This is a genomic window from Phytobacter sp. V91, assembly GCF_965644225.1.
Lineage (GTDB): Bacteria > Pseudomonadota > Gammaproteobacteria > Enterobacterales > Enterobacteriaceae > CBFFRJ01.
On the sequence record NZ_CBFFRJ010000006.1, the window covers coordinates 1 to 57143 of the forward strand.

Sequence of the window (57143 nt, forward strand, 5' to 3'; positions counted from 1 at the left end):
TCGTCCATAAATTAACCTGCTTTTGATGTTGGATTGAACATATCAAAATCAGGCAATTACACAATTTTATGTACAGGCTCGACTTAATCCAAATCAGCCCCGTTGCTGGCAATAACTTTCTTGTACCACCAGAACGATTTTTTACGTTTGCGCTCAAGCGTACCTTTGCCCGCATCGTCCCTGTCGACATAGATAAAGCCATAGCGTTTGCTCATCTCCCCGGTGGACGCCGCGACCAGATCGATACAGCCCCAACTGGTGTAGCCCATCACCGGGATACCATCTTCAATGGCGTCGCCCATCGCGCGGATATGCTCGCGCAGGTAGCTGATACGATAATCGTCCTCGATTTCGCCTTCGGCGGTGAACTCGTCTTTGGCCCCGAGTCCGTTCTCCACCAGGAACAGCGGCTTCTGGTAGCGGTCGTACATCATATTCATGGTGATGCGCAGACCCAGCGGGTCGATACCCCAGCCCCATTCACTTACCTGAACGTGCGGGTTGCGCAGTGACTTGACGATATTCGCCGCGCTGGTGTTCAACTGATTCATATCAGCGGATGCGCAGCGTGAGGCGTAATAGCTGAAGGAGACAAAATCGACGGTATTTTTCAGGATCTCATCGTCGCCTGCTTCTTTCACGATGCTGACGTTTTTTTCCCGGAAGACGCGCGCCGCATAGGCCGGATAGGTGCCGCGTGCCTGTACGTCAATAAAGAACAGGTTCTCGCGATCTTTCTCCAGCGCCGTCCACACATCTTCAGGTTTGCAGGTCAGAGGATAGAAATTCCCCCCCGCCAGCATGCAGCCAACCTGGTTTTGCGGGTTTACCTGATGGGCAATTTTGGTCGCCAGCGCGCTGGCAATCAGCTCATGGTGCGCCGCCTGGTACTTCACCTGATCCTGGTTTTCGCCCTCTTCAAACACCAGGCCGGCACCCGAGAAGGGGCTATGCAGCATGATGTTGATTTCATTGAAGGTCAGCCAGTATTTCACCAGACCGTCGAAGGCCTCAAAACAGGTTCGGGCGTAGCGGGTGAAAAACTCCACCATTTTGCGGTTACGCCAGGAGCCATATTCGGTGACCAGATGCATAGGAACGTCGAAATGGCACAGGGTGACCAGCGGCTCAATATTGTACTTTTTGCACTCGGCGAACATATCGCGATAGAAAGCGATACCTTCGGCATTCGGCGTTAACTCGTCGCCGTTCGGGTAGAGACGGCTCCAGGCAATGGAGGTGCGGAATACGCCAAAGCCCATCTCCGCCATCAGGGCGATATCTTCTTTATAGCGATGATAGAAATCGATCGCCTGGTGGCTTGGGTAGTACTCGTCCTCACGCAGGGTGAAGCGCTTTTCCTGGCCAAGTTTGACCGGCAGGCGGTTGACGCCGTGCGGGATCATATCGACGGTGGTTAATCCTTTCCCGCCTTCCAGATATGCCCCTTCGGACTGGTTGGCGGCAATCGCGCCGCCCCATAAAAATCCTTTTGGAAAGACTGACATGCTGATCTCGCTCCTATTCAGGCTCGTGCTTCTTGAACGGGTGCAGACGTTTTCGCCTGCGATTTCTGCGCCTCTTTTTCTACAGGAATGTCTTCAAACCCGAGCAGCAGCGTCAGAACAAAAGAGAGCACCACCGCCAGCGCCATGACCCCGAATACCCAGACAATGGTCATTGGGTTTGCCGGATCGAAGAACTGTACGCTGGTGAACAATCCGGGGGCGGCCATTGAGTGGCTGGCCAGTCCGGCAATCCCGGCGATTGCCCCGCAGATAAAACCGCTTATCAGGCTGGCGATAAGCGGGCGTTTGAGGCGAACCGCCACGCCATACAGCGCAGGTTCAGAGATGCCGGCAAGGATAGCAGACGCGGCAGCCGCCAGCGCGGTCTGACGCAGTTCCGGGTTTTTGGTTTTCCAGGCCACCGCCAGGGAGGAGCCGCCAAGCGACAGGTTAGCGCCAATTTCAGATGGCATAACCATCCCTTCTTTGCCGGTTTCGGCAATGGTCTGAATGATGGTTGGGGTAAAGACGCGGTGCATCCCGGTCATCACCAGCAGCGGCCACAGGGCGCCCATAATCGCAACCGACAGCCAGCCGAGGTAACCGTGAATGGTATAGACCAGGGCGGAAATAGCGCTACCGATCCAGATCCCCAAAGGCCCAATCAGGACGATCGCCAGCGGCGCGGCAATCAGGACGATAAGCATCGGTTTAAGGAAGTTTTTGGTCACCGCCGGGGTGATTTTGTCCACCCAGCGTTCGATGTACGACAGGCACCAGGTCATCACCAGCGCCGGAATAACGGTATAGGTGTATTTCACCGCCGTCACCGGGATCAGGGCGAATTCCACATGCTCGCCCTGAGCGGCTTTCGCCATCAGATCAATAAAGCTGGGGTGCACCAGTACGCCTGCGATGGCAATCGCCAGCGAGATATTGGTTTTGAATTTCACCGCGGCTGAAGCGGCGACCATCAGCGGCAGGAAGAAGAAAGCGCCGTCGCCAATCACCGTCAGGATAGTCAGGGTTGAAGAACCTTTTGGCAGCGCGCCGGACATCTCCAGCACCATCGCCAGCAGTTTCACCATGGATCCGCCGATAATAGCCGGGATCAGCGGAGACATGGTGCCGATCAGCGCATCAAGGATGCCTGCGCCAATGCGTCTCAGGGTCAGTTTTTGTTTGCCTGCGGGCTGTTCGGGTTGCATTTCCGTCGGCAGGAGCGACACCACTTCCCGGTATGCATGCGACACCGCGTTACCGATGATCACCTGGCACTGGTTGTCGTTGCGTACCACGCCCATTACGCCGCTGATGCCCTTGAGTTCAGGGCTGTCAATTTTGGTTTCGTCTTTCACCACGAAGCGCAGACGCGTCATGCAGTGGGTCACGGCCGCAACGTTGTCAGCCCCACCTAACGCACCTACCACTGCGTTAGCCAGCGCCGCATAATTCTTCGACATCGGGTTATATCCTGTTTTATCAATAAAGTACGGCTTCAATTTCCGGTTATTTAACCGTTACTGAAACACTGAATAGGAAACCGGTTCCACAAAATGATGATGAGTTTTTTATAGGTAAACAAGATCACATTTTGATCTTGTTTTAAATTTGTGATGCCGATCGCTCATTATTTTTAACGCTGACTTTTCGCACTACGACATTCGCGGCCGGGTGAAGTACACTGCAACGCATCAATTTCAAACGGATAAGTCACATGACCACAATGCTTGAGGTCGCGAAGCGGGCAGGGGTGTCGAAAGCGACGGTCTCGCGGGTTCTGTCGGGCAATGGCTACGTCAGCCAGGAGACAAAAGATCGGGTCTTCCAGGCGATAGAAGAGAGCGGCTATCGGCCAAATCTGCTGGCGCGCAGTCTGGCGACCAAAAGAACGCAAACCCTTGGGCTGGTGGTCACCAATACCCTTTATCACGGCGTCTACTTCAGTGAGTTGCTGTTTCACGCCGCGCGAATGACCGAAGATCAGGGGCGGCAGTTAATTCTTGCCGATGGAAAACACAGCGCGGAAGAAGAGCGCCAGGCTATTCAATATTTGCTGGATTTAAAGTGTGACGCGATCATTATTTATCCGCGTTTTTTAAACGTCGAAGAAATGGATGCTATCGTCAGGAATCATTCGCAACCGATAATGGTTCTCAATCGCCGTTTACATAATAACAGCAGCCACTGTGTGTGGTGCGATCAGAAAGCCTCAAGCCTGAATGCGGTGACAAAATTAACAGATATGGGGCACCGTAATATCGCTTTTATTACCGGCTCGTTAGATTCACCCACCGGTATTGAACGCCTTTCCGGCTATAAAGCGGCGTTGATGCAGCAGGGGATTTCTGTTCGTAATGAATTGATTATAGAAGGAAAGTGGTCGGCGAAAAGTGGGGCCGAGGCTGTAGAAACTTTGCTGGATCGCGGTGAGGAATTTACGGCACTGGTCGCCAGTAATGATGATATGGCGATTGGCGCGATTAAAAAACTCCACGATCGGGGAATTGCCGTACCTGCAAAAGTGTCGGTGATTGGCTTTGATGATATTGCTATTGCTCCCTATGTTGTCCCGGCTTTATCGAGCGTCAAAATTCCGGTAACAGAAATGATTCAGGAAACTATCGAGCGTTTAATCTTTATGCTTGATGGCGGCGACTTTAAATTTCATCCCCCGTTTATGGGTGAATTAGTGTTACGTGATTCACTTATTTCTTTTCCCGGCTAAATATTCTCGTCAGCTGTCATCGTCACTTCTGTCGATGACAGCCTTGTTATCATCCTGATAAATAAAATACCTATATATTACAGATAAATGCATTCTGGCATGGAATATGTATAAACCGGCGTGATCAACTCATTGCTGGAGAAGACGATGAACCGTTTTATTATGGCGGATGCCAGTAAATGTATTGGCTGCCGTACCTGCGAAGTCGCCTGTGTGGTTTCTCACCAGGAGCAGCAGGATTGTGCAGCCCTTACCCCACAAACTTTTTTACCCCGTATTCATGTTATTCGGGGCCTCAACGTATCGACGGCAACCATGTGCCGCCAGTGTGAAGATGCTCCCTGCGCTAACGTCTGTCCGAACGGCGCTATCAGCCGTGATAAAGGTTTTGTTCATGTGATGCAGGAGCATTGCATCGGCTGCAAAACCTGCGTGGTGGCCTGCCCTTACGGTGCGATGGAAGTGGTCACTCGCCCGGTGGTCCGGCAAAACGGAATTGGCCTGCACATGTCTGGGCAAAAGGCCGAAGCCAACAAATGCGATTTATGTTATCAACGCGATACGGGCCCAGCCTGTATGGAAGTCTGTCCGACGAATGCGTTGATCTGTGTCGATCGAAGTGTACTGGAACAAATGACAGCCGAGAAACGCCGTCGCACCGCCCTTGAGGGTGCGGTCAGTATGGTGTTCTAAAAAAATAACTTTCACATTTAACAGGTCTGTTACTGATGAAAAAAATTACGAGCGTATGTCCCTATTGCGGCGCGGGCTGCAAACTGAAACTGGTGGTGGATAATGGCAAAATTATCCGCGCTGAAGCCGCCGATGGAAAAACCAACCAGAACGAACTGTGCCTGAAAGGCTATTACGGTTGGGATTTTCTCAATGATACAAAACTGCTGACCCCGCGTCTGACCCAGCCCATGATCCGCTATGAACGCGGTGGAAAACTGACCCCGGTAAGTTGGGAAGAAGCCATTCGTTACACCGCCAAACGCCTTGGCGAGATCAAAGCCAAATATGGCCCGCGTTCCATTATGACCACCGGCTCATCTCGCGGCACCGGTAATGAAACCAACTTTGTGATGCAGAAATTCGCCCGTGGCGTGCTGCATACCAACAACGTCGACTGCTGCGCCCGTGTCTGCCACGGCCCGTCCGTTGCCGGGTTACAGCAGACTCTGGGTAACGGGGCAATGAGTAACTCAATCGGCGATATTGAAAACTCCAGTTGCTTGCTGGTCTTCGGCTATAACTGCGCCGATTCACACCCGATTGTGGCCAGACGAGTGATTAAAGCAAAACAGAACGGGGCGAAGATCATCGTCTGCGACCCGCGCCGCATCGAAACCGCACGTATTGCCGACCAGCATCTCCAGCTGAAAAACGGCTGCAATATGGCGCTGATTAACGCCTTCGGTCATGTACTGCTGGAAGAGAGACTCTACGATCAGAAATATGTCTCCAGCTTTACCACCGGGCTTGAAGAGTACCGCGAGATTGTTAAAGACTATGCGCCGGAAGATGTCGAGCATCTGACCGGTATCCCGGCCAAACAAGTGCGCGAAGCGATGCGCACTTTTGCTGCCGCACCGACGGCTACTATTATGTGGGGGATGGGGGTAACGCAGTTCGGCCAGGCGGTGGATGTGGTTAAAGGGCTCTCCAGCCTCGCGCTGCTGACCGGTAATCTGGGGCGTGAAAACGTCGGCGTGGGGCCAGTGCGCGGGCAGAACAACGTCCAGGGCGCCTGCGATATGGGGGTTATCCCGAACCAGTTCCCTGGCTACCAGGACGTGGTTGATCCGGCGGTTCGTGAGAAGTTTGCCAAAGCCTGGGGCATTGACCCGGCGCTGATGGATGACAAAGTTGGCGTGCGTATTACCGAAGTTCCGCACCTGGCGCTGGAAGGAAAGGTCAAAGCCTATTACATCATGGGCGAGGATCCGTTGCAGACCGAAGCCGACCTTGGCCTGGTGCGCAAAGGCTTTGAGGCCCTGGATTTCGTGGTTGTGCAGGACATTTTCATGACCAAAACCGCCGAACAGGCGGATGTGCTACTGCCGGCGACGTCATGGGGCGAGCATGGCGGGGTCTTTACCTGCGCGGACCGTGGTTTCCAGCGCTTTGAAAAAGCCATTGAGCCAATGTATGACGTCAAGCGTGACTGGGAAATCATTAGCCTTATCGCCAGCGAAATGGGCTACCCGATGCACTACGACAATAACCAGCAGATCTGGGATGAATTGCGCGAATTGTGCCCGCTGTTCTACGGTGTGACCTACGAGAAAATGGGCGACATGGGTCATGTTCAGTGGCCATGCCCGACCCTTGACCATCCGGGTACGCGCTATCTGTATAAAGACAACAAATTCGATACCCCTGACGGTAAAGGGCATCTTTTTGCCGCGCCATGGCGTGCGCCTGCCGAAGTGCCGGATGAAGAATTTCCGCTGGTTCTGAGCACGGTGCGCGAAGTGGGCCATTACTCCTGCCGTTCGATGACCGGCAACTGCGCGGCGCTGCAAACCCTTGCCGACGAGCCGGGCTTTATGCAGATAAACCCTCAGGATGCCAGTGCGCTGGGTATCAAAGACCGGCAACTGGTGTGGGTGGAATCCCGTCGCGGTAAAGTGATCAGCCGGGCGGATGTTAACGAGCGTATTAATGTCGGCTGCGTTTATATGACCTACCAGTGGTGGATTGGTGCCTGCAATGAACTGACCCAGGATAATCTTGATCCCATCTCGAAAACGCCGGAAACCAAGTATTGCGCGGTGCGGGTGAGTGCGATCAAGGATCAGCCCTGGGCGGAAGAGTACACTCAGACCACCTATCAGCAGATGAAGACACGCTTGCGTAGCGCAGTGTTACAGTGACTTTATGACGCCAATAAACGGTGTTTGTGTTCGTGTTTATGGAAAAGTACAGGGGGTGGGCTTCCGCCCCTTTGTCTGGCAACTGGCTGAGCTGCTCAATCTCAAAGGCGATGTCTGCAACGACGCGCAAGGGGTTGAAGTTCGCCTGCTGGGTGATGAACACCGTTTTCTTCTTTTGCTCTATCAACAGTGCCCGCCGCTTGCGCGGATCGACGAGACCCGCGTAACGCCGTTTCAGTGGGCGCAATTACCTGATACTTTTACCATCCGCCAGAGCGCGGGTGGGACCATGAACACGCAGATTGTGCCGGATGCGGCGACCTGTCCTGCCTGTCTTGCCGAGATGAACGACCCCGCAGAGCGTCGTTATCGCTACCCGTTTATCAACTGTACCCACTGCGGCCCACGCTTCACCATTATCCACGCGATGCCCTATGACCGCCCTTTTACCAGCATGGCGGGGTTTCCTCTCTGTGCGACCTGCGAGGCTGAGTATCGCAATCCGGCGGACCGACGTTTTCATGCCCAGCCCGTAGCCTGCCCGGAATGTGGCCCGCAGCTTGCGTGGCAAAGCCCGCAACAGACGCTGAGCGGGGACGAGGCGTTACAGGCCGCGATCCAACTGATTGAAGATGGCGGGATTGTGGCCGTAAAAGGCCTTGGCGGTTTCCATCTGGCCTGTGACGGGCAAAATCCTGCAGCAGTCGCGCGATTACGCGCCCGCAAGCAGCGTCCGGTAAAACCCCTGGCGGTGATGATCCCTTCCGCCATCGGGCTGAACGAGAATGCCGTTCGATTACTTTCGACTCCCGCAGCCCCCATTGTGCTGGTGGCAAAAGACCGGCTGCCGACGCTTTGTCCGGGCATTGCGCCAGGGCTTGATGAAGTGGGGGTGATGCTACCCGCGAATCCGTTACACCATCTGTTAGCTCAGGCGCTACAGCGTCCGCTGGTGATGACCTCCGGCAATCTGAGCGGTAAGCCTCCGGCGCTGACAAATGCTCAGGTTCAGGAGGATCTGGCGCAGATTGCTGACGGTTTCCTGCTGCATAACCGCGATATCGTTCAGCGGATGGACGACTCGGTGATACGTGAGAGTGGCGAAATGTTGCGTCGCTCCCGCGGCTATGTGCCGGATGCTTTTGCCTTACCGCCAGGCTTTGATGCTGTTCCTCCGATGCTGTGTCTGGGGGCGGATATGAAAAATACCTTCTGCCTGGTGCGTGGCGAGCAGGCGGTCATCAGCCAGCATCTGGGGGATCTGAGCGATGATGGCATTCAGGCCCAGTGGCGCGAAGCATTGCGGCTTATCCAGAATATCTACGATTTCACCCCGCAGAAGGTGGTATGCGATGCCCATCCGGGCTATGTCTCCAGCGCCTGGGCGGGCGGGATGGGGCTACCGGTCGAGCAGGTGTTGCATCATCACGCGCACATTGCCGCTTGTCTTGCAGAGCATGGCTGGCCGAAAGACGGCGGCGATGTTATTGCGCTGGCGCTTGACGGTATCGGAATGGGCGAGAATGGCGCACTGTGGGGCGGTGAATGCCTGCGGGTTAACTACCGGGAGCTTGAGCGCCTGGGCGGATTGCCTGCGGTGGCGCTGCCGGGCGGCGATCTGGCGGCAAAACAGTCCTGGCGCAACCTGCTGGCCCAGATGCTGGCCTTTGTGCCGGACTGGCAAACCTGGCCGGAAACCAGCCCGGCGCAGCGGCACAACTGGCCGATACTGGCCCGGGCCATTGAACGCCGTCTCAATGCGCCGCTGGCCTCTTCCACCGGGCGTTTATTCGATGCGGTGGCCTGTGCGCTGGGATGCGCGCCGGAGCAGTTAAGTTACGAAGGTGAAGCGGCCTGCGCCCTTGAAGCGCTGGCCCGGCGTGCGCATGGGATTTGTCATCCGGTCAGGTTACCTGTTTCTGGCTCGACGCTGGACCTGGCCACCTTCTGGTCACAATGGCTGGCCTGGCAGGCAAAACCTGAAGAGCGGGCGTTTGCATTTCACGATGCGCTGGCCCACGGCTTTGCCACCCTGGCACGCCAGCAGGCTGAGTCACGGAATATTACCACCCTGGCTTTCGGCGGCGGCGTACTGCATAACCGCCTGCTGAAGGCTCGTCTGACTTTTTATCTGGCCGATTTTACCCTGCTTTTCCCTGAGCGCCTGCCCGCAGGCGATGGGGCCATCGCCCTAGGGCAGGGGGTTATTGCGGCGGCGCGGCGGCAGATAGCGTCTTAAGCAGCGCAAAGGCCGTTTTCATATGATCTTCGCTGACCACAAAGGCGCGCAGGATCTGCTGGTTATCCAGCCCCTTTGCCACCATTCCCTGCTCATCGGTGGTGATGTGCCAGTTCAGGTCGCGGCGCGCGCTTTCTCCCGCCAGATGCAGCGGCAATGCGGGTGTTTTCACCTTCACCAGCATCGCGGGCAGGCTGAGTGATGCGCTGACGCCGAGTAGCTGTTTTGCCAGGTACATCGCGCACAGCTGGATCGGTTGCAGGAACGGCAGCAGCTGACCGTTGATCTCCGCGCCGTCGCCAAGGGCGTATATATCGGGCTGGCTGGTTTGCAGGCTACTGTCCACCAGGATCCCCCGGTTGATGCGGATATCCGCGCTTTGCGCCAGCGCGGTTTCCGGCACCAGGCCGGTTGCCGCGACCACCGCATCCACCTCCAGCGTCAGTCCATCGTCAAAGCTGGCGTTAATTGCGGACGCTGTCTGATTCAACCCGCTGAGACGGGCGTTGAGCAGCACGCGAACGCCCATTTCAGAAAGACAGTGCTGTAAGCGGCTGCTGACTTCGGGCGGCATCAGCGACGAGAGAATGCTCGCCGCGTTATCGACCAGAGTGACCTGTTTCCCCGCGCGGCGAAAATCCATCGCCAGTTCAGTCCCAATCAACCCGCCGCCGACAATCAGCACCCGGTTTGCATCCCGGAGCTGGGTTTCACAGGCCTGATACTCCTGCTGACTGTTGAGGGTCAGCATCAGCTCACTGCCTGCTACCTGCGGCACAAAAGCGCGGGCTCCGGTGGCCAGCACCAGCTTGTCGTACTGCCAGCTGTTATCTGCGCTGTTCACCCGTTTCGCCTGCGCGTCCACTGACGTGACGCAGGTGTGCGGGAAGAGGCGCAGATTGAACTGCTCAGCAAACTCCCCCGCCGACTGGCGGGTGAGATGGCTTGCTCTCTGACCAAGGCTCAGAACATGGCTCAGATCCGGCTTGTTGTACTCGTCCATGCTGTCGCGGGCGATCAGCGTCAAGGGTATGACAGCATCCAGTTTGCGGATGTTTTTCACCAGTTGTCGGGCGGCGAAGCCCGATCCGACAATGACAATGCCTGGGTTCATACCGCCTCCGTTGCCAGCACGTCGAAAACCTCTTTGCCAAGGGAACATTCCGGGCACAGGAAGCTGTCCGGAACCTCACTCCACGGGGTGCCGGGAGCGACGTTCTGCATCGGCTCGCCGGTCGCCGGGTAGTAAATCCACTGGCAGACGCTGCACTGCATACAAGGACCGAGGTCGGCAGCCGTTTTGGCGGCGCAGGCGCAGGCGGATTCAGCAACTGGCACGGTGCTAACCGGCGTCGGCAGTGGGGTGAGCGCCCACTGACGGGCGATTTCACGACCGTGTTCACGGCATACTTCCAGCGCGTCAAAGTCCGGGCGCCATTTGGCCTTCAGACTCAGCGACATCTCAAAACCGGCATCCTGCAGACGGGTGGACAGACGGTCGACCGCGCCGCCGCTCCAGCCGTGCGAGCCAAAGGCGCTGGCGCGTTTATTACGAAAACGCAGGCCGGTCATCTCTTCCACCAGACCGGCGATTTTCGGCATCATCACGTTGTTCATCGTCGAGGTGCCGACCAGTACGCCTTTGGAGCGGAAGACGTTGGTCAAGATGTCGTTTTTATCGCTGCGGGCGATGTTAAAGATTTTTACCGCAACAAAGGGGTCAACTTCATTGATGCCCTGGGCGATAGCGTCGGCCATCATGCGGGTGTTGTTGGACATGGTGTCGTAGAAAATGGTGATCCTGTCTTCCTGGTAATCCGCCGCCCATTTCAGGTACAGCTCTACAATCTGGGTCGGGTTGTCACGCCACACCACGCCGTGGGAGGTGGCAATCATATCGACCGGCAGGTTAAAGCCGAGGATCTCAGTGATTTTTGGCGTCACCAGGCGGCTGAACGGCGTCAGGATGTTGGCATAGTAGCGCTGGCACTGTTCAAACAGCTCGCCTTGATCCACTTCGTCGTTAAACAGGCGCTCGTCGCAGTAGTGCTGACCGAAAGCGTCGTTGCTGAACAGCACGGCGTCGCCGGTCATATAGGTCATCATGCTGTCCGGCCAGTGCAGCATCGGCGTCTCAACGAAGACAAGCTGTTTGCCGTTGCCAATGTCCAGGGCGTCGCCGGTTTTCACGGTGTGGAAATTCCACTCCGGATGGTGGTGGTGACCGTTAATGGAGTCAATGGCATTAGTGGTGCAGTAAATCGGGGTGTTGGGGATATATGACATCAGCTCCGTTAAGGCGCCGGCGTGGTCTTCTTCCGCATGGTTAATAATGATGTAGTCGAGAGTATTGAGATCGATCTCTGCGCGCAGGTTCTGCACGAACTCGCGGCTGAATTTATGATCGACGGTATCGATCAGCACGTTTTTGCCTTCACGAATAAGGTAGCTGTTGTAGCTGCTGCCGCGCAGCGTTTTGTACTCGGTGCCGTGAAAATCGCGCACTTCCCAGTCACGCTGACCCACCCAGTGAATGTTGTTTTTTACATGAATCGTCATTTTGCTTTCCTGTTCTGCATTAAGAATGTTGTTATTGCTATATCAGGATGCGTGCCAGTTTTTAATGCATTGATATTTATGGTTTTTAATTTATATAATCCGACAGTGGTAGTCATATTGACTATGCTTTTTATGGTCACTATGACACTATGCATTGTCAAAATGACAGTGAGGAAAAAATGAGTTTTTCAGTGGATGTGCTGGCGGGGATCGCCATTGAGTTGCAGCGCGGGATCGGTCATGCGGACCGTTTCCAGCGTCTGATCGCCACGCTGCGTCAGGTGCTGGAGTGCGATGCGTCCGCGCTGCTGCGCTATGAGGCGCGGCAGTTTATTCCGCTGGCCATCGACGGACTGGCGCAGGACGTGCTGGGCCGCCGCTTTCAGCTTGAAGGCCACCCACGGCTGGAAGCCATTGCCCGTGCGGGCGATGTGGTGCGTTTTCCGGCCGACAGCTCGCTGCCCGATCCTTATGACGGGCTGATCCCAGGCCAGGAGAGCCTGAAGGTGCACGCCTGCGTCGGCCTGCCGCTGTTCGCCGGGCAGACCCTGATTGGCGCGCTGACGCTGGATGGCATGGCGCCTGACCAGTTCGACAGCTTCAGCGACGAAGAGCTGCGCCTGATTGCCGCGCTGGCGGCCGGGGCGCTTAATAACGCGCTGCTGATTGAGCAGCTCGAAAGCCAGAACATGGCTCCCGGCCTTTCGCCGACCTTTGAGCAGGCCGCCAGTACTGAAATCATTGGTCTGGCGGACGGCATGGTTCAGCTTAAAAAAGAGATTGAGATCGTCGCAGCCTCCGACCTGAACTTGCTGATTAGCGGCGAAACCGGCACCGGCAAAGAGCTGGTCGCCAAAGCCCTGCACGAAAACTCGTCCCGCGCGGCGGACGCGCTGGTGTATCTCAACTGCGCCGCCCTGCCGGAAAGCGTGGCCGAGAGTGAACTCTTTGGTCACGTAAAAGGGGCCTTTACCGGGGCCATCAGCAACCGCAGCGGTAAGTTCGAAATGGCCGACAAGGGCACGCTGTTTCTCGACGAGATTGGCGAGCTGTCGCTGGCTTTACAGGCCAAGCTGCTGCGCGTGTTGCAGTATGGCGATATCCAGCGCGTGGGTGATGACCGCAGTTTGCGGGTGGATGTGCGGGTGCTGGCGGCCACCAACCGCGACCTGCGTCAGGAGATGCTGGCCGGGCGATTTCGCGCCGACCTGTTCCACCGTTTAAGCGTGTTCCCGCTGTTCGTGCCGCCGCTGCGTGAACGTGGGGAAGACGTGATACTGCTGGCGGGCTATTTCTGCGAGCAGTGTCGGCTGCGTCTCGGTCTCGGGCGGGTGGTGCTAAGCCCACGCGCCCGCGCGCTTCTGCTGGCTTATCACTGGCCGGGAAACGTGCGTGAGCTGGAGCATGCGATTCATCGTGGGATTGTGCTGGCGAGAGCCGAGCGTAGCGACGACGATGTACTGCTGGACAGCCACCATTTTGCCCTCAGAGAGGAGTCGGAGCAGGCGAAGCCGCAGGTTAAGATGCTGGCGCAAACGCCCGGTCTGCGCGATGCCACGGACGCTTTTCAGCGCGAGAGAGTAAGCCAGGCGCTGGAACAGAATCAGGGTAACTGGGCGGCGAGCGCGCGGATGCTGGAGATTGACGTCGCCAACCTGCACCGGCTGGCGAAGCGTCTGGGGCTGAAAGGCTAAATAATCCCGGCCTGGTAAAAAGCCTGCAGGTTGATGGCGCCGACCAGTTTGCCGTTGTCATCCACTACCGGGGCGGCGGAAATTTTGCGTTTCATCAGCGTCTCTTTGGCATCGATGGCGCGGCTTTCGGCATTCAGGGTAATGCCGCCTTTAGTCATCGCTTCACTCACCGGCGCGCCGAGGATGCCGCCTGCGACCAGCCAGCGACGCAAATCGCCGTCGGAGAAGATGCCTTTGATTCTGTCGTTGTCATCGCAGATGGCTACCATCCCAAGCCCGGTGCGGCTCAGTTCTAACATGGCATCCATCACGGTGGCATCAATATGCACATGCGGCACATCTTCTTTGCGCATCAGATGATGCACCCGGTTGAGCAGGCGTGCGCCCAGAGCGCCTGCCGGATGCGAGCGGGCAAAATCTTCTTCGTTAAAACCACGCGCCTGCATGATGGCCATCGCCAGCGCATCGCCCAGCATCAGCGTATTGACCGTACTCGATGTTGGCGCAAGAGACATCGGGCAGGCTTCGCGTTCGACGGAGATATCGAGGATTGCTTTTGCCGCCAGCCCCAGTTGAGATAAGGGTTTGCCGGTCATGGCCAGCAGCACCACGCCGCGCTCTTCCAGCCGGGGCAGGATCAGCTCTAACTCTTTGGCTGAGCCGGAATAGGAGATAAACAGCAAAACGTCGCGGCTTTCAATCATGCCGAGATCGCCGTGCAGCGCTTCGGCTGCATGGACAAAGAATGCCGGCGTACCGGTACTCGCCAGAGTGGCGGCGATTTTTCTGCCAATATGGCCGGATTTGCCAATCCCGGAGACAATGACCTTGCCCTGGCAGGCAATAATGGCGTGGGCGGCGCGTAGAAAAGCGTCCCCAAGACGGTCCGGCAGATGGCTGGCTTCCTGAAGCTCCAGCAGCAGGGTCTGACGGGCGGTATTCAGTAATAATTCATTCATGCTGTTCTCCTGCGACAATCACCTCAATGCCTTTTGCTTCCAGTGCGGCACGAAAGTCCGCCGGGATCCCGGCATCAGTGATCAGTTTATTTACGCTTTCCAGACTGCACACAATGTTGGGGCTTTTGCGACCAAATTTTGATGAATCCGCCATCAGGATCACTTCCCTGGCCGCATTGCACATCGCTTTACTGACGCTGAATACTTCGTTGAAGGTAGTCACGCCCGCGTTTAAATCGATGCCGTCGGTGCCCATAAACAGTTTGTCGAAGCTGAAATGTTCAAAGGCGTTTTCTGCCAGTTGACCATGGAAAGAGGCGGATTTTTTGCGAAAGGTTCCGCCCGGCATCAGGATCGTTTGCTCGTTATCCAGTTCGGAAAGGGCGTTAACGATGTGCAGACTGTTGGTCATCACGGTGATGTTGTTGAAGTGGCTGAGCAACGGGACCATTTGCAGCACCGTACTACCGGCATCCAGGATCAACGAATCGCCATCGTGAATAAACCCCACGGCAGTACGGGCAATTAGTCCTTTTTGCTGGGTGTTAATCAGTGTTTTATGGTCAATAGGCGGGTCGGTTTCATCTTTGCTCAGTACAACGCCGCCATAGGTGCGGATAACTGTCCCGGTGTGCTCAAGCACCACCAGATCTTTACGGATGGTGGTGCCCGTGGTGTCAAAAAATGCGGCCAGCTCTTCAACGGAGCATTTTCCCTGCTTTTGCAGATGCTCAAGAATGGCCGCCTGCCGCTGACGTGGTTTCATAAGCGCTGTTATCCTGCGTTAAATTTCGAAATGATAATTTCGCAAGCTAATAGCGTTCACAACGAAATTATCCACGTTTCATTTTAAGCGCTAATGATAGAGCATCCTGACAGCTTTGATCATGGGGAAAGATCACGTCAGGCTGTAATTCTTCACGTTTTAGTCCGCTAATTGCGTCAATTTTAACCGGTCTGGCGAAAACGGTCAGACCGCGCATCAGTAGCGAACCGCTGACGTAATCCTGTTCGTCGAAAGCGACAGCAAGCACCACCCGGGGCTTAAAGCGACCTCCGGAACGCCCGACACCAACCCGCCCTTGCTGGCAGAGCCTGTCAAACGCCCGGTTGAACTGGTGAATCTGCCAGCCGCCCATCGCCATCTGGCTGAGCCAGGCGATGGCGGCAAGGGTAATCAGTGCAGTAACCATCGTGAACTCCATTTAACTGAGTGCATTTTTTTCCCCTCACCCTGACCCTCTCCAGCGGGGAGAGGGCGGGGGGAAGGGCTGAGGGTCGTTCGGGTCAGAACATCACCTGACCGCCGGTCACATTGATGGACTGCCCGGTGCAATAGGCCGCTTTTGGGCTTGCGTAAAACAGCAGTATGTTCAGCACATCCTGATAATCGCAGCCGCGTTTGAGCGGTACTTTATCAATGTAATGCTGCTCAACCTGTTCGGCCTCAATCCCCAGTTTACTGGCGTACTGCGGGATAAGTGACTGGAACATCGGCGATTTAAGCAGGTTGCCGAGCATCAGCGAATGAACGGTTATACCGTATTCAGCAAGATCCAGCGCCAGCGACTGGGTGAGCCCAACGCCGCCAAACTTGGCCGCGCTGTAGCCGGAGTTATGCTTGCTGCCCACTTTGCCGGACTTAGAGTTGATCTGAATAATGCGCCCCTGAATACCATCGCGGATCATCAGGCGGGAAAACTCGCGGGCGCAGAGGAAATAGCCCACCAGATTCACCTGCAATGAGCGGTCAAAATCCCCGAGTTGCACATCGCTGATAAAGCCCGCTTTGGCAATGCCGGCGCTGTAGACCAGCAGATCCACCTGACCAAAAATCTCATCCACGCCGCGAGAGAGCGCCAGCACGCTTTGCTCGCTGGTGGCGTCGGCGCCAAAACCGTACGCCATGCCCTCACCAAATTCGCTGTTGATCTCCTGCGCGATCGTGGCGGCTTTATCACTTTGAATATCCACCACCGCGACGCGATAACCTTCTGCGGCCAGCCCACGGCTGAGGAACGCCCCGAGGGTTTGCCCTCCACCAATGACAACGGCAACCTGTTTCATACTTTTCTCCTTACTGCTTAAGCGACAAATTTGAGTGTGCAGCCGGGGTTAATGCTCTGCGGCACGTTACCTGCAACATGTACCGTGCCGGGGTATTCCGCCTGCGTTTGCCCGTCGAAACGCAGGGTGATATGCCCAAGCTCGCGTAAATTCAGTTCTGCCACCTCGCCAACGGCGGTCACCGGGTAGCTTTTGCCATCCAGCTCAAAGCGCGTTCCTGGCTGTAACGCGCCAGTCAGTTCGCCGTGGCAGTGGATAAAACAAAACTCGGCGACATCGGCGGGGGCGCCTTCCCGGAAGGTAATGAGCATCCGGTCGCTGAGGGCGTCGCGTGCGCACTCGCCAATCTGGGTAATCGTGGTTTGATAAATCACGCTCATGAACAACCTCTTATTGATAGATAAAGCCGGAGACAAACCAGGCAATCAGTACCGTCGGCGCGCCGGTCAAAAAGCGGCTGACCAGCACCGACGGAACGCCAACGCGCACCGTGTCCTGGCGCGCTTCTGCCAGCGAAAGCCCTACCGGAATAAAGTCGCAGGCAGCCTGGGCGTTAATGGCAAAGAGCGCAGGCAGCGCGAGGTGAGGAGGAATATGGCCCTGGCCGATTTGCACGCCGATCAGCACGCCGATAACCTGAGCGATAACGGCGCCCGGGCCAAGGAACGGCGACAGCAGCGGGAAGGAGCAGATCAGCGCCAGCGTGACCAGACCCAGCGGGTGGCTGGCCAGCGGCGCCAGGCCATGGGCAATCCAGTCCCCGAGGCCGGAGGCCATGATGATGCCGATCAGCGCCGAGACGAAGGCCATAAACGGCAGAATGGTTTTCAGTACCGTGTCGATGGTGTCGCGTCCGGCCTGGAAGAGTACCGCCACGGCAGAGCCCATCCCCATGCCGACTTTTGCCAGCAGGCCGTCGCTCTGCTCGGTGATTTTTTTGCTGCTGTCGTAATCCCGTGTTGCCGCTTCCCGTTTCACCGGCTGACTGGTGAACTCTCCATCCTGGCAGCGGATGTTTTCCTCTCTCACTCCTGAGACATAAATGTCTTCCAGGATGTACTGCGCCAGAGGGCCAGACTTGCCGGTGGCATGAATATTAACGGTGGGAATACGGCGTTTCGGGTAGATACCGCAGCGCAGGGTGCCGCCGCAGTCGATCACCGCCACGCCAATTTCCGCCTCCGGCGGTTCCCCTTCTTTAAAGCCATCGACCGCTTCCCAGCCGGTCATTTGCGCCAGTTTGTCAACGATCGCCGGGCGCGTGCCGGCGGTGATATAGACGATCTTTTTGCTCTGAGTGGCGTCGAGCTCCAGTGGGCCGCCCCAGCCGCCCGTTCCTTTTTCAATCACAATGCGGCTCATGATGTTGCTCCGGCGAGTTGTACGTTCTGCTCAAGCTGAATGCCCATTTTTTTCTCGAAGATAGCGGTGGTCAGATCCGTTACCCAGCCACGGAAGAAGTTGGTGACCAGGCCTACCAGCAGGTAACTGACGGCCAGCGGCCCCAGCGGCAGGCCCAGAGTGGTCAGGCCGTTAGCGATGCCGAGATAGACAAAGAGTTCGCCCGGGTTGATATGCGGAAAGAGGCCATTCATTGAGTGGCAGCTGTAGGAGGCCGCCGCGTAATAACTGGGTTTGTAGCGCTCAGGCATAAAGCGCCCAAGGCTTAAGGTCATTGGGTTACAGAAGACAAAAGTGCCGACGCACGGCAGCAGCAGATAGCGGGTGACGGGATTTCCTGCGCAACGCTGGGCCAGCCGTTCAATACGGTGCTGACCGATAAAGTTGATCAGTGCATTCATGATAACCAGCAGGCTAATCAGCAGAGGCAGGATACCGGTGACCATACCGGTGAAGACTTCTCCGCCTTTCTGAAACAGCCCGATGAACCATTCGGCACCATGGGTAATGGCTTCGATCATTGTTCTCTCCTTCAGGGATCTTTTGTTGTTGTGTGGCTGGCGCTTATAATAATCATTTTGAAAGGTTTGAAAGTGTTATTTAGATCTCAATATGAAAGATAAAACGATCACAATGAAAGTTTTATTTTAATGATCTCTGGCGAAAGAAAATGGAGAGGGTTTTTCAGACAACGAAAAGAAGAAGAGGGATGAAGGGGCTTCCTTGTGCAAGGGCACATGCTTTACCATAATTCACTCTGGCTGATTGAAGTTAAATGGATGTCCCATGTTTAAGCGTCGTTACGCAGCTCTTATTCCCACGCTCGTTTTACTTGCTGCCTGTAGCAGCAAACCTCAGCAAACCGAAGCGTCTCCACAACCCGTAGCAAGCGCCCCTTCCGGCGGATTCCTGCTTGAGCCGCAGCACAATGTCACCATGATGGGCGGGGATTTCGCCAACAATCCCGCAGCAGAGCAGTTCATCAACGATATGGTGAGCAAGCACGGCTTTGACCGTCAGCAACTGCATGAGATTCTCTCTCAGGCGAAGCGACTGGATTATGTGCTGCGCCTGATGGATAAACAGGCGCCTGTTGGCGTCGGGCCGAGTGGGCCAACCGGCGCATGGCTACGCTATCGCAACCAGTTTATTACTCCGGATATGGTACAAAATGGCGTGGCATTCTGGATCCAGTATGAAGATGCGCTCAACCGCGCATGGATGGTCTACGGCGTACCGCCGGAAATCATCGTCGGTATTATTGGCGTTGAGACCCGCTGGGGGCGGGTGATGGGGAAAACCCGTATTCTTGATGCTCTGGCGACGCTGGCGTTTAACTACCCGCGTCGCGCTGCCTACTTTAGCGGAGAACTGGAAACCTTCCTGCTGATGGCGCGGGATGAAAGTGATGATCCGCTCAATCTGAAAGGTTCCTTTGCCGGGGCAATGGGCTACGGGCAGTTTATGCCCTCGTCTTATAAACAATATGCCGTTGATTTTAATGGCGATGGACACACTAATTTGTGGGATCCGGTCGATGCCATCGGCAGCGTGGCAAACTACTTCAAAGAGCATGGCTGGGTGAAAGGCGATCTGGTGGCTGTGCCCGCCAGCGGTCAGGCGCCTGGGCTGGAGAACGGTTTTAAAACCAACTACAGCGTGGCGCAACTGATGGCGGCCGGATTAACGCCGCAGCAGTCGTTGGGTAACCATCAACAGGCCAGTCTGCTGCGTCTGGATGTCGGGACAGGCTACGAGTACTGGTACGGTCTGCCCAACTTCTACGCCATTACCCGCTATAACCACAGTACCCACTACGCAATGGCCGTCTGGCAACTTGGTCAGACTGTCGCGCAGGCACGCGTTCGCTAACTCTGTTCCCCTTCTGCGGAAGGGGACGGAAACATTTCGCAAAACTCCTCGGACAAACTCCAATTTACTTCATCTACGCGACTGAGTATTGTTATGTTATAACATATTGAGGTGCGTAATGACGGATGTAACCCTTTTTTCCCGCTCTGGCTGGTGCCGCTTAGGGTGGGCTGCGCTGCTGCTTACAGCGCTCTGGCTACTGACTGCCTGGGCAGTGGCGCTACCATGATTGAACTTGACCACCTGGTGGCAGGCTACGGCGCCTGCGCCATTACCCCTTCGCTGTGCGGTGTTGTGGAGCGCGGCAGTATGACGGCGATTGTCGGGGCCAATGGCTGCGGAAAATCAACCCTCTTAAAAACCCTGGCCGGAGAATTGAAGCCGGTAAGCGGCGCATTGCGCTGGCCATCCTCGCGTCCGGCTATTGGCTGGCTGGCACAGCGTCAGACGCTGGATCCTCATTTTCCGCTTACCGTGCAGGATGTGGTGAGCATGGGGCACTGGCCGCGCATTTCACTGTTTCGCGGGCTAAACCGGCAGGCCAGAGCGCAGGTGGCGGCGGCGCTGGAAAGAGTCGGCATGCTGGCGCTGGCGAACAACACTATCGACGCGCTCTCCGGTGGGCAGTTTCAGCGCATGCTTTTTGCGCGGATATGGTTACAACATGCGCCGCTGGTGATGCTGGATGAACCCTTTACCGGCATCGATGAAATAACCAGCCAGCTGTTGATGGAACAAATTGTCGATATGCATCAGCAGGGGCAAACCATCCTTGCCGTATTGCACGACAGCGAACGCGTAGCCCGCTATTTTCCGCAGACGTTGCGCCTCGATGGTGATTGCGCGAACTGGGGTGTAACCATTGCACAAGATACCGGAGCGTGCCCGGCATGATATGGCATCTCTTTTTCCAGCCGTTTGTTGAGTTTGGTTTTATGCGTCGTGCGCTGGTGGTCTGCCTGGCGTTATCCATCAGCACCACCGCCCTTGGCGTATTTCTGCAATTACGGCGTATGAGCCTGATGGGCGATGCGCTGTCACATGCCATTTTGCCAGGTGTGGCGGTGGGCTTTTTACTCAATGGCATGTCGCTGCTGGCCATGAGCCTCGGCGGATTTGTCGCCGGGATTGTGGTTGCGCTGGTGGCGGGGCTTATCAGCCGCCGCACGCCGCTGAAAGAAGATGCCAGCTTTGCCGGACTCTATCTCACCTCACTGGCGCTTGGCGTTACCCTGGTGTCGCTGCGCGGCTCCAGTGTCGATCTGCTGCATCTGTTGTTTGGTTCGGTGCTGGCGGTGGACAAGGACGCAGCCCTTTTTGTTGCCGGGGTCGCCAGTCTGACCGTGCTGTGTCTCGCGCTGTGCTATCGCGGTTTGGTCTGCGAGGCCTTTGACAGTCGCTTCCTGCAGATTAACGCTCCCCGCTTGCCGGCGTTTTTTCACAGTCTGTTTCTGGCGTTGCTGGTGCTGAATCTGGTTGCCGGCTTCCAGGTTCTGGGCACGTTAATGGCCGTGGGCGTGATGATTTTACCTGCGGTCGCTGCACGCTGTTGGGCGCGAACCTTACCGGGATTACTGCTGTTTGCGGGCATTACCGGGGCGCTTTCAGCCTGGATGGGGTTGAGCCTCTCCTGGGGGGCTGGCCTGCCTGCCGGGCCGTCGATTGTGCTCACCGCGAGCGGCGTCTTTATCTTTTCAATTTTATTCGGCGCGCGCAGCAGTCTGCGGGCGCAATTACCTGGCAAGGAGACATAATGAAAAAGGCAGTGGTAGTTCTGGCAGTAGCTCTCGGGTTGCTGACGCAAAGCGCGATGGCGAAAACCCTGAATGTGGTCGCCAGTTTTTCCATCCTGGGGGACATTGCGGCGCAAACGGGGGGCGACCATGTGAAGGTCACGACGCTGGTGGGGCCGGATGGCGACCCGCACACCTTCGAGCCGAGCGCGAAAGACAGTGCGTTACTCAATAAGGCTGATGTGGTGGTGGTTAACGGCCTGGGGCTGGAAGGCTGGCTGGACAGACTGGTCAAGGCGTCTGGTTTTAAAGGTACGGTTGTTGTGGCGTCCACCGGTGTGAAAACTCATTCCCTTGAGGAAGATGGCAAAACCGTGACCGATCCCCATGCCTGGAATAGCGCGGCGAATGGCGCGCTCTACGCGCAAAATATTCTGACGGCGCTGGTGAAGGCAGATCCGGAGGACAAAGCCGACCTTAACGCCAGCGGGCAGCGTTATATCGGCGAGCTTCAGAAGCTGGATAGCTGGGCAAAAACACAGTTCAGTTCTATACCGCGGGAAAAACGCAAAGTACTGACCAGCCACGATGCTTTTGGCTATTTTGCCCGCGCCTACAATGTCGATTTTCTGGCCCCGCAAGGGCTCTCTTCGGAGAGTGAGGCCAGTGCGCAGCAGGTTGCTGAGCTGATTAAACAGATCAAAGCTGATGGGGTGCATACCTGGTTTATGGAAAACCAGCTTGATCCTCGCCTGGTCAAACAGATAGCGACAGCGACGGGCGCCCAGCCGGGCGGAGAGCTTTACCCGGAAGCGCTGAGTAATAAAGGCGGCGTGGCCGATACCTACACCCAGGCGTTTCGCCATAATGTAGAAACTATCGCCAGTAGCATGAAATAATCCTCTGAAGCCAGCGCGAGCTGGCTTTTTTCTGACGCCTCCTCGTAAATTCATTACCTCAATCCCACCTTTGCCCTGAAAGTGTTATCTTTTGCGCCACAGTTTTGTACGACGGAGATCATCATGACTGACAGTGAATTAATGCAGTTGAGTGAGCAGATCGGCCAGGCGTTAAAGCAGCAGGGGGCGAGCATCACCACGGCTGAGTCCTGCACCGGAGGCTGGGTCGCGAAGGCGATCACCGATATTGCCGGCAGCTCGGCCTGGTTTGAGCGGGGTTTTGTGACCTACAGCAATGAAGCCAAATCGCAGATGATCGGCGTGAAGCCGGAGACCATTGCGGCCAACGGCGCGGTCAGCGAACCGGTGGTGGTTGAGATGGCTATCGGGGCTCTGAAAGCCGCGCGTGCTGATTACGCTATCTCGATTAGCGGCATCGCCGGACCCGACGGCGGGAGTGATGAGAAACCTGTGGGCACGGTCTGGTTTGGCTTTGCCTGCGTGAACGGGCAGGGAATTACCCGTCGTGAATGTTTCGCGGGCGATCGCGAAGCGGTGCGGCGACAGGCGACAGCCTATGCGTTACATACACTGTGGCAACATTTTCTACAAAACACTTGATACTGTATGACCATACAGTATAATTGCGGAATCAGATCAGAAATTCACGGCGAAGCGTAGACGCTTCACCTTGCATGACAGGAGTAATCATGGCTATCGACGAAAACAAACAGAAAGCACTTGCGGCAGCGCTGGGTCAGATCGAAAAGCAATTCGGTAAAGGCTCCATCATGCGTCTGGGTGAAGACCGTTCTATGGATGTGGAAACCATCTCCACCGGGTCGCTTTCTCTGGATATTGCGCTGGGCGCAGGTGGCCTGCCAATGGGGCGCGTCGTCGAAATCTACGGGCCAGAATCGTCCGGTAAGACGACCCTGACGTTGCAGGTTATCGCTTCTGCTCAGCGCGAAGGGAAGACCTGTGCGTTTATCGATGCGGAACACGCGCTGGATCCTGTTTATGCACGTAAGCTGGGTGTTGATATCGACAACCTGCTCTGCTCTCAGCCGGATACCGGTGAACAGGCGCTGGAAATCTGTGATGCGCTGGCTCGTTCTGGCGCGGTTGACGTTATCGTCGTCGACTCCGTTGCTGCCCTGACGCCGAAAGCGGAAATCGAGGGTGAAATCGGCGACTCTCATATGGGCCTTGCCGCACGTATGATGAGCCAGGCAATGCGTAAGCTGGCGGGTAACCTCAAGCAATCCAACACGCTGCTGATCTTTATCAACCAGATCCGTATGAAAATTGGTGTGATGTTCGGTAACCCGGAAACCACCACCGGTGGTAACGCACTGAAATTCTATGCTTCTGTCCGTCTGGATATTCGCCGTATCGGTGCGGTGAAAGAGGGCGATAACGTGGTGGGCAGTGAAACCCGCGTTAAAGTAGTGAAAAACAAAATCGCCGCGCCATTCAAACAGGCTGAATTCCAGATCCTTTACGGTGAAGGCATCAACTTCTATGGCGAACTGGTTGACCTTGGCGTAAAAGAGAAGCTGATTGAAAAAGCGGGCGCCTGGTACAGCTACAACGGTGAGAAAATCGGTCAGGGTAAAGCGAATGCCACTAACTGGCTGAAAGAAAACCCGGCGACGGCGAAAGAAATCGAGAAGAAAGTGCGTGAGATCCTGCTCAGCAATCCGAGCGATAAACCGGACTTTTCTGTCGACGACAGCGGTGAAGACGTCGCAGAAACCAACGAAGATTTCTGATAATCTGAACGACAATTGAGGGGCTGCTTATGCAGCCCTTTTGCTTTTTCTTGCCAGCAGGATTTGTGATGCCTGAAAATACACCTCGCCGCTCTGATTACGCCCGCTTACTCGATCGTGCCTTACGTATCCTGGCCATGCGCGATCATGGCGAAGCGGAACTGCGACGCAAGCTCACTGCACCCGTTATGAGTAAAAATGGTCCTGAAAAGATTGATGTCAGCCAGCAGGATCTTGATAACGTAATTGGCTGGTGTGCTGAAAATCATTATCTCGACGATGACCGTTTTGCCCGGCAATTTATTGCCAGCCGCAGCCGCAAAGGATATGGCCCTGCGCGTATTCGCCAGGAGCTGGGGCAAAAGGGGGTGTCGCGTGAAACCTGTGAAAGCGCAATGCGTGACTGCGAAATTGAGTGGAGCGAAAGGGCGCGTGAACAGGCTGAACGCAAGTACGGTACACCTCTGCCCACGCAGTTTGCTGACAAAGTAAAAGTGCAGCGCTTTTTACTCTATCGCGGTTATTTATTGGAAGATATTCAGGAAATCTGGCGAAATTTTAACGATTGACCGCATACGGGATTTTACTTCGTAGTAAAGAAAACTTATCTTATTCCCACTTTTTCCAGTAGCGGGTGGCTGTCTGTCAAAGGGCAGTTACCCGTTACGACATTTCGCTAGCTTGATTCCAGGATAATTATGAGCAAGAGCACCGCTGAGATCCGTCAGGCGTTTCTCGACTTTTTCCATAGCAAGGGCCACCAGGTAGTTGCCAGCAGCTCACTTGTGCCGAATAACGACCCTACATTACTGTTTACCAATGCCGGGATGAACCAGTTCAAGGATGTTTTCCTTGGCCTCGACAAGCGTAATTATTCCCGCGCAACCACTTCGCAGCGCTGTGTGCGCGCGGGCGGTAAACACAACGACCTGGAAAACGTCGGTTACACTGCACGTCACCATACTTTCTTCGAGATGCTGGGTAACTTCAGCTTCGGCGACTATTTCAAACATGACGCTATTCAGTACGCATGGGAATTGTTAACCGGTGAAAACTGGTTCAACCTGCCGAAAGAGCGTCTGTGGGTCACCGTGTATGAAACCGATGATGAAGCCTTCGAAATATGGGAAAAGGAAGTTGGTATTCCTCGCGAGCGTATTATCCGTATCGGCGACAATAAAGGCGCCCCTTACGCATCCGATAACTTCTGGCAGATGGGCGATACCGGTCCTTGCGGTCCGTGCACCGAAATCTTCTTCGACCATGGCGATCATATCTGGGGCGGTCCTCCGGGAAGCGCGGAAGAAGATGGCGATCGCTATATTGAGATCTGGAACATTGTCTTTATGCAGTTCAACCGTCAGGCTGACGGTACGATGGAACCGCTGCCGAAACCTTCTGTTGATACCGGCATGGGCCTTGAGCGTATTGCGGCGGTTCTCCAGCATGTGAATTCCAACTACGAAATCGATCTGTTCAGCAAACTGATTAAATCCGTTGCTGAAGTGACCAATGCGACCGATCTGGGTAATAAATCACTGCGCGTGATTGCAGACCATATCCGCTCCTGCGCATTCCTGATTGCCGATGGCGTTATCCCTTCCAACGAAAACCGCGGCTATGTGCTGCGCCGTATTATTCGTCGTGCTATTCGTCACGGCAATATGCTGGGCGCGAAAGATACCTTCTTCTTTAAACTGGTGGGGCCATTGCTGGAAGTCATGGGCGCTGCGGGTGACGAGCTGAAGCGTCAGCAGACTCAGGTTGAGCAGGTTCTGAAAACCGAAGAAGAGCAGTTCGCGCGCACGCTGGAACGTGGTCTGGCGCTGCTGGATGATGAACTGTCGAAGCTCAAGGGCGATACCCTGGATGGCGAGACAGCATTCCGTCTGTATGACACCTATGGCTTCCCGGTCGATTTGACCGCCGATGTATGCCGTGAGCGCAACCTTAAAGTTGACGAAGCGGGCTTTGAAGCCGCCATGGAAGAGCAGCGCCGCCGCGCACGTGAATCCAGTGGCTTTAGCGCAGATTACAACGCGATGATCCGCGTTGATGGTAGCTCTGAATTTAAAGGCTATGACCATCTGGAACTGAACGGCAAAGTGACCGCTCTGTTCGTGGATGGTAAAGCTGTTGCTGCCGTTAGCGCAGGTCAGGAAGCGGTTGTGGTACTGGACGAAACGCCATTCTACGCAGAATCCGGCGGCCAGGTTGGCGACAAAGGCGAACTGAAAGGTACCGGCTTTACCTTTAGCGTCAGCGATACGCAGAAATACGGCCAGGCGATTGGTCATATTGGTAAAGTGGCTTCCGGCTCGCTGAAAGTTGGCGACGGCGTGAAAGCTGAAGTTGACGAAGCGCGTCGTCAGCGTATCCGTCTGAATCACTCTGCGACTCACCTGATGCATGCAGCTCTGCGTGAGGTATTGGGTACGCATGTCGCGCAGAAAGGTTCGCTGGTCAATGACAAAGCGCTGCGCTTTGACTTCTCCCATTTTGAGGCGATGAAGCCGTCAGAAATTCGTGCCGTTGAAGATAGCGTGAATGCGCAAATTCGTCGCAACCTGCCTGTCGAAACCAACATCATGGATATTGATGCGGCAAGAGCCACTGGCGCGATGGCGCTGTTTGGCGAGAAATATGACGATCGTGTACGCGTTCTGCGTATGGGCGATTTCTCTACCGAGCTTTGTGGCGGTACTCACGCATCGCGAACCGGCGATATTGGCCTGTTCCGCATTGTCTCTGAGTCCGGTACGGCTGCGGGTGTGCGTCGTATTGAAGCGGTAACGGGCGAAGGCGCTATTGCCGCACTGCATGCGCAAAGCGATCAACTGCATGATATTGCGCAGTTGCTGAAGGGCGACAGCGCGAATCTGGGCGACAAAGTGCGTTCAGCGCTGGAGCGTACCCGTCAGCTTGAGAAAGAGCTGCAACAACTTAAAGAACAGCAGGCTGTTCAGGAAAGCGCGAGCTTGTCTGGCAAAGCTGAAGAGATCAACGGTGTCAAACTGCTTGTCAGCGAGCTGGCTGGCGTTGAACCGAAGATGCTGCGTACGATGGTCGATGATCTGAAGAACCAGTTAGGTTCCGCGGTCATTGTGCTGGCTACGGTAGCAGAAGGTAAGGTTTCTCTGATTGCGGGTGTGTCGAAGGATGTGACCGACCGCGTGAAAGCAGGGGAACTGGTTGGCATGATTGCCCAGCAGGTTGGGGGCAAAGGTGGCGGACGTCCGGACATGGCGCAAGCCGGTGGTACGGATGCGGCAGCGCTACCAGCCGCTCTTGCCAGTGTAAAAGACTGGGTAGGCGCAAAACTGTAATAATTACAAAGCGAATGCAGTCGCCATGGCCTCGCGGTCATGGCGTTCTTGCCACTACGCTATTGAAAACGATAAAGTCAGGTTGAAGTTGTGTATATCGGCTAAACTTACGTCTAACAGAATGTAATGCCGTGACTGCTTACACTTTACGTGTTTGTCATCGCTTACTTTTTGGCGTTATATGATGGAGAATGCCGGGATACAGAGAGACCCGACTCTTTTAATCTTTCAAGGAGCAAAGAATGCTGATTCTGACTCGTCGAGTTGGTGAGACCCTCATGATTGGGGATGAGGTCACGGTGACTGTTTTAGGGGTTAAGGGTAACCAGGTACGCATTGGCGTTAATGCCCCTAAAGAAGTGTCTGTACACCGTGAAGAGATCTACCAGCGTATCCAGGCTGAAAAATCGCAGCAGTCCAGTTTTTGATTTTACCGCGTCTCGCTGCCCGGCGAGACGCAACACCCTCTCCCTGCTGTTCCCCCTCTGTATAACCTTTGTATTGCATCCTGACCTGAACGCCTGCTTCCACGATAATTTCTTCTTGCTGTCTCCACCGCTGCGTTGGTGAAAAATCTGCTGATAAAACATCCTTTTTGCGCTTTTAACCGACGAATTGTCTGCGAAGTGTGCAAACGATTCAGGTGCTGGAAAAATTGTTTGACTTATAAGTCCCAGAAAGTAATATGTGCGCCACGCAGCGACGAGAAGCTCTCACGAGTAACTTGAAGCACTCGCAAGAGGCGTGTTGGTGAGGTGGCCGAGAGGCTGAAGGCGCTCCCCTGCTAAGGGAGTATGCGGTCAAAAGCTGCATCCGGGGTTCGAATCCCCGCCTCACCGCCATTTTGCATCCGTAGCTCAGCTGGATAGAGTACTCGGCTACGAACCGAGCGGTCGGAGGTTCGAATCCTCCCGGATGCACCATATTCTTTGAGATAACAGTAAGTTGTTGTTTCATGGTCCGCGAGATAATCGCAGCCCCAGAGAAGATAGAGTCGTTTCAGCAGCGACTTGCAGGGCGAACAATTAAGCCATCCTTTTTGGATGCACCCTCTTTTATCTGTTGTTGTTTTAGTAATAACAGCAGGTATCAGTAGTAAAGCAGTAATCCCGATGCATCCGTAGCTCAGCTGGATAGAGTACTCGGCTACGAACCGAGCGGTCGGAGGTTCGAATCCTCCCGGATGCACCATCTTCTCCAGGATAACAGCAAAATTGTTATTTTATGGTCTGCGAGATAATCGCCGCTACCTGGGAGGTTAACGTTGCGTCAGCAACGGCCTGAAAGGCAAATCAGCAGTACCTCAGCATTTCCCGATGCATCCGTAGCTCAGCTGGATAGAGTACTCGGCTACGAACCGAGCGGTCGGAGGTTCGAATCCTCCCGGATGCACCATCTTCTCAGAAATAACAGCAAAACTGTTGTTTCATGGTCTGCGCGTTAATCGGCAGCACTAGGGAGGATAACGTTGCGTCAGCAGCGGCCCGTAGGGCGAACGAAGTGAGTCATCCTCCCGGATGCACCATATTCTCCAGGATAACAGCGAGTTTGTTATTTCATGGTCTGCGAAATAATCGCGACAACCAGCTGAATCATCCTTAGTCACCATTTCCCCCTGAAAATCATCCCTTTCGCTAACAGCGACAAAAATCCTTGTTTACGATAAAGTAACGTTCCGTTATCCGGTTTGTGAGAACACGATGTACGAACGTTATGCTGGTTTGATTTTTGATATGGATGGCACCATCCTGGATACCGAACCGACACATCGCAAAGCGTGGCATGAAGTGCTTGGGCGCTACGGCCTGCGCTACGACTTACAGGCGATGATCGCGTTAAATGGTTCGCCGACCTGGCGCATTGCCCAGTCAGTCATCGAACTCAATCAGGCCAGCCTCGATCCTTATGCGCTGGCGCGTGAAAAAACCGATGCCGTCAAAGCCATGTTGCTCGATACCGTGCGTCCTTTGCCACTGATAGAGGTGGTGAAAGAGTGGCATGGTCGTCGCCCTATGTCCGTCGGCACGGGCAGCGAAAGCGCCATTGCTGAAGCGCTACTGGTGCATCTTGGTCTGCGCCACTATTTTTCTACTGTTGTTGCCGCCGATGATGTAAAAAACCACAAACCCGCCCCGGACACATTTTTATTGTGTGCCGAACGTATGGGCGTGGCTCCGGATCAGTGCGTGGTATTTGAAGATGCAGACTTTGGTTTGCAGGCGGCACGTGCAGCAGGAATGGATGCCGTGGATGTGCGCTTATTGTGAGTGACCTTCTGTCACTCTCGTCTTTATTCGCCAGCAGTTTCCTCAGCGCCACACTGTTACCGGGTAACTCTGAGGTTGTTCTGGTGGCGATGCTGCTTTCGGATGTCAGCCAGCCCTGGCTCCTCGTATTAATAGCAACAATGGGTAATAGCCTTGGAGGGCTGACAAACGTTATTCTTGGGCGTTTCTTTCCGTTACGTGAAAAGTCACGCTGGCAGGAAAAAGCAACAGGTTGGCTAAGGCGCTATGGCGCAGCCACACTGTTATTAAGCTGGATGCCTGTTACAGGCGATTTGCTGTGTCTGCTGGCGGGATGGATGCGCATCTCCTGGGGACCGGTGATATTTTTTTATGCCTTGGGAAGGCGTTCCGCTATGTGCTACTGGCCATAGTAACGCTACAGGGTATGACGTGGTGGCACTAATTGGATTGAGTGAGTGACCTTTAATCGTCAACCATTACAATTATGCTTAATAAAATGATTATTACAGGCGGGAGGTCAATTTGATCCCGGACGTATCACAGGCATTGTCCTGGCTGGAAAAAAATCCTCAGGCTCTTAAGGGGATTCAACGCGGGCTCGAGCGTGAAACACTGCGCGTTAATGCAGATGGCACCCTGGCAACAACGGGTCATCCGCAGACGCTGGGTTCGGCGTTGACTCATAAATGGATTACCACCGATTTTGCGGAAGCCCTGCTGGAGTTTATTACTCCTGTTGAGGGTGATATCCAGCACATGCTGGCCATCATGCGTGATGTTCATCGCTACACTGCGCGTGAAATTGGCGATGAACGTATGTGGCCGCTGAGTATGCCGTGCTACATCGAAAACGGTCAGGATATTGAGCTGGCACAATATGGCAGTTCGAATATTGGCCGTCTGAAGACGCTGTACCGTGAAGGGTTGAAAAACCGTTACGGCGCGCTGATGCAGACCATTTCCGGCGTGCACTATAACTTCTCTTTGCCGATGGCGTTCTGGCAAGCGAAATGCGGTGACACGGATAAAGAATCGGTGTCGGCAGGCTATTTCCGCCTGATCCGTAACTATTACCGCTTTGGTTGGGTGATCCCGTATCTGTTTGGCGCTTCACCGGCCATTTGCCCGTCATTCCTGCAAGGCAAGCCGACCACCTTACCGTTCGAAAAAACGCCCGGCGGTATGTATTACCTGCCGTATGCGACTTCGCTGCGCTTAAGCGACCTGGGCTATACCAACAAATCGCAAAGTAACCTGGGTATCACCTTCAATAATCTGCCGGATTATGTGACGGCGCTGAAGCGGGCGATCAAAACGCCTTCCGAGGAATATGCCCGGATCGGTCAGCAGAAGGACGGTAAGTATCTGCAAATTAACACTAATGTTTTGCAGATTGAAAACGAACTCTATGCCCCGATCCGCCCGAAACGCGTTACCCGTAGCGGTGAATCGCCGTCGGATGCGTTGCTGCGTGGCGGCATTGAATATATTGAAGTGCGCTCGCTGGATATTAACCCGTTCACCCCGATTGGCGTCGATGAGCAGCAGATCCGCTTCCTCGATCTCTTTATGGTCTGGTGTGTACTGACTGATGCGCCAGAAATGAGCAGCGATGAGCTGCTGTGTACGCGTAAAAACTGGAACCGGGTTATTCTTGAAGGTCGTAAGCCTGGCCTGACGCTCGGTGTGGGCTGCGAGGCTTCTCAGTTCCCGCTGCCGCAGGTGGGCAAAGACTTGTTCAGTGACCTGAAACGGGTTGCGCAGACGCTTGATGGCCTTTACGGCGGCACGGATTATGAGCAGGTGTGTGATGAGCTGGTCGCCAGTTTTGATAACCCGGACCTGACCTTCTCGGCGCGTATTCTGCGTTCGATGATTGATAACGGCATCGGCGGCACGGGTAAAGCGCTGGCAGATGAGTACCGGTCAATTTTGCGTGAAGAGCCGCTGGAAATCTTAAGCGAAGACGATTTCAGAAAAGAGTGCGATGCATCCTGGGCGCGACAGAAAGAAGTTGAAGCCTCAGATACTGAGACATTCGAGGCGTTGCTGGCAAGACACGCCTGACAGAAAAGAAAAAGGCCACATTGCTGTGGCCAAAATATTCATCTCTGAAATCAGGGATGATGATAACAAATGCGCGTCTTTCATATACTCAGACTCGCACCCGTTAAAAGAGTTCATTTTATTTTTAAAAAAATCACTGTGGAGGTGACTAAATGCCATTGTTGGATAGCTTCACTGTCGATCATACCCGTATGGAAGCGCCTGCTGTCCGTGTTGCTAAGACCATGAACACGCCGCATGGCGATGCCATCACCGTATTCGATCTGCGTTTTTGTGTGCCCAACAAAGAAGTGATGCCTGAAAAAGGTATCCATACGCTGGAGCACCTGTTCGCTGGTTTTATGCGCGATCATCTCAACGGTAACGGTGTTGAAATCATCGATATCTCGCCGATGGGTTGCCGCACCGGTTTCTATATGAGCCTGATCGGTACTCCGGATGAGAAGCGCGTGGCTGATGCCTGGAAAGCGGCGATGGCCGATGTACTGAAAGTGCAGGATCAGAATCAGATCCCGGAACTGAATGTGTACCAGTGCGGCACTTACCATATGCACTCTCTGGCGGAAGCTCAGGATATTGCCCGTCATATCCTTGACCGCGATGTGCGTGTAAACAGCAACGATGAGCTGGCGCTGCCGAAAGAAAAACTGCAAGAACTGCACATCTAGTGGTGCACCTTTTCCCTCTCCCTCCGTGGAGAGGGTAGAGCGACAGGCGTTTAAACTGATGACGACAGCCGTATCATTCTCCTTCCAGCACCGCCCCTTTGTACCCTATGCCCACGACTATACGCACGGTGAAAGTGAGCCGTGGCATCAACATGACTGTGCGCAGTTACTGCATATTCTCAGCGGTGTGGTTCGGGTCGAGACCGCGCAAGGCTGTTGGGTTGTGCCGCCGGGTCGTGGCGTCTGGCTACCTGCCGGAACGCAGCATGCCATCAGCATTACCGGTAATGTCGCAGCACGTACCCTCTTTATTGATCCGCTGGCCCGTGCGGACCTGCCAGCCTCCTGCCAGATAGTTCAAATCACGCCGTTGCTGCGGGAACTGATTGTTGCTTCATTTACGCTCAATGAGGAGTACTTACCAGGCAGTCGCGATGAGCGGGTTTACGAGCTGGTGCTTGATGAGATCCGCGGTATGCAGACCCTGCCTTTCTGTTTACCGGATCCGCAAAGTGAGGTGCTGAAAAAACTGTGTCTGCAAATTTGTGCCTCGATCGGGCAACCCTGGAGCAGCGCTAAGGCGGCAGGCATTGTCAGCATGAGTGAAAAGACGCTTAACCGCCATTTTCAGCAGCAAACGTCCTTGTCGTACAGCGAGTGGGTGCGCCGTGCGAAGCTAATCGAAGGTCTGATCCGTCTTGCGCAGGGGCATTCGGTGCTGCGTGTGGCGTTGGATCTTGGTTACGGCAGCCACAGCGCATTTACGGCGATGTTTCGCCGGGTGATGGGAATATCACCCAGCGACTATTATCGCGACTCTGAAAAAGAGTGAGTCTGACCCAGCGCATTGAGTAATGCCTGTAATGACGCCCGGGCGACATCGTTGTCGATCCCCACACCCCAGTGAGCAGAGCCATCAGGATACAGGCACTGAATATAGGCGACGGAGCGGCTGTCGCTGCGCGCGCCCAGGGTATGCTCATGATAATCCTTGATGCTGAACGCTTGTTTAAGCATAACGTTTAGCGCGCCCGCCGCTGCTGAAAGCAACCCATTTCCCTGTCCTTCAAGATGTCGATTGACGCCCTCGATGGCGAGGGTCGCCTGCAAGCGTAATTGCCCGTCAGGGTGACTCTCGCTCTTGTAATTAACCAGCGTCATGTGAGGCTGTGCGATGAGTCCGTAACGCTCGCGAAAAAGCTGCCATAACGCATTTTGCGTCATCTCTTTACCCCTGGCATCGGTTTCACGCTGGACGTGCTGACTGAAGTCCTGCTGCAGGGCGCGGGGGAGCTTCAACCCGTGATTCTGTTCAATCAGCCATGCGCTGCCGCTTTTCCCCGACTGGCTGTTCACGCGAATGACGGCTTCGTAGCTACAGCCAATATCCTTCGGATCGACCGGCAGATAGGGCATCTGCCAAAGGTCGCCGGCCTTGCGGGCATCAAATCCTTTTTTGATAGCATCCTGATGTGACCCGGAAAACGCGGTATAGGCCAGACTGCCCGCCCAGGGATGGCGAGGGTGGACGGGCAACTGGTTACAGGTTTCCACAACCTCGACAACCTGCTGCATATTGCTGAAGTCCAGCTCGGGTGAGATCCCCTGGCTGTAGAGATTCATGGCCAGCGTCACCAGACAGACATTCCCGGTCCGCTCTCCGTTGCCAAACAGACATCCTTCAACGCGATCGGCGCCCGCCAGCAGGGCCAGCTCTGAGCTTGCCACGCCGGTGCCCCGATCGTTATGCGGATGCACGCTAATACTCACGTCCTTACGGCGCGTGAAGTGGCGGCAAAAATACTCAATCTGATCGGCATAGACGTTAGGGGTATTGACCTCGACCGTGGCGGGCAGGTTGAGAATCATCGGGCGGGCGGTGCCGGGTTGCCAGACATCCGCCACGGCTTCACAAATCTCCAGCGCAAACGCCGGTTCGGTAAAGCAGAATGTCTCGGGTGAGTATTCGTATTGCCAGTGGGTATCCGGCTGCGCGTCACAAAGCTTACGGATCAGCTGCGTTGAGCGCACTGCGAGGGCAATAATTTCAGCCTTCTCCATACCAAACACCAGTTTGCGAAACAGCGGCGCCGTGGCGTTATACAGGTGGATCGTGGCCCGGTGCGCCCCTTTAAGCGATTCAAAGGTTCTGCGGATCAGATCTTCTCTGGCCTGGGTTAAAACCTGAATCGTGACGTCCTCAGGAATTTGCTTTTCCTCAATTAACTGGCGTACGAAGTTGAAATCCGTCTGCGAGGCAGAAGGAAATGCCACTTCAATCTCTTTAAAACCGCAGCTCAGTAGCAGCTCCCAGAACTGCAGTTTTCGCTCGCTGTCCATTGGTTCTGCCAGGGCCTGATTACCGTCCCGCAGATCGGTAGAGAGCCAGCGTGGCGCGTGGGTCAACTGATTCTGCGGCCACTGGCGTTCCGGCAGGGAAATAGGCGGGTGCGGCAGATATTTTTGTGCGGGGTTCTTCAGCATGATGGGCTCCTGTTGTTTGTTAATCATCCTGGCGGCTGTGCTGGGGCGAAGCTTTAGCGAAAGGGACATAAACTATAGATAAATGGACAATGTTGCCTGGTTTATTTATTTTGTGAATGTAAGTGATTTTCTGATTTATATTCTGAATAAAAATCTCGCGGCCGGTGTCTGTTTCCTGTTGTTGCGATTTCTGCATGTTGTTATTTTCGAAATGACATGGTAGTTTTTTGATGTTCTTTATTTGATTCTGATTATCCGGCTGTTAATTTGTCGGAATAGATAATCGCTGTGCCGGTGCGATATTTTAGGCAATCACGTAGTCATTTCATCAGGGAGTGTGTTTGATGTTGCATACTTATTTGTTGGTCGATGGTGCGAGAGCTGCGCAATTTTATGCCCGACAAAATTCAGAGTTTTGTCAGATTATAATTTTTTTTATCAATCAGTTAGGTCGATAAGGTGCCGAAAAAATCCAGAGTCCTGGTGTTCGGTTACGGCTTTGGGGGTTGGTAACGCATATGGTGGAACGGGAAAAAGTCATCCGCTACTTATTTTTATCTTTCTTTCGGCCTTGCTGGATGCGAGTGCAATAAAAAGAGTGCGGTTTTTATTTGTGCCAGAAATAAGACCATTACGCCCAGGGCCACACATTAAAAGAATGCTACAATGATGAATAAACTATTACGTGCTGTCGTACTGTTCGTTTTTTCTCTATTTCCATGTTTAAGTCATGCCGATCCTGAGCTATTAATCGACAGACTCAAAAATAACAGCGAACCGCCGCCGACGGAACAGAGCGAGTCGCTTAAGGCCGAGAACAAACGATTACAGTTGCAATTAAAGAAGGTGGAGCAGCAGCTTAGCGAAGAAAGTCGTCTGCATGAAGCGCAGGTCAGCATGCTCTCATCCCATATTGCGGCATTGCAGAAAAAGGCCATCGCAGGCACGTCGGTGGGCACTGTCGCTGATAAATCAAAGTCTGAACAGCCGCTGGTTAAACAGACTGAGCGTGATAAAGAGCTTTCTCAGTTGCTGGTTAAACTGGCGGATTCGGATCAACGTAGCGGCGGGAAAAATAGCCGTGAGAGTGAGCGTAACAAGCAGCAAAGCGAGCAGTTTGTTGCCCGGGCTGCGCAGGTAAAAGGGGCGGTAAAAGCAGCCAGCGGCGTTATCTATCAGGTCGTGAAAAAGGGAACCGCGCCGGAGGTGACGCAAAACGATGTTATTCGCTTCAGATTTGATGAAAAGCTCAGCAGCGGAAAGGTTCTTTCCGCAGGAGAAATACGCCGTAAACGTGCTGCTGAGCTGCCTGCCGTTATTGGGCTGGGCGTTCCGGGGTTGGGAGTCGGCGGCCAGGTAAAAATCACCGTTCCCTGGCAGCTGGCTTATGGTGAGCAGGGGATCTCTGGCATCATACCTCCGGGTGTGGCTTCTGAAATCACCCTTGAGATACTTAGCCTGAATAAGTAACGACCTAAAAAAAGAGCGCCTTCAATATTGAGGTGCTCTTTGATTTTCACTGCTAGTGCGCGCCGCCGCCACCGCCGCCCGCGCCAAATGGCGGTCGGGCAAACCACACCAGCCCCAGCAGCAGCAGGAACACGCCTGCCGACATCCAGAAAATTTCATTAGCAGAGATGATGAGTCCCTGGTTGGTAATTTGCTGGGCTATCCAGCCAGAGGCCTGCTGTTGCGACATCCCCATCCCTTGCAGCTGGTTATACACTTCCTGCGCGTTAGGATTAAACGGGTTCACTGACTCGGTTAATTGCGCATGGTGCATTGATTCCCGGTTTGTCCAAAGCGTAGTGGTAATCGAGGTACCAATTGAGCCTGCCAGGGTTCGCGCAAAGTTCGACAAACTTGAGGCCGCAGCCAGACGTTCCGGCGGTAATCCGGAGAGCGTAATGGTGGTCAGCGGCATAAAGAAGCAGGCTACCGCAAAGCCCTGGATAAACTGCGGCCAGGCTGAGGCGCCAAAGTCCATTCCCGGTTCGAAGGTGTACGCGCGCCAGTAAAAGCAGACGGCATACATGATAAAGCTGAAGGTCACCAGTCGGCGCATATCCAGCTTATGGGCAAAGCGACCAATAATGGGCGACAGCAGTACCGGGATTACCCCGACAGGCGCGGATGCCAGCCCCGCCCAGGTGGCCGTGTAGCCATAGACCTCCTGCAGGAGCTGCGGCAGCAGAACAATCGCGCCGAAGTAGAGCATGTAGGCAAGGCTGATACACAGGCAGCCGATGGTGAAGTTTCGCGACTTAAAGAGCGATAAATCGACGATCGGGTTATCGTCGGTCAGCTCCCAGACAATCAGGAAACATATCGACACCACTGCCACTACCGTCAGGATGATGATTTCCCGCGAGTTGAACCAGTCCAGCTCCTTACCCTGGTCGAGCATCACCTGCAGGCTACCAATCCCGATGACCAGCAGCGCCAGGCCCACGCCATCAATACGCCGTTGTTCGGTACGGGTTTCACGCCCACGCAACGATTGCAGCGTCAGCGCCACCACCAGAATGCCAATCGGCACGTTGATGAAGAAGATCCAGCCCCAGTGGTAGTTATCGCTGATATACCCGCCCAGTATCGGGCCGCAAATTGGCGCAACGATAACGGTCATCGACCACAGCGCCAGCGCGATAGAACGCTTCGCCGGAGGATAGTTATTCAGCAGCAGACTTTGCGACAACGGGATAAGCGGCCCGGCAACAATCCCCTGAATGACGCGAAAGAAGATAAGCATGCTCAGGCTGTTCGACATGCCGCAGGCCCAGGAGGCAATCGCAAAGGCAATTGTTGACCAGAGGAACAGTTTGACTTCACCGACCCGCTTTGCCAGCCAGCCGGTTATCGGAATCGAGATAGCGTTCGCCACCCCGAAAGAGGTGATAACCCAGGTTCCCTGGCTCAGGGACGAGCCAAGGTTGCCGGCAATAGTCGGGATGGCGACGTTAGCGATGGTGGAGTCCAGCACCTGCATAAAGGTCGCCAGTGAAAGCGCGATGGTCATAATAACCAGTTGCGCGCCTTCCAGCGGTTTTCTCTGTTGCATCTGCACCTCAGATTAACCCGCGTTGGCCTTGATGATCTCTTCGATAAGCCGGTTAGCTGGCTCAAGGTTAAGCTCACGCGCGTTACTTTCGTAAGCCGGGCTAGTGCGAACCTGACTTGCCAGCACCTGACCATCACGCTGAGTGGTATCGACAGTCACCAGAGAAGAGAGACCGATACGCAGCGGATGTTCGCTCAGCTGTTTTTCATCCAGTTCGATACGAACGGGTAAGCGCTGAACCACTTTGATCCAGTTGCCGGTGGCATTCTGCGCAGGCAACAGCGAGAAGGCGCTGCCTGTTCCCATATCCAGACCCACCACTTTGCCGGTGTACTTGACGTCATCGCCGTAAATATCGCTGATGACGGTCGCGCTCTGGCCAATACGCATATGCGCCAGTTGGGTCTCTTTAAAGTTGGCATCTACCCACAAACCGGTTGCCGGAACCACGGCCATCAGGGCAGTAGTCGGACTGATCTGCGCGCCTGGCTGAACGGCTCGACGAGACACATAGCCGGTAATCGGGCTGACGATTTTGGTTCGTTGCAGGGCAAGCCAGGCGTTACGCACTTCTGCTGCCGCTTGTTTTACCGCGGGCTGATCTTCCAGGCAGGTATCCATAATCATCGCCTGATTGGCGTTGTACTGTTGGATAGCGACATCCAGTTGCGCCTGCGCGCTGGTGACGGCATCACGGGCGTGTTGCAGCTCTTCACGGCCAATCAGGTTGGCGCTACCGAGCGGCACGCGACGGTTAAAGTCGGTCTGGGCCTGAGAAAGCGCTGTTTTTTGCAGCTCAATACTGGCCTGAAGTTGCTTACTGTTGATCATTAACTGGCGGGTTTGACGTACGCTGGAGGCCAGAGCCGTCTGCGCTTTTTCAAACGCCTGCTGGGCATCGGTGGCGTCCAGCGTCACCAGTACATCACCCTGTTTCACGAAGTCGGTATTGTCAGCCCAGACTTTGGTCACGCTGCCGGATACCTGCGCCATGATTTGAACCTGATTCCCTGCCACGTACGCATCATCTGTTTCTTCATAATGACGCAGTACCAAAAACCAATAGATCCCATATGCCACGGCAATAACAATAAAGAGCAAGGTCAGCAGAAGAAGGGTACTTTTACGTTTGCCTTTCTTTTTGACCGGTTGCTGCGGGGTTTGACTCTCCGCATTTGCGCTCATGTTTTTCTCCACGATCTTATTTTTTATTATCGGCACTGGCCGACCTGTTTTGTCAGACAGGTTAGCACCGCTTTGCGATGTGCCAGCCTGTCAGCATGCTTTTTATCAATCTGGATGGTCGAGCGAATTCGGCGTTAGCGTAGCGCCTCAAGAATGGCACCGTCTTCGTCCATCTGATCAAGACGTGTAAGGAGCTTACGGGTGATGTTCTCGAGCTGGCCTTTCTCTTCAGGGCTCAGAGAAGACCAGAGTTGATGCAGGCAGTTATGCTGAGGTGGTAACACCTGACGCAGAAATTCGTGACCTTTGTCCGTCAGCTGCAGGTGCAGGCAGCGGCGATCATTGTTGCTTTCACGGCGTTCGATCCAGCCGCGTTTTTCCAGTTCATCAGCAATACGTGTGGCGTTGGTGCGTGAAGATCCCAGCGCACTACTCAGCTCAGAAGGCTGGATACTGTGGTTTTCCTGAGACTCTAACGTTATCAACGCCATAAACAGAGTTTCGTTAATCCCTTGAGCTTTCAGCATCTTATTACGGTTTTCCAGCAGTTTTCCCTGCATGTGCATGCACAGGCGAGTCAGCAGAATTTCCTGGAAAGGGAAATCCTCATAGCGGCTGGCGCGGAATTTTAGCATTTGTTCAATGGGGGTAAACGAACTATCCATTTGGGTATAACCTCATTAATTGCAGTCGATATAGTAACGACAGTGATAAATAAAGTAAATGCATTATTTGGGTGAATACATTTGCTTTACTTATGAAACTGTCAGCAGTTTCCAGGCGATTCCGTAAGCGAAGGCACTGAGTAACGTCGGCACGATAATGCTGCGAGTTTTCCAGAAACTCAGGCCCAGAACAGCGAAGCCAATAACGGTTGGCAGCAGTCGGCGGCTGTCGTGTATCACTTCCGGAGCGGTTGAAACCACCAGCAAAGCACAGATAGAAGCGATGCCGATGGTGTCGAGTAAAACGCCAGTAATGCCACGTCTTGTCGGGCGTGACTGCCCGTCGCGCAGGCGCAAGGGGAGATAGCGGAACAGATAATTAACGGTGCCAACCAGCAGACCAAGGATCAGAACCTCACTACGCATCGGGCGCTCCCTGCCAGAAGGCCTGCACCAGTGCTGTCAGGCAACCGAAAAAAATGCCCGCCAGAATAGCGACAGGGATGGAGAACAGCGTGACGCCCGCCAGCGCGCCTGCCAGCGAAGCGGTGACGCTCAGGCTCTGGTTACCTCTGAAGGAGGCCAGCAGGAAACTCATAAACAAGGCCGGGAGCATAAATCCCAGTGCGGATTCCACCGCCGGGTAACCCTCAAGCAGACCATTGCCCGAGTATGCTCCGAGAAGGGTTCCCGCCACCCAGGAGAGCCATGAGCAAAGGGCTATCCCCAGCATCCAGTTTTCGCTCCAGCGACGATTGTCGCGCACCAGCTTAGCGGTGGCGGCAGCAAAGACTTCGTCGGTAAGGCCAAATGCCCAGAGCGCGGTTTTGGATTTCTGCAACGGTTGTAGAATGCGACTGCGTAAAGAGGGGCCATACAGCACATGACGGACATCCATTGCCATCACGGTGAAAGCGGCTATCCATAACGAACTGCCTGCGGCAAGCATGGCGGTTATGACAAACTGACTGGCGCCTGCGTAAATGATGCAGGAAAAAAAGAGACTCTCAAGCGGGGTAAACCCGAGCCTGGTGGCGTTAAGTCCGAAGGCAAAAGCGACAGGAACGTAACTTAATACGATGGGCAAACTGTCTTTGAAACCTTCCAGAAATGTCGCACAAGAGACGGGAGCTGAGTCCGTTGTTGTGGTTGAACTATCCATAGTCTGTGTGAAATATCACCCACGTTAAAATCACCGGGATAAATAGTATCTTAACCTTAACAGACTCCGGGGCACCTTAACACCCCGGTTTTTTGGTGGCAGCCTGGACGTTGACGCGATTTTATTCTGCGATTTGCTGACGATGATAACCTCGCCACCACACCAGCAGGTTAAGGGCCGCGAAGCTGCCGCCGGCAATACTGACCCCCGTCCAACCCGCGTGCTGCCAGGCTGAAGCGGAAATTAACGATCCCGCCGCCCCCCCAATAAAGTAGCTGGTCATGTAACCGGCCGTCAGGCGGTTGCGTGCGTCAGGTTTCAGACGATAAATCACCGTCTGGTTAGTGATGTGCACGCCCTGTACGGTCAAATCCAGTACCAGGATCCCGACTATCAGCGCCAGTACTGAGTTCTGCCCGAAGCCGATCGCCAGCCAGGAGATAAACAGCAGCGCCAGGGAGACCGTGGTGGTGAGATGCGCTTTGCCTTTGTCTGCCAGGCCGCCAAAAGGTCGGGCGCCGAGCGCGCCTGCTGCACCCACCAGCCCGAAGAGGCCAATCACCCCTTCGGAGAAATTAAAGGGCGGTGAGGAGAGCAGGAAAGCCATTGAAGTCCACAGGATGCTGAAGTTAGCAAAGGAGAGGCAGCCGAGCAAAGCACGGGTGCGCAGCAATTTCTCTTTGGCAAATAAGGTGAAAATGGACGCCAGCAACTGCGGATAGTTCAGATGCGTATCCTGCTTAACCTTCGGTAAGCCGCGCCATAAAGCCAGCGCCATTACCACCATCAATGCGCTGGCGACCCAGTAAACGGTGCGCCAGCCGCCAAGGCTTGCCAGCAATCCGGCAACCGTGCGGGCCAGCAGGATCCCCAGCAGCAGGCCGCTCATAATGGTGCCAATGACTTTACCGCGTTTTTCCGGCGCGGCGAGGGTGGCGGCCAGCGGAACCAGAATTTGGGCGACGACAGAAAAAAGCCCAGTCAGGGCGGTCCCGAGGATCATCATCCACAGTGACGAACTGCTGGCGGTAATCAGCATGCCACCGGCGGCAAGCAGGGTCATGGAGACGATAAGCCGTCGGCGTTCAAACATATCCCCGAGTGGAACCAAAAACAGCAGGCCAGCGGCATAGCCAAGCTGGGCGGCGGTAACAATAAATCCGGCCTGATTCGGTGAGAGCGCAAAGGCGCGTGCAATGGTATCGAGCAGGGGCTGGGCGTAGTAGTTACTGGCAACCGATAACCCGGTGGCAAGCGACATCAGCGCAATCAGCGCCGGGCTAAGTCCTTGATGTGTTTTGGTCATTGTTATCTGAATGATTCGTTAGCTGATTATTTTTACAGGAATCAATAATAACCAATGAAGGGAGGAATGTGAGGGCGATCGCGTGTCGGATAGTGCGGTTAAGAATTTGTGTGGTTTAGGTTTCGTGCGGTTTGATGCCCTCACCCCGGCCCTCTCCCACGGGAGAGGGAGAAAACCATGTGAGGGTGAGGGGAAAGGGCGGCTACCCGTACTCTTACTTCTGTGCTGCCAGGGCGTCTTTCACCCAGGCGTCAAACTGCTGCTGGTGGGCTTTGATCCAGCCATCAACATGGCCCTGGATATCCGCTTCGGAGGCATGACCGGCATGCATCATGGCATTCTGCGCATTGATATCGGCAATCGGCAGCTTCATCTCAGAGAACAGCTTCGCCGCCGCCGGGTTTTTCTCCGCCCAGGCTTTGTTGGCAACGATATGCATGGTGTTCACCGGGAAGCCATAGTTCATGCCGTTAGACAGTTTGGTGTCGATATCTTTTTGTTCACCCGGCAGGGATGAGAACGGCACCTGCAACCAGACCACATCTTTACCCGGCTTGAGCACATCGCTCACCCAGTAAGGCGTCCAGGTGTAATAGAGAACGGGTTTGCCTTCCTTGAAGCGGGTGATGGTGTCCGCCATCATTGCGGCGTAGTTACCCTGGTTATGGACCAGGGTATTACCCAGACCATAAGCCTCAATCTGGTGATTAATCACCGCTTCACAGCCCCAGCCGGGCGTACAACCGGTCAGATCGGCTTTACCATCATTGTTGGTGTCGAACAGTTTGGCTATTTTCGGATCTTTGAGCTGATCGATACTCTTGATGTTGTACTGCTCTGCGGTTTTTTTATCGATCAGATAGCCCTGGGCCGCGCCCGTGACAAAAGTACCCGCGCGATAGAACTTCTGATCGCCACCGGCTGCGGCGTACATATCGTCATGCAGCGGCTTCCAGTTGACGGCGGTGAAGGTCACGTCGCCGGCGGCCATTGAGGTGTAGCCAACGTTGTAGTCCACTTCGCTTGGCTTATTGACGGTATAGCCCAGTTTTTCCAGCGCCCGACTGACCAGCAGGGTCTGGAAGGCTTCTTCAGAGATGGTGCTCTGGAAGGGTTGCACGGTAATGCCTTTGCCGGGCAGATCGGCCGCAATGGCGCTGGTGGAGACAAGGGTAGCAAACGCTGTGGCAAGAAGGATGGTATGTCGCATCGTTGTTATTCCTTAGTTGAAGTCCTTCATACTTCGCGCTGCAGGTGTGTTGACGTCCTCGTTCACCCCAGTCACTTACTTCAGTAAGCTCCCGGGGATTCACTGCGGCGTCGCCTTCCTGCAACGTGAATTATTTTGGGCTAAGAAGTGAGTGTTAATCGTTACTTAATGAACGGGCGCGTGATGAGCCCAAGTGGACCGGAGCTGTACCAGCGGCGATTCCCGCGACTGCGTGCGTCGCGGCCCATCGCCTGCGTCAGGCGGTCGAGGATGATGGCGAGAATAACGATCCCCACACCACCGACGGTTGCCAGTCCCATATCGAGACGGCCTATACCGCGAAGTACCATCTGGCCAAGCCCGCCGACGGCGATCATCGATGCGATCACTACCATGGAGAGGGCAAGCATAAGCGTCTGGTTGATCCCCGCCATAATGGTGGGCATGGCCAGTGGTAGCTGTACTTTAAACAACATCTGACGCGGGCTGGCGCCAAATGAACGTGAGGCTTCAATCAGATCCGCAGGCACCTGATTAATCCCAAGGATTGTCAGACGAACCACCGGCGGCAGGGCGAAGATAATGGTGACCACCACGCCAGGCACGTTACCGATACCAAACAGCATCACAATCGGCACCAGATAGACGAACGCCGGGGTTGTCTGCATGGCGTCGAGCAGTGGGCGGATAATCTTCGCTGCCCGTTGGCTGCGCGCCAGCCAGATCCCAAGCGGCAGGCCGATGATGATGCAAAACAGCAGGGCCGTCAGCACCAGCGCCAGGGTAACCATCGCCTGCGACCAGGCACCGATCGCGCCGATGGCAATCAGAGAGACAAGGGTTGCAACCCCCATTCCGGCACTGCTTATCTGCCAGGCAATCAGCGAGAAGACGATGATGGCAACTGGCGCAGGCATTCCCAGCAACAACTGCTGGAAAGCACTGAGGATGTAATCCACCGGAACCCTGATGCCCTGGAAAACCGGACGGAAGTGGGTCACAACCCAGTCGATGCCGTTGGTGACCCAGCTATCGAGCGGGATCAGGGTTTTATGAAACGGATCCAGAATATTAAAATGCTCGGGCGCAGGTGCTGGCGCATTGGTCAGCCAGTCGGCACCGCCGCCGTCGGTAGGGGCTGGCGCAGCAGATGAGCCCCAGGCATCAGCCGACTGTGCGGCGCTGTCGGTCGCCGGAGCGCTTTCCCATGGATTATTTTGATCAGCCATTGTTTGTCACCTCGCGATCTAAAGCCTGAAGCAGCATCCGTTTAGAGATGATGCCCACGTACTGTTGTTCCTCACCCACCACCGGCACTGCACAAGGCGCCTGGCCGACATGAGAGAGCAACTCGCTGAGCGGCGTTTCCGCCTCCACCGCAAGCGGGGAGTCAATTAACGCCGCATCGATTCCCTGATTCTCAGCAAGCGCCGTCTTCAGGGAGTCGATGGAGACAATACCGACAAATTTATTACCACGTTCAATCACATAACCGTATTCACGGTCTTCATCCTGCAACAGCTTCAACGCAGAACGCGGGCCAAAGCCAGGTGTTTTACGGATCAGACCTACCGGCGTCCGGCGGGCGATATCTTTGGCGCTAAACACCTGGCTAATATCTACGCCGCGGAAGAAGGTGCGCACATAATCATTGGCCGGATTATTCAGTATTTCATCCGGCGTACCGACCTGCACCACCTCGCCATTTTGCATAATGGCAATCCGGTCGCCAATTCGCATGGCTTCGTCCAGGTCGTGGGAAATAAAGACCACGGTGCGTTGATGGCGGGATTGTAATTTCACCAGCTCATCCTGCATCTCGGTACGAATTAATGGATCAAGTGCTGAGAAGGCCTCATCCATTAATAAGATATCGGGATTAATAGCTAATGCGCGCGCCAGACCAACACGCTGGCGCATACCGCCAGAGAGTTCATCCGGGTAAGCATGGGCGTAATTTTCCAGCCCAACCTGACGCAACGCATCCAGCGCTTTTTCCTGGCGCTCACTGGCGTTAGCACCGGCTAATTCCATACCGAAGGCAGTGTTATTTAACACCGTCATATGTGGCATCAGCGCGAATGACTGGAAGACCATCGCTATCTTTTTCCTGCGCACCTCGCGGAGCTCAGCATCTGATATTTTGGCAATATCCACGCCATCAATCAGTACCTGTCCACGGGTGGGTTCAATCAGGCGATTGAGAAGGCGTACCATTGTGGACTTACCCGATCCGGATAATCCCATGATGACAAATATCTCGCCTTCTTCAATGGCCAGACTGGCGTCTTTTACGCCAAGCGATAGCCCTGTTTTTTGCAGAATCTGTTCTTTCGAAAGTCCTTTTTCGATGTATTTGAAAGCGCGCTGTGGATGCTCGCCAAATACTTTATAAAGATTTTTAACTTCTAATTTAATTGCCATGCAATAGTGTTTTTCCTGTTATTTATTTATATCGATAAGTTACCTGAATCGAATAATTGACGAGACATACCCTAACATACTGAGATTCTGTGACAACCCTCAGTGTCTATATCTGAGGGGTTTGACAAATTGCTAATCGTCAGAATTTCCCATGATATAAGGGCTGGGCACGGTTTAAATTTTTATGTGATTTTTCTGCAATGGCCGGAAAATTTAATGAATTATTGCAGTGATTCAGGGAAATATGACCAGCGAATGACGGTGAAAATATTGCCAGAGAGTTGCAGGATCCCCGGCGATTATATTGAGGGTATTTCCGATATTTCCCCTTGATTAATTTGCGTCAGCAGTTGGTGTTTCGCCCAGGCCACTCTGGGCTGGCGCAGTGATGCAGGCATCCAGATAAGGTTGTAGGTGATGGTGGTATTGTCCACCGGGGCTGGGAGCTGCACCAGTTCGCCGCGTTTGAGCTGCTCAGTGCACAGGTACTCCGGTAACACTGTCCAGCCAAACCCTTTGGTCAGCAAGGTTCTGAGGGCGCGCAGATCCTGGCCGACGGCGGCGGGGAGTGTTTCTGTGGGAGCAATGCGATTTTTCGCCATCCAGTTATCAATCAGCGACAGCTCCAGATTGTAGGCGAGCAGCGGCTCCGCGCTCAGTCCCTGGGTTAGCGGGCCGGTGTTTATCAGACGATGAGCAACCGCCGGGCTGGCCACTGCCAGTACGTTGTCGGTATAAATCACGTCACTTTTCAGGCGTGGGTCGGTGACCGGATGAGCTGAAATGCCCAGATCGCAATGTCCTTCCAGCAGCATCTGAATAACCAGCGGGCCATCTCCGGTGTGCATGCGCACCTGCACATCGGCTTCCAGCAGCGGCACCAGTCCTTCGGGCAGTTTTTCCGCCATAAAATCGGCGTGGCCGATTATCTGTAACGTACCGGCAATGCCCGATGAACGTGCGCGCGCGGTAGCCAGCGCCGCTTCTGCGGCATCGAGTTTGTTCCCGATATCGGCAGCAAGCTCATCGGCAGCAGCAGTGGGGGTCACACCCTGGGTCTGGCGCTCAAAAAGCGGTTTTCCTACCGCAGTTTCCAACCCGGAAATATGTTGCGAGACCGCAGGCTGCGTCAGGTGAAGCGCTTTGGCTGCGGAAGTAATGGACCCCTGGCGGTAAACCTCAATAAATGTTCTAAGTCTAATCAACGACATATATGACCCATAAATATATTTATGACCCTGTAAAAATAGCGTTGTTAGTGTCTGAATGCCAGATCTGTCAGGCTTTATTCATCGCAATGAACCCTGGAATTTAACAATGTCAGACACAATAAAAGCGGCGTTACAGGGCCGCCTTGAGACCATGAAAACCGCACAGTTGCAGGCCGGCCCTGCCAGCGCGGCGCTGCGTCAGGATCGCCTGCTGCGTTCGGCAAAACTGATAACGGATAATCATCGGATGATTAGCGAAGCGCTCAGCCAGGATTTCGGCCATCGCAGCGAGTATCAGTCCCTTATCGCGGATATGGCGACGACGGTAACCATGCTGCGTCATTCCGCTGAGAACGTCAGCGAGTGGATGCAGCCGGAGTCCGTTGAGGCGCCATACCCTGGCATGCAGGCGTGGATTGAGCCACAGGCCAAAGGGGTGGTCGGCATTATCAGCCCGTGGAATTTCCCCATCAATCTGGCGTTCGGGCCGCTGGCGGGGGTATTTGCCGCGGGCAATACCGCCATGCTTAAACCCTCTGAGCTGACGCCGCATACTTCAGCCCTGCTGGCGCGTCTGATTGCGCAGTACTTCAGCCCGGATGAGCTGAGCGTGGTGCTGGGGGATGCCGACGTTGGTCAGGCCTTCAGCGGTCTGCCATTCGACCATCTGGTCTTTACCGGTAGCTCCACCGTCGGTAAACACGTGATGCGTGCGGCGGCGGAAAACCTGGTACCCGTCACGCTGGAACTGGGGGGCAAATCGCCGGTGGTTATCGATAAAGATGCTGATATTGCGCAGGCCATCGAGAGAACGCTGACGGTCAAAACCTTTAATGCCGGGCAGATCTGCCTTTCGCCTGATTATCTGCTGGTTGCTGAGGAAAGCGTTCCGGCGGTGGTCGAGGCGGCGAAGGTCTTTATGGCCAACAGCTTCCCCGCCATTCAGGCGAATCCGGACTACACCGCCATCATCAGCCCGCGCCATTTTGAGCGCCTGGTGATGCTGCTCGATGATGCACGGCGCAAAGGGGCCACCCTCATCAGCCTGGCGCCTGAAGGCGAAGCGGTTTTCGATGCGGCCACGCGCAAAATTGCGCCTCATCTGGTGCTCGATGTGAATGACAACATGCTGATCATGCAGGAAGAGATTTTTGGTCCGCTGCTGCCGGTTAAAACCTACACCACCGGTGATGAGGCAATCGCATGGATTAATGCCGGGCCGCGTCCGCTGGCGGCGTATTACTTCGGTAACGATACGGCCCGCCAGGCGCACTTTATCGCCAGTACGACCTCCGGTGCGGTGGTCATTAATGACGTAATGACCCATGCCTCTATCGACAGTCTGCCCTTTGGTGGCGTGGGCGCATCGGGTATGGGGGCGTATCACGGCATCCATGGCTTCAGAAGCTTTAGCCATCACAAACCGATTGTGGTGCAGAGCGCGGAAGGGACGTCAAACCTGAGACTACGCGCGCCTTATCAGGACAAAAAAGCGGCTATTGAGACATTTTTGCAAAGCTGATTCAGACCGCTAACAACATCGACATGATTCGCAGGAGAAAACAATGAAAGTATTAATGGTACTGACATCCCACAGTGAACTGGGTAATACCGGCAACAAAACCGGCTTCTGGCTGGAGGAATTTGCAGCCCCTTATTATGCGTTCAAAGATGCGGGGGCTGAAGTGGTGCTGGTATCTCCGGCGGGCGGCCAGCCGCCGCTGGATCCAAAAAGTGACTTAGCGGATTTCCAGACCGAAATGACGTATCGGTTCAAAGCCGACCCCGCAGCACAATATGCGCTTGCTCACACTTTGAAGCTGGATACAGTGCGTCAGGAAGAGTTTGATACCCTGTTCTATCCGGGTGGTCACGGCCCGCTTTGGGATCTGGCTGAGTCAGCGGACTCAATTGCGCTGATTGAGGCCTTTGAGCGCGCTGACAAACCCATCGGCTTCGTCTGCCACGCCCCTGGCGTGCTGCGCCACGTGAAAGCCGCATCGGGGGAGGCGCTGATCAAAGGCCGCAGAGTGACCGGTTTTACCAACGGTGAAGAGGCCGATGTGGCGTTGACCGACATCGTCCCTTTCCTGATTGAAGATGAGTTTATTGCTCTGGGTGCTGACTACCAGAAGGGTCCGAACTGGGCGCCGTTCATCGTTGAAGACGGAAAACTCATTACCGGCCAGAACCCCGCCAGCTCCGAAGGCGTGGCAAAAGCCTTACTCGCGATACTGCGTTGATAACTCTTCCGGCCATGACGTAAAGGTGCGTAATGGCCGGTTTTTGTAATTCAATCCGGAGATGTGATGAACGCAATTATTGATCTGTTTAATGACCATAAAAGCGAGCGTAGCTTTACTGATAAAGCCATTGATGACGCCACGCTTGAACGTATTATCAGCACGGCCTGGCGGGCGCCGACTTCCGTGCATTCCCAGCAGGTTTCCGTGGTGGTAACGCGCGATGCGCAGATGCGCGCAAAGATTTCTCAGATTGCGGGTGGTCAGCCGTGGATCGCCAAAGCCCCGGTATTCGTCACCTTTGTACTGGATATGCATAAAACCCGGACCGGGATGGCCTTAGCCGGCAATGAGCAGGTGGCGCATCAAAGCATCGAAAGCATTGTTGCAGGGGCGACCGACGTAGGAATTGCGCTGGGCTCGGTGATGGCGGCGGCCCGCTCTGAAGGTCTGAGCATTGTGCCGATTGGCGGCATCCGTCTGAAGCCACTGGAGCTGATCGCGCTGCTGGATTTGCCTGAACATACTTTCCCGGTTGCGGGTGTGGTCATCGGCCACGTCGATGTTCCCTCTCACCATAAGCCGCGTCTGCCGCTCGACACCTTCCGTCACGATGAAACCTACAAGACGGCGGGACTGGAAGAGAAAATTACCCGTTACAACCAGCAAATGACCGAACACTGGCAGGCAACAGGCCGCACCGACGGTGATACCTGGAGCGCAAGCGTCAGCGGTTATTATCAGCATATCTATTTCCCTGACGTACTGCCCGCTATCTTAAAGCAGGGCTTCGGCGTCGATAAATAACCACCGGCGCGCCGTCTTTTTGCAGGCAGAAATCCCTGGAAATGATGCCTGCACGGACAGTCCCCTCGCCCCTGCGGGAGATGGCCGGGGCGAGGGGAAAAATGCCGCTCTGATGGTTATTCCGCGCATCGCCCGGGGGAATGATGTTAAAAATTCCAGTCCTCGTCTTCTGTCTCGACGGCTTTGCCCATCACATAGGATGAACCGGAGCCTGAGAAGAAGTCATGGTTTTCATCGGATCCTGGGGAGAGTGCGGCGAGGATCGTCGGATTTACCGTCGCCATTTCAGCCGGGAACAGCGGCTCATAGCCAAGGTTCATCAGCGCCTTGTTGGCGTTGTAGCACAGGAAAGCTTTTACATCCTCCTCCCAGCCAGAACCGGCGTACAGATCCTCGGTATAGGTTACCTCGTTATCATAGAGATCCATCATCAATTCCAGCGCGAAATTCTTCAGTTCTTCACGCTTCTCATTGCTGATTTTTTCCAGCCCTTTCTGATACTTATATCCAATGTAATAGCCATGTACCGCTTCGTCGCGAATGATTAGACGGATAAGGTCAGCGGTATTGGTCAGCTTGCCGCGACTTGACCAGTGCATCGGTAGCCAGAAGCCGGAATAGAATAAAAATGACTCCAGAAAAACGCTGGCGATTTTCTTTTTCAGCGGATCTTCAGCACGGTAATACTCAAGGATCAGCTGCGCTTTACGCTGCAACGCGCTGTTCTCTTCGCTCCAGGCATAGGCGGCATCCACGTCTTTGGTCTGGCAAAGCGTTGAGAAAATGGAGCTGTACGAACGGGCATGCACCGCCTCCATAAAGCTGACATTCGACAGTACCGCTTCTTCATGCGGCGTCAGGGCATCGGCCATAAGGGTCGGCGCGCCGACGGTATTCTGAATGGTGTCCAGCAATGTCAGCCCGGTAAAGACGCGAATGGTCAGCTGTTGCTCCGCAGGCTCCAGCGTCTGCCAGGCCGGGATATCGTTCGACAGCGGCACCTTCTCCGGCAGCCAGAAATTGCTGGTCAGGCGATTCCAGACCTCAAGATCTTTATCGTCCTGAATTTTGTTCCAGTTAACTGCGCTAACGCGTGACAGTGGTTTCATCCTCTTCTCCTTACAGCGCGCAGGACACGCAGCCCTCAATTTCAGTCCCTTCCAGCGCCAGCTGGCGCAGGCGAATGTAGTACAGCGTTTTGATACCTTTCTTCCACGCATAAATCTGCGCTCTGTTGATATCGCGCGTGGTGGCGGTATCCGGGAAGAACAGCGTCAGCGACAGCCCCTGATCCACATGGCGGGTGGCTTCGGCGTAAGTATCGATAATCTTCTCCGGGCCGATCTCATAGGCGTCCTGGTACATATCCAGGTTTTCGTTGGTCATAAAGGGCGCCGGGTAATAAACGCGCCCGGTTTTGCCTTCCTTGCGAATTTCAATTTTTGACACAATCGGATGAATACTCGATGTGGCATGGTTGATGTATGAAATCGACCCGGTAGGTGGAACCGCCTGCAGGTTCTGGTTATAGATGCCGTGGCGCATCACATTCTCACGTAACTGCTCCCACATATTACGGTCAGGGATTGTGATGCCGCTGCGGGCAAAGAGCGCACGGACTTTCTCTGTTTTCGGCTGCCAGTTCCCTTGCAGGTACTGGTCAAAATACTCACCGCTGGCATAGCGCGACTGCTCGAACCCGGCAAAGCGCTGCTGGCGCTCGCGGGCCATCATCATGGAGGTGTTCAGCGCATGCCAGGTGATGGTGTAGAAATAGAAGTTGGTTAAATCCAGCCCCGCTTCGCTGCCGTAAGCAATGCCTTCGCGCGCCAGATAGCCGTGCAGATTCATCTGCCCAAGGCCGATGGCGTGCGATGCCGCATTGCCTGCTTCCACCGATGGCACCGAACGAATATGGCTCATATTAGAGACGGCGCTTAAGCCGCGCACGGCGGTTTCTACGGTGCGGCCAAAGTCGGGTGAGTCCATGGTGTGGGCGATATTCAGCGACCCGAGATTACAGGAAATATCATGGCCCACCGTGGCGTAATCAAGGTTCTCATCCAGGGTGGAGGCGCTGTTGACCTGCAAAATTTCTGAGCACAGGTTGCTCATATTGATGCGTCCGGCGATGGGGTTAGCGCGATTTACCGTATCTTCAAACATGATATACGGATAGCCGGATTCAAACTGGATCTCCGCCAGCCGCTGGAAGAAATCACGAGCATTAATATACTGTTTGCGCACCCGGTCATCGGCCACCAGTTGCTCATACATCTCGCTGACGGCGATATCGCCAAACGGCTTACCGTACAGACGCTCCACGTCGTAAGGGGAGAAGAGGGCCATTTCGCCATTCTCTTTCGCCAGACGGAAGGTGACATCCGGGATAACCACGCCCAGCGACAGCGTTTTGATGCGAATTTTTTCGTCGGCGTTTTCACGCTTGGTGTCGAGAAAACGCAAAATATCCGGGTGGTGCGCATTCAGATAGACCGCGCCAGCGCCCTGGCGAGCGCCAAGCTGGTTGGCATAGGAGAAGGCATCTTCCAGCATTTTCATCACCGGGATCACCCCTGACGACTGGTTTTCAATGCGCTTAATCGGTGCGCCCGCTTCACGCAGGTTGGAGAGCAGGAACGCCACGCCGCCGCCGCGTTTGGAGAGCTGAAGGGCCGAGTTCACCGAACGACCGATGGACTCCATATTATCTTCAATGCGCAACAGGAAGCAGGAGACCAGCTCGCCGCGCTGCTTCTTACCGCAGTTGAGAAAGGTCGGAGTGGCTGGCTGGAAGCGGCCGGAAAGGATCTCATCCGTTAACTGCCGGGCCAGGAGTTTATCGCCCTGCGCCAGGGTTAATGCCACCATACACACCCGATCCTCAAAATGTTCGAGGTAGCGTTTGCCGTCGAAGGTTTTCAGCGTGTAACTGGTGTAGTACTTCCACGCGCCGAGGAAGGTCTGGAAGCGGAAACCGCTGGCGTGCGCATGGGCAAACAGGTCGACCACGAAAGCGCGGTCATAACGCCCCAGCACGCTTTCGTCGTAATACTCTTCCTGCACCAGATAATTAAGCCGTTCATCCTGACTGGCAAAGGCCACCGTATTGGGCAGCACGTGATTTTTGTAGAACGCCTCTACGGCCTGATGGTCTTTATCGAACTGAATGTGACCTGCTTTATCGTACAGGTTTAGCATGGCATTCAGCGCATGGTAATCGGGCGTGGTTTGCGTCACGCGCTCTGCGGTTGTCGTTGCCAAAATTCGCTCACTCCTTTACGCACGTTTTCAAGATCTTGCTGAGTTCCCATCAGCTCAAAACGATAGAGATATGGCACGCTGCACTTTTGCGCGACCACATCTCCCGCTCGTCCGTAAGCTTCACCAAAGTTACGGTTGCCGGAAGCAATCACCCCGCGGATCAGGGCGCGATTATGCGAGTCGTTAAGAAAGCGGATGACCTGGCGCGGCACTGCGCCTGCTGTACCGCCGCCGCCGTAGCTGGGAACCACCAGAATATAGGGTTCGTCTACCCGGATACGCTCGCGCTCATTAAGAGGAATGCGGATTGCCGGCAAACCCAGACGCTCAATAAACCGCTGAGTGTTTTCCGAGCTACTGGAGAAGTAGACGAGTTGGCTCATGCGCTGGCAACGCGTGGCGCTGACTGCAGACGGTTAATCATATCCGGGCGAAAACCGGACCACTGGGTTTCACCTGCAACGACCACCGGTAACTGACGAAAACCCATCGCACGCAGCTCATCTGCCGCATCCGGAACCAGGTCAACGTTCACCATTTCAAATTCAAAACCACGACTTTCCATTGCTCGTTTGGTGGCGTGGCACTGCACACAGTCGTTTTTTGTGTAAATGGTAATGCGCATGATTCGTATTTCCAGTTAGAATGAAGGAACGGCGCGAAAGGTCGCGTCAGTAGTGTCTTTGTTGCTAACAGGAATACTAGATGTAGTTGATAAAACTTTCAACCACACAAGATATAGGAAATTGAGATTAATTTATCCTGGATGATTAGCGCGGCGGGAAGGGTGTGGCATACCTGTAATTCGTGGCTTTCAGCCAATAAAAACCCCGCACGCCAGCAGCGAACGGGGTTGAAAGAGCGGAAAATCCGTTAGCGGCGAAGGCTAATCAGCGCGCCGAGGATAATACCGACGGCCGCCGCCGCCCCCAGGGTGTGCAGCGGTTTTTCCCGCACAAATGAGCCTGCGCAGCCAACGGCATCACGTGCCGCCTGGTGAACACGCGAGTGTCCGTTCAGACGCGCTCTGGTCTCCCTTAACAGCGTCTGCGCTTTACGTCGCGCGGCATCCGCTTCTTCTTTCGCATCACTGCCAAGAGATTTAAGGACATCTTCCAGGCTATCCGCCAGTTGATGGACGTCATTCTGGATATCCGCAACGCCCTCGTCGACATCTGCGCGATTAGGTCTGTTAAACATCGGAACCTCCTTTGTTTTCGAAGAGAATTTCAGTTTAGACCATATTTCTACCCCGTCAGGACCCGATCGGCCATTTCCCCGCGTTTATGGACTTTTCTGAAAGCAGCGCTAATGCTGAGTAATGTAAGGTTGCGATGCAGTAAAAAGATGACGAGGAAAAAATATGTATTTACGACCCGATGAGGTGGCGCGCGTTCTGGAAAAAGTAGGCTTTAGAATGGATGTGGCGACGACGAAAACCTATGGCTATCGCCGTGGCGACAACTATGTGTATGTGAACCGGGAGGCGCGGATGGGACGCACTGCGCTGGTCATTCACCCTACGCTGAAAGAACGAAGTTTGTCACTGGCGGAACCGGCCTCTGATATCAAAACCAGCGACCACTATCAGAACTTCCCGCTCTGGTTAGGTGGGGATGCGCAGGAGCATTACGGTATTCCACATGGCTTTAGTTCACGCATGGCGCTGGAGCGCTATTTGTCGGGGCTTTTCGACGAAATTCAATAAACAGTGACAGGCCCGGGCCTGTCACCTTCACTCAGGCTTTTGCCTGCTGGTAGCTTACTTTAAACAGGCGACGGCAGTAATCCAGGAAGTAGCCGTACACCGCCCCCATCATCATCGACAGCACAATGTTGGAGCTCACCGCCGCGATAATCTGCTGCCAGTCTGCCCCAACCGTTAACAGGATGGCGACATACACCGGCGACTGAAAGGTGACATAGGCCAGAATATCGGCCAGGTTGCGCATCCAGCTTGCCGGACTGAGCCGACGCGCCTGACGAATAAACGCATCGCGGTAAAAGCCATAAGGCCAGGCAATAATGATGTTAACCGGGATGGCAACCAGGCGAGATGAAAGCGACTGCTCGAAAGTCATTCCGGAGAGGAAAATTTCAATCAGCATGTTCACTACCGAACAATAGACAACCATTGCAAAGGTGTCTGCCACGGCATGGCGCAGGCGGGACTGCGAAGAGAACATGGTACTGCTCCTTGATAAGGCAACTATTTAGCGAATTTAAAACGATTGCCAGCAGTTTGCCGGGCTTCGTTGATTGGCGATAGGTTATCCTTCTGGATATAAACTAACAACTAGCTAATAATTTTTATTTATTCTTAAAAACTGGATAAATAGCTCTGCGATTGTCTGTTTTTTGCGCATTTCATTATTTTAATTGGGATATAAGAAAAATTTACTCAATATCATAATGTTATGGTGATAATGAGCAGGTATGCGCATATCCAATGATCAGCCGTCGGCAGCTTTCAGCCAACTATCCTTTGCTGTTGAGCGTAAAATAACCAGTAGCATTTTTTGTGCTGCAATAAGGTGTTTTGTAGTGTTTAGTTCTGATTTATCGTTTGGTTAGTTATGCGTGATTTGTGCATAAAAAAATATTATGCGTAATGATGGCTGTACGTCAGGTCTGGCGGTGATTGAGAAAGTGTTGTTTTGCGTAAAAGAGGGTAAAAGGCCAGGGTTGAGTGGGTGACGTTACGTACAATGACTATGCTTTAACCTTAGATCCTTTTTTATAATGAGTTCTGTTTTCACCTGCACTGGAGACGTTATGGGCTTTTGGCGAATAGTTTTCACGATCTTGCTGCCTCCACTGGGCGTATTGCTGGGCAAAGGTATTGGCTTTGCTTTTATCCTGAATATCATTCTGACGTTGTGCGGTTATATTCCGGGGTTGATTCATGCCTTCTGGGTGCAAACCCGCGACTAACGTGCAAAAGGCGGCGTCTGTCGCCTTGATATTTTTATAACGTATTGTTAAATACACAAATTTTCTCCATCTTTTTCGTGCAAACTTGTAAAGTTCTTCGTCTCCGGGACGATAAAAAGCAGATGGCAACGATTCTAAGGAGAAGAGATGAGCGTGAAGGATGTCGGTTCTGCGGCCAGTATCAGGGCGATGCCTGCCGCGCGTCAGGATACGGCGCGTGTTTTGACCGGGGTAAAGACCGACCTGCCGGGTTCTGTTGAGGTGAGTTTATCTCAGGAGGCCATAAGCCAGGCCAGCGCCCGGCGTGTTGACCACGAGCCAGAGAGCAGTGAAAACTCGCTATCGAGCGCTTCAACAGCCTCTGAACCCGGCCTTGCCAGCAATTTCTTTAGCGACCCGGCAACGGCGAATGATGCGCCTCGCTTCCTCTCCTTCCTGCAACATGCCACCGTGGCGGCTGATGATATGGCCGACGCGCTGCATCAGGCCCTGATTTCTCCGGCAGAAAAAGGGGATTACACCACCAATGCTATGGATCTTGCCCTCACTCAGGGAAAACTTAAC

Annotated in this window: 53 protein-coding genes, 4 tRNA genes and 1 pseudogene (1 of these 58 running past the window's edge); 30 read left to right on the forward strand and 28 right to left on the reverse strand. The window is 54.4% G+C overall.

Features of this window, described 5'->3' with window-relative positions:
* Positions 1 to 83: 83 nt before the first annotated feature.
* Both ACSZO4_RS02075 and ascF read right to left on the reverse strand, forming a co-directional pair.
* Positions 84 to 1508: a 6-phospho-beta-glucosidase gene (locus ACSZO4_RS02075; RefSeq protein WP_437887179.1), complete on the reverse strand. Its 1425-nt coding sequence runs from the start codon at positions 1506 to 1508 to the stop codon at positions 84 to 86.
* Between the two features lie 17 nt (positions 1509 to 1525).
* The gene (gene ascF, locus ACSZO4_RS02080; protein ID WP_437887180.1) at positions 1526 to 2971 is read right to left on the reverse strand and encodes a PTS cellobiose/arbutin/salicin transporter subunit IIBC; all 1446 of its coding nucleotides are present in this window, start codon (positions 2969 to 2971) and stop codon (positions 1526 to 1528) included.
* Between the two features lie 254 nt (positions 2972 to 3225).
* Between ascF and ACSZO4_RS02085 the strand changes: the two genes are divergently transcribed.
* The 4 genes from ACSZO4_RS02085 to hypF all read left to right on the forward strand — a co-directional run bounded on the left by ACSZO4_RS02085 (position 3226) and on the right by hypF (position 9354).
* The gene (locus tag ACSZO4_RS02085; RefSeq protein ID WP_437887181.1) at positions 3226 to 4236 is read left to right on the forward strand and encodes a LacI family DNA-binding transcriptional regulator; all 1011 of its coding nucleotides are present in this window, start codon (positions 3226 to 3228) and stop codon (positions 4234 to 4236) included.
* 147 nt (positions 4237 to 4383) lie between these two features.
* Complete coding sequence (hydN, locus tag ACSZO4_RS02090; RefSeq protein WP_437887182.1) at positions 4384 to 4929, forward strand: electron transport protein HydN; 546 nt, start codon at positions 4384 to 4386, stop codon at positions 4927 to 4929.
* A 35-nt stretch (positions 4930 to 4964) separates the two neighbouring features.
* Positions 4965 to 7115 carry a formate dehydrogenase subunit alpha gene (gene fdhF, locus ACSZO4_RS02095; RefSeq protein ID WP_437887183.1) on the forward strand — a complete coding sequence of 717 codons (2151 nt, stop codon included), beginning with the start codon at positions 4965 to 4967 and terminating at the stop codon, positions 7113 to 7115.
* 4 nt (positions 7116 to 7119) lie between these two features.
* Entirely contained in the window at positions 7120 to 9354 is a 2235-nt protein-coding gene (hypF, locus tag ACSZO4_RS02100; protein WP_437887184.1) for a carbamoyltransferase HypF, read from the forward strand.
* Here the strand turns inward: hypF and norW are convergent.
* Both norW and norV read right to left on the reverse strand, forming a co-directional pair.
* Complete coding sequence (norW, locus tag ACSZO4_RS02105; protein ID WP_437887185.1) at positions 9320 to 10468, reverse strand: NADH:flavorubredoxin reductase NorW; 1149 nt, start codon at positions 10466 to 10468, stop codon at positions 9320 to 9322. The two genes, hypF and norW, sit on opposite strands and share 35 nt — an antisense overlap.
* Positions 10465 to 11913, reverse strand: coding sequence for an anaerobic nitric oxide reductase flavorubredoxin (gene norV, locus ACSZO4_RS02110; RefSeq protein WP_437887186.1), 1449 nt, complete (start codon positions 11911 to 11913; stop codon positions 10465 to 10467). The genes norW and norV overlap by 4 nt, the downstream gene beginning before the upstream one ends.
* Before the next feature lie 179 nt (positions 11914 to 12092).
* Here norV and norR point away from each other — a divergent pair, with 179 nt between their 5' ends.
* The gene (gene norR, locus ACSZO4_RS02115) at positions 12093 to 13607 is read left to right on the forward strand and encodes a nitric oxide reductase transcriptional regulator NorR (RefSeq protein WP_437887187.1); all 1515 of its coding nucleotides are present in this window, start codon (positions 12093 to 12095) and stop codon (positions 13605 to 13607) included.
* Here norR and gutQ read toward each other — a convergent pair.
* The 7 genes from gutQ to srlA form a co-directional block, all read right to left on the reverse strand.
* On the reverse strand, positions 13604 to 14566 hold the full coding sequence (gene gutQ, locus ACSZO4_RS02120) for an arabinose-5-phosphate isomerase GutQ (RefSeq protein WP_437887188.1): 963 nt from the start codon (positions 14564 to 14566) through the stop codon (positions 13604 to 13606). The two genes, norR and gutQ, sit on opposite strands and share 4 nt — an antisense overlap.
* Positions 14559 to 15332, reverse strand: coding sequence for a glucitol operon DNA-binding transcriptional repressor SrlR (gene srlR / locus ACSZO4_RS02125; protein ID WP_437887189.1), 774 nt, complete (start codon positions 15330 to 15332; stop codon positions 14559 to 14561). The genes gutQ and srlR overlap by 8 nt, the downstream gene beginning before the upstream one ends.
* 67 nt (positions 15333 to 15399) lie before the next feature.
* Positions 15400 to 15759: a transcriptional regulator GutM gene (gutM, locus tag ACSZO4_RS02130; protein WP_437887190.1), complete on the reverse strand. Its 360-nt coding sequence runs from the start codon at positions 15757 to 15759 to the stop codon at positions 15400 to 15402.
* Positions 15760 to 15853: 94 nt separating this feature from the next.
* A complete protein-coding gene (gene srlD, locus ACSZO4_RS02135) occupies positions 15854 to 16633 on the reverse strand; it encodes a sorbitol-6-phosphate dehydrogenase (RefSeq protein WP_437887191.1) in 780 nt (259 codons plus the stop codon).
* Positions 16634 to 16650: 17 nt separating this feature from the next.
* On the reverse strand, positions 16651 to 17013 hold the full coding sequence (gene srlB, locus ACSZO4_RS02140) for a PTS glucitol/sorbitol transporter subunit IIA (protein ID WP_437887192.1): 363 nt from the start codon (positions 17011 to 17013) through the stop codon (positions 16651 to 16653).
* Between the two features lie 10 nt (positions 17014 to 17023).
* A complete protein-coding gene (gene srlE / locus ACSZO4_RS02145) occupies positions 17024 to 17995 on the reverse strand; it encodes a PTS glucitol/sorbitol transporter subunit IIB (RefSeq protein WP_437887193.1) in 972 nt (323 codons plus the stop codon).
* Positions 17992 to 18555, reverse strand: a complete 564-nt coding sequence (gene srlA / locus ACSZO4_RS02150; RefSeq protein WP_437887194.1) for a PTS glucitol/sorbitol transporter subunit IIC — start codon at positions 18553 to 18555, stop codon at positions 17992 to 17994. The genes srlE and srlA overlap by 4 nt, the downstream gene beginning before the upstream one ends.
* A 265-nt stretch (positions 18556 to 18820) precedes the next feature.
* Here srlA and mltB point away from each other — a divergent pair, with 265 nt between their 5' ends.
* From mltB to ACSZO4_RS02240, 18 genes and pseudogenes are all read left to right on the forward strand, one after another.
* Positions 18821 to 19906 (forward strand): lytic murein transglycosylase B, encoded by a 1086-nt coding sequence (gene mltB, locus ACSZO4_RS02155; RefSeq protein ID WP_437887195.1) that lies wholly within the window; start codon positions 18821 to 18823, stop codon positions 19904 to 19906.
* Positions 19907 to 20131: 225 nt separating this feature from the next.
* A complete protein-coding gene (locus tag ACSZO4_RS02160; RefSeq protein ID WP_437887196.1) occupies positions 20132 to 20800 on the forward strand; it encodes a metal ABC transporter ATP-binding protein in 669 nt (222 codons plus the stop codon).
* Positions 20797 to 21660 carry a metal ABC transporter permease gene (locus ACSZO4_RS02165; RefSeq protein ID WP_437887197.1) on the forward strand — a complete coding sequence of 288 codons (864 nt, stop codon included), beginning with the start codon at positions 20797 to 20799 and terminating at the stop codon, positions 21658 to 21660. Before ACSZO4_RS02160 ends, ACSZO4_RS02165 begins: the two co-directional genes overlap by 4 nt.
* Entirely contained in the window at positions 21660 to 22538 is an 879-nt protein-coding gene (locus tag ACSZO4_RS02170; RefSeq protein ID WP_437887198.1) for a metal ABC transporter substrate-binding protein, read from the forward strand. Before ACSZO4_RS02165 ends, ACSZO4_RS02170 begins: the two co-directional genes overlap by 1 nt.
* 123 nt (positions 22539 to 22661) lie before the next feature.
* A complete protein-coding gene (pncC, locus tag ACSZO4_RS02175; protein WP_437887199.1) occupies positions 22662 to 23159 on the forward strand; it encodes a nicotinamide-nucleotide amidase in 498 nt (165 codons plus the stop codon).
* 89 nt (positions 23160 to 23248) lie between these two features.
* Positions 23249 to 24313: a recombinase RecA gene (recA, locus tag ACSZO4_RS02180; protein WP_437887200.1), complete on the forward strand. Its 1065-nt coding sequence runs from the start codon at positions 23249 to 23251 to the stop codon at positions 24311 to 24313.
* A 68-nt stretch (positions 24314 to 24381) separates the two neighbouring features.
* Positions 24382 to 24882, forward strand: coding sequence for a recombination regulator RecX (gene recX / locus ACSZO4_RS02185; RefSeq protein WP_437887201.1), 501 nt, complete (start codon positions 24382 to 24384; stop codon positions 24880 to 24882).
* Between the two features lie 129 nt (positions 24883 to 25011).
* Entirely contained in the window at positions 25012 to 27639 is a 2628-nt protein-coding gene (gene alaS / locus ACSZO4_RS02190; RefSeq protein ID WP_437887202.1) for an alanine--tRNA ligase, read from the forward strand.
* Positions 27640 to 27881: 242 nt separating this feature from the next.
* Entirely contained in the window at positions 27882 to 28067 is a 186-nt protein-coding gene (gene csrA, locus ACSZO4_RS02195; RefSeq protein WP_002434672.1) for a carbon storage regulator CsrA, read from the forward strand.
* A 321-nt stretch (positions 28068 to 28388) separates the two neighbouring features.
* Positions 28389 to 28481 (forward strand) — tRNA-Ser (locus ACSZO4_RS02200).
* A 4-nt stretch (positions 28482 to 28485) separates the two neighbouring features.
* Positions 28486 to 28562, forward strand: a tRNA-Arg gene (locus ACSZO4_RS02205).
* A 191-nt stretch (positions 28563 to 28753) separates the two neighbouring features.
* Positions 28754 to 28830: transfer RNA gene (locus tag ACSZO4_RS02210), tRNA-Arg, on the forward strand.
* Positions 28831 to 28957: 127 nt separating this feature from the next.
* Positions 28958 to 29034: transfer RNA gene (locus tag ACSZO4_RS02215), tRNA-Arg, on the forward strand.
* Between the two features lie 305 nt (positions 29035 to 29339).
* A complete protein-coding gene (gene yqaB, locus ACSZO4_RS02220; protein WP_437887203.1) occupies positions 29340 to 29906 on the forward strand; it encodes a fructose-1-phosphate/6-phosphogluconate phosphatase in 567 nt (188 codons plus the stop codon).
* Positions 29903 to 30330, forward strand: a pseudogene (locus ACSZO4_RS02225) (YqaA family protein). Before yqaB ends, ACSZO4_RS02225 begins: the two are co-directional and overlap by 4 nt.
* 80 nt (positions 30331 to 30410) lie before the next feature.
* Positions 30411 to 31955 (forward strand): glutamate--cysteine ligase, encoded by a 1545-nt coding sequence (gene gshA, locus ACSZO4_RS02230; protein ID WP_437887204.1) that lies wholly within the window; start codon positions 30411 to 30413, stop codon positions 31953 to 31955.
* 152 nt (positions 31956 to 32107) lie between these two features.
* A complete protein-coding gene (luxS, locus tag ACSZO4_RS02235; RefSeq protein ID WP_437887205.1) occupies positions 32108 to 32623 on the forward strand; it encodes an S-ribosylhomocysteine lyase in 516 nt (171 codons plus the stop codon).
* A gap of 58 nt (positions 32624 to 32681) precedes the next feature.
* Positions 32682 to 33455 (forward strand): AraC family transcriptional regulator, encoded by a 774-nt coding sequence (locus tag ACSZO4_RS02240; RefSeq protein WP_437887206.1) that lies wholly within the window; start codon positions 32682 to 32684, stop codon positions 33453 to 33455.
* Here ACSZO4_RS02240 and leuA read toward each other — a convergent pair.
* The gene (gene leuA / locus ACSZO4_RS02245) at positions 33431 to 35107 is read right to left on the reverse strand and encodes a 2-isopropylmalate synthase (RefSeq protein ID WP_437887207.1); all 1677 of its coding nucleotides are present in this window, start codon (positions 35105 to 35107) and stop codon (positions 33431 to 33433) included. The genes ACSZO4_RS02240 and leuA overlap by 25 nt on opposite strands.
* A gap of 666 nt (positions 35108 to 35773) precedes the next feature.
* Here leuA and ACSZO4_RS02250 point away from each other — a divergent pair.
* Positions 35774 to 36577 carry an FKBP-type peptidyl-prolyl cis-trans isomerase gene (locus tag ACSZO4_RS02250; RefSeq protein ID WP_437887208.1) on the forward strand — a complete coding sequence of 268 codons (804 nt, stop codon included), beginning with the start codon at positions 35774 to 35776 and terminating at the stop codon, positions 36575 to 36577.
* 52 nt (positions 36578 to 36629) lie between these two features.
* Here ACSZO4_RS02250 and emrB read toward each other — a convergent pair whose 3' ends face one another.
* The 10 genes from emrB to ACSZO4_RS02300 form a co-directional block, all read right to left on the reverse strand.
* Complete coding sequence (emrB, locus tag ACSZO4_RS02255) at positions 36630 to 38168, reverse strand: multidrug efflux MFS transporter permease subunit EmrB (protein ID WP_437887209.1); 1539 nt, start codon at positions 38166 to 38168, stop codon at positions 36630 to 36632.
* Positions 38169 to 38180: 12 nt separating this feature from the next.
* The gene (gene emrA, locus ACSZO4_RS02260; RefSeq protein ID WP_437887210.1) at positions 38181 to 39353 is read right to left on the reverse strand and encodes a multidrug efflux MFS transporter periplasmic adaptor subunit EmrA; all 1173 of its coding nucleotides are present in this window, start codon (positions 39351 to 39353) and stop codon (positions 38181 to 38183) included.
* Between the two features lie 134 nt (positions 39354 to 39487).
* Positions 39488 to 40018, reverse strand: coding sequence for a transcriptional repressor MprA (gene mprA, locus ACSZO4_RS02265; protein ID WP_437887211.1), 531 nt, complete (start codon positions 40016 to 40018; stop codon positions 39488 to 39490).
* A 90-nt stretch (positions 40019 to 40108) separates the two neighbouring features.
* Positions 40109 to 40444: an L-valine transporter subunit YgaH gene (ygaH, locus tag ACSZO4_RS02270; protein ID WP_437887212.1), complete on the reverse strand. Its 336-nt coding sequence runs from the start codon at positions 40442 to 40444 to the stop codon at positions 40109 to 40111.
* The gene (locus tag ACSZO4_RS02275; protein ID WP_437887213.1) at positions 40437 to 41180 is read right to left on the reverse strand and encodes an AzlC family ABC transporter permease; all 744 of its coding nucleotides are present in this window, start codon (positions 41178 to 41180) and stop codon (positions 40437 to 40439) included. Before ACSZO4_RS02275 ends, ygaH begins: the two co-directional genes overlap by 8 nt.
* 121 nt (positions 41181 to 41301) lie before the next feature.
* The gene (locus tag ACSZO4_RS02280; RefSeq protein WP_437887214.1) at positions 41302 to 42486 is read right to left on the reverse strand and encodes an MFS transporter; all 1185 of its coding nucleotides are present in this window, start codon (positions 42484 to 42486) and stop codon (positions 41302 to 41304) included.
* Between the two features lie 214 nt (positions 42487 to 42700).
* Complete coding sequence (gene proX, locus ACSZO4_RS02285; protein ID WP_437887215.1) at positions 42701 to 43696, reverse strand: glycine betaine/L-proline ABC transporter substrate-binding protein ProX; 996 nt, start codon at positions 43694 to 43696, stop codon at positions 42701 to 42703.
* A 161-nt stretch (positions 43697 to 43857) separates the two neighbouring features.
* Positions 43858 to 44925, reverse strand: coding sequence for a glycine betaine/L-proline ABC transporter permease ProW (gene proW, locus ACSZO4_RS02290; protein WP_437887216.1), 1068 nt, complete (start codon positions 44923 to 44925; stop codon positions 43858 to 43860).
* Entirely contained in the window at positions 44918 to 46120 is a 1203-nt protein-coding gene (gene proV, locus ACSZO4_RS02295; protein ID WP_437887217.1) for a glycine betaine/L-proline ABC transporter ATP-binding protein ProV, read from the reverse strand. The genes proW and proV overlap by 8 nt, the downstream gene beginning before the upstream one ends.
* A 299-nt stretch (positions 46121 to 46419) precedes the next feature.
* Positions 46420 to 47331 carry a LysR family transcriptional regulator gene (locus ACSZO4_RS02300; RefSeq protein WP_437887218.1) on the reverse strand — a complete coding sequence of 304 codons (912 nt, stop codon included), beginning with the start codon at positions 47329 to 47331 and terminating at the stop codon, positions 46420 to 46422.
* Positions 47332 to 47437: 106 nt separating this feature from the next.
* On the opposite strand from ACSZO4_RS02300, the gene ACSZO4_RS02305 reads away from it, so the two are divergent.
* The 3 genes from ACSZO4_RS02305 to ACSZO4_RS02315 all read left to right on the forward strand — a co-directional run bounded on the left by ACSZO4_RS02305 (position 47438) and on the right by ACSZO4_RS02315 (position 50381).
* Positions 47438 to 48853 (forward strand): coniferyl aldehyde dehydrogenase, encoded by a 1416-nt coding sequence (locus ACSZO4_RS02305; RefSeq protein ID WP_437887219.1) that lies wholly within the window; start codon positions 47438 to 47440, stop codon positions 48851 to 48853.
* Between the two features lie 43 nt (positions 48854 to 48896).
* Positions 48897 to 49574: a type 1 glutamine amidotransferase domain-containing protein gene (locus ACSZO4_RS02310; protein ID WP_437887220.1), complete on the forward strand. Its 678-nt coding sequence runs from the start codon at positions 48897 to 48899 to the stop codon at positions 49572 to 49574.
* A 66-nt stretch (positions 49575 to 49640) separates the two neighbouring features.
* Entirely contained in the window at positions 49641 to 50381 is a 741-nt protein-coding gene (locus ACSZO4_RS02315; protein ID WP_437887221.1) for a nitroreductase family protein, read from the forward strand.
* A 146-nt stretch (positions 50382 to 50527) separates the two neighbouring features.
* On the opposite strand, the gene nrdF is transcribed toward ACSZO4_RS02315, so the two are convergent.
* The 5 genes from nrdF to ACSZO4_RS02340 all read right to left on the reverse strand — a co-directional run bounded on the left by nrdF (position 50528) and on the right by ACSZO4_RS02340 (position 54845).
* The gene (gene nrdF, locus ACSZO4_RS02320) at positions 50528 to 51490 is read right to left on the reverse strand and encodes a class 1b ribonucleoside-diphosphate reductase subunit beta (protein ID WP_437887222.1); all 963 of its coding nucleotides are present in this window, start codon (positions 51488 to 51490) and stop codon (positions 50528 to 50530) included.
* Positions 51491 to 51500: 10 nt separating this feature from the next.
* Positions 51501 to 53645 (reverse strand): class 1b ribonucleoside-diphosphate reductase subunit alpha, encoded by a 2145-nt coding sequence (gene nrdE / locus ACSZO4_RS02325; RefSeq protein WP_437887223.1) that lies wholly within the window; start codon positions 53643 to 53645, stop codon positions 51501 to 51503.
* Positions 53618 to 54028 (reverse strand): class Ib ribonucleoside-diphosphate reductase assembly flavoprotein NrdI, encoded by a 411-nt coding sequence (gene nrdI, locus ACSZO4_RS02330; RefSeq protein WP_437887224.1) that lies wholly within the window; start codon positions 54026 to 54028, stop codon positions 53618 to 53620. The genes nrdE and nrdI overlap by 28 nt, the downstream gene beginning before the upstream one ends.
* Positions 54025 to 54270, reverse strand: a complete 246-nt coding sequence (gene nrdH, locus ACSZO4_RS02335; RefSeq protein ID WP_437887225.1) for a glutaredoxin-like protein NrdH — start codon at positions 54268 to 54270, stop codon at positions 54025 to 54027. The genes nrdI and nrdH overlap by 4 nt, the downstream gene beginning before the upstream one ends.
* A 248-nt stretch (positions 54271 to 54518) precedes the next feature.
* Positions 54519 to 54845 (reverse strand): DUF883 family protein, encoded by a 327-nt coding sequence (locus tag ACSZO4_RS02340; protein WP_437887226.1) that lies wholly within the window; start codon positions 54843 to 54845, stop codon positions 54519 to 54521.
* 163 nt (positions 54846 to 55008) lie between these two features.
* Here ACSZO4_RS02340 and ACSZO4_RS02345 point away from each other — a divergent pair, with 163 nt between their 5' ends.
* A complete protein-coding gene (locus ACSZO4_RS02345) occupies positions 55009 to 55353 on the forward strand; it encodes a DUF2002 family protein (RefSeq protein ID WP_437887227.1) in 345 nt (114 codons plus the stop codon).
* A gap of 31 nt (positions 55354 to 55384) precedes the next feature.
* On the opposite strand, the gene alaE is transcribed toward ACSZO4_RS02345, so the two are convergent.
* A complete protein-coding gene (alaE, locus tag ACSZO4_RS02350) occupies positions 55385 to 55831 on the reverse strand; it encodes an L-alanine exporter AlaE (protein ID WP_437887228.1) in 447 nt (148 codons plus the stop codon).
* A gap of 589 nt (positions 55832 to 56420) precedes the next feature.
* Between alaE and ACSZO4_RS02355 the strand changes: the two genes are divergently transcribed.
* Together ACSZO4_RS02355 and ACSZO4_RS02360 are read left to right on the forward strand one after the other, a co-directional pair.
* Entirely contained in the window at positions 56421 to 56579 is a 159-nt protein-coding gene (locus tag ACSZO4_RS02355) for a YqaE/Pmp3 family membrane protein (protein WP_437887229.1), read from the forward strand.
* A gap of 147 nt (positions 56580 to 56726) precedes the next feature.
* Positions 56727 to 57143, forward strand: partial view of a hypothetical protein gene (locus ACSZO4_RS02360; protein WP_437887230.1) — the 5' portion only. The gene runs 405 nt beyond the window's last position; the window shows 417 of its 822 coding nt (coding positions 1–417); the start codon lies at positions 56727 to 56729; its stop codon lies off the right edge, out of view.

Coding starts and splice junctions, on each gene's coding strand:
- fdhF (WP_437887183.1), top strand. CDS start 4,965: ATGAAAAAAATTACGAGCGTATGTCCCTATTGCGGCGCGGGCTGCAAA.
- ACSZO4_RS02310 (WP_437887220.1), top strand. CDS start 48,897: ATGAAAGTATTAATGGTACTGACATCCCACAGTGAACTGGGTAATACC.
- nrdH (WP_437887225.1), bottom strand. CDS start 54,270: ATGCGCATTACCATTTACACAAAAAACGACTGTGTGCAGTGCCACGCC.
- ACSZO4_RS02355 (WP_437887229.1), top strand. CDS start 56,421: ATGGGCTTTTGGCGAATAGTTTTCACGATCTTGCTGCCTCCACTGGGC.
- leuA (WP_437887207.1), bottom strand. CDS start 35,107: ATGCTGAAGAACCCCGCACAAAAATATCTGCCGCACCCGCCTATTTCC.
- ACSZO4_RS02085 (WP_437887181.1), top strand. CDS start 3,226: ATGACCACAATGCTTGAGGTCGCGAAGCGGGCAGGGGTGTCGAAAGCG.
- luxS (WP_437887205.1), top strand. CDS start 32,108: ATGCCATTGTTGGATAGCTTCACTGTCGATCATACCCGTATGGAAGCG.
- ascF (WP_437887180.1), bottom strand. CDS start 2,971: ATGTCGAAGAATTATGCGGCGCTGGCTAACGCAGTGGTAGGTGCGTTA.
- proX (WP_437887215.1), bottom strand. CDS start 43,696: ATGCGACATACCATCCTTCTTGCCACAGCGTTTGCTACCCTTGTCTCC.
- hypF (WP_437887184.1), top strand. CDS start 7,120: ATGACGCCAATAAACGGTGTTTGTGTTCGTGTTTATGGAAAAGTACAG.
- nrdI (WP_437887224.1), bottom strand. CDS start 54,028: ATGAGCCAACTCGTCTACTTCTCCAGTAGCTCGGAAAACACTCAGCGG.
- ACSZO4_RS02345 (WP_437887227.1), top strand. CDS start 55,009: ATGTATTTACGACCCGATGAGGTGGCGCGCGTTCTGGAAAAAGTAGGC.
- recA (WP_437887200.1), top strand. CDS start 23,249: ATGGCTATCGACGAAAACAAACAGAAAGCACTTGCGGCAGCGCTGGGT.
- csrA (WP_002434672.1), top strand. CDS start 27,882: ATGCTGATTCTGACTCGTCGAGTTGGTGAGACCCTCATGATTGGGGAT.
- gutQ (WP_437887188.1), bottom strand. CDS start 14,566: ATGAATGAATTATTACTGAATACCGCCCGTCAGACCCTGCTGCTGGAG.
- nrdF (WP_437887222.1), bottom strand. CDS start 51,490: ATGAAACCACTGTCACGCGTTAGCGCAGTTAACTGGAACAAAATTCAG.
- recX (WP_437887201.1), top strand. CDS start 24,382: ATGCCTGAAAATACACCTCGCCGCTCTGATTACGCCCGCTTACTCGAT.
- ACSZO4_RS02280 (WP_437887214.1), bottom strand. CDS start 42,486: ATGACCAAAACACATCAAGGACTTAGCCCGGCGCTGATTGCGCTGATG.
- srlE (WP_437887193.1), bottom strand. CDS start 17,995: ATGAGCCGCATTGTGATTGAAAAAGGAACGGGCGGCTGGGGCGGCCCA.
- norV (WP_437887186.1), bottom strand. CDS start 11,913: ATGACGATTCATGTAAAAAACAACATTCACTGGGTGGGTCAGCGTGAC.
- ACSZO4_RS02075 (WP_437887179.1), bottom strand. CDS start 1,508: ATGTCAGTCTTTCCAAAAGGATTTTTATGGGGCGGCGCGATTGCCGCC.
- alaE (WP_437887228.1), bottom strand. CDS start 55,831: ATGTTCTCTTCGCAGTCCCGCCTGCGCCATGCCGTGGCAGACACCTTT.
- norR (WP_437887187.1), top strand. CDS start 12,093: ATGAGTTTTTCAGTGGATGTGCTGGCGGGGATCGCCATTGAGTTGCAG.
- ACSZO4_RS02315 (WP_437887221.1), top strand. CDS start 49,641: ATGAACGCAATTATTGATCTGTTTAATGACCATAAAAGCGAGCGTAGC.
- alaS (WP_437887202.1), top strand. CDS start 25,012: ATGAGCAAGAGCACCGCTGAGATCCGTCAGGCGTTTCTCGACTTTTTC.
- srlD (WP_437887191.1), bottom strand. CDS start 16,633: ATGAAACAGGTTGCCGTTGTCATTGGTGGAGGGCAAACCCTCGGGGCG.
- ACSZO4_RS02240 (WP_437887206.1), top strand. CDS start 32,682: ATGACGACAGCCGTATCATTCTCCTTCCAGCACCGCCCCTTTGTACCC.
- ACSZO4_RS02160 (WP_437887196.1), top strand. CDS start 20,132: ATGATTGAACTTGACCACCTGGTGGCAGGCTACGGCGCCTGCGCCATT.
- srlB (WP_437887192.1), bottom strand. CDS start 17,013: ATGAGCGTGATTTATCAAACCACGATTACCCAGATTGGCGAGTGCGCA.
- proV (WP_437887217.1), bottom strand. CDS start 46,120: ATGGCAATTAAATTAGAAGTTAAAAATCTTTATAAAGTATTTGGCGAG.
- srlR (WP_437887189.1), bottom strand. CDS start 15,332: ATGAAACCACGTCAGCGGCAGGCGGCCATTCTTGAGCATCTGCAAAAG.
- ACSZO4_RS02300 (WP_437887218.1), bottom strand. CDS start 47,331: ATGTCGTTGATTAGACTTAGAACATTTATTGAGGTTTACCGCCAGGGG.
- mprA (WP_437887211.1), bottom strand. CDS start 40,018: ATGGATAGTTCGTTTACCCCCATTGAACAAATGCTAAAATTCCGCGCC.
- ACSZO4_RS02170 (WP_437887198.1), top strand. CDS start 21,660: ATGAAAAAGGCAGTGGTAGTTCTGGCAGTAGCTCTCGGGTTGCTGACG.
- hydN (WP_437887182.1), top strand. CDS start 4,384: ATGAACCGTTTTATTATGGCGGATGCCAGTAAATGTATTGGCTGCCGT.
- ACSZO4_RS02250 (WP_437887208.1), top strand. CDS start 35,774: ATGATGAATAAACTATTACGTGCTGTCGTACTGTTCGTTTTTTCTCTA.
- gutM (WP_437887190.1), bottom strand. CDS start 15,759: ATGGTTACTGCACTGATTACCCTTGCCGCCATCGCCTGGCTCAGCCAG.
- ACSZO4_RS02305 (WP_437887219.1), top strand. CDS start 47,438: ATGTCAGACACAATAAAAGCGGCGTTACAGGGCCGCCTTGAGACCATG.
- emrB (WP_437887209.1), bottom strand. CDS start 38,168: ATGCAACAGAGAAAACCGCTGGAAGGCGCGCAACTGGTTATTATGACC.
- ACSZO4_RS02275 (WP_437887213.1), bottom strand. CDS start 41,180: ATGGATAGTTCAACCACAACAACGGACTCAGCTCCCGTCTCTTGTGCG.
- proW (WP_437887216.1), bottom strand. CDS start 44,925: ATGGCTGATCAAAATAATCCATGGGAAAGCGCTCCGGCGACCGACAGC.
- srlA (WP_437887194.1), bottom strand. CDS start 18,555: ATGATCGAAGCCATTACCCATGGTGCCGAATGGTTCATCGGGCTGTTT.
- emrA (WP_437887210.1), bottom strand. CDS start 39,353: ATGAGCGCAAATGCGGAGAGTCAAACCCCGCAGCAACCGGTCAAAAAG.
- ACSZO4_RS02340 (WP_437887226.1), bottom strand. CDS start 54,845: ATGTTTAACAGACCTAATCGCGCAGATGTCGACGAGGGCGTTGCGGAT.
- norW (WP_437887185.1), bottom strand. CDS start 10,468: ATGAACCCAGGCATTGTCATTGTCGGATCGGGCTTCGCCGCCCGACAA.
- ygaH (WP_437887212.1), bottom strand. CDS start 40,444: ATGCGTAGTGAGGTTCTGATCCTTGGTCTGCTGGTTGGCACCGTTAAT.
- yqaB (WP_437887203.1), top strand. CDS start 29,340: ATGTACGAACGTTATGCTGGTTTGATTTTTGATATGGATGGCACCATC.
- pncC (WP_437887199.1), top strand. CDS start 22,662: ATGACTGACAGTGAATTAATGCAGTTGAGTGAGCAGATCGGCCAGGCG.
- ACSZO4_RS02165 (WP_437887197.1), top strand. CDS start 20,797: ATGATATGGCATCTCTTTTTCCAGCCGTTTGTTGAGTTTGGTTTTATG.
- mltB (WP_437887195.1), top strand. CDS start 18,821: ATGTTTAAGCGTCGTTACGCAGCTCTTATTCCCACGCTCGTTTTACTT.